The sequence below is a fragment of the Rubellimicrobium sp. CFH 75288 genome, assembly GCF_009904055.1.
In the GTDB taxonomy this organism is placed as follows: domain Bacteria; phylum Pseudomonadota; class Alphaproteobacteria; order Rhodobacterales; family Rhodobacteraceae; genus Rubellimicrobium.
Genome location: NZ_WYDP01000019.1, coordinates 1 through 56,049, shown reverse-complemented (window position 1 = coordinate 56,049; position 56,049 = coordinate 1). Strand labels below are relative to the sequence as shown.

Sequence of the window (56,049 nt, the reverse complement as noted above, 5' to 3'; positions counted from 1 at the left end):
GATGGGCGACGGACCGGGACCGATGGGGGCGCGCATCCGCGAGCGCCGGCAGGAGATCGGGCTCAGGCAGGCCGAGCTCGCCCAGATGGTGGGCATCTCCCCGTCCTACCTGAACCTCATCGAGCACGGCCGGCGCCGCATCGGCGGCAAGCTGCTGCTCGATCTGGCGCGGGTTCTGCGCACCGATCCCGCGCTTCTGGCGGAGGTGGCCGACCCGGCCCGCCTCCAGGCCCTGCGCGCCGCCGCGGCCTCGGGCGAGGAGGCGGGGCTGCGTCCCGCGCCCGAGGCGTCCCGCGTCCGCGAGATGGCCGAGCGCTTTCCCGGCTGGGCCGGTCTGGTGCTGCATCAGGCGCAGCGCATCGATGCGCTGGGCCTGCGCGTCACCGAACTGGCCGCGCGGCTCAGCCACGACCGCGATCTCGCCGCCGCGCTCCACCGTGTCCTGTCGGGTGTGACCTCCATCCGCGCGGCGTCGGGCATCCTGGCGGACGATCCCGATCTCGACCGCGACTGGCGCGACCGGTTTCTGGCCAACATCCGCGGCGACAGCGAGGCGCTGGCCGAGGCGAGCCGCGCCCTCATGCGCTATCTCGAGGCGCCCGAGCGCAGCGTGCCGGCCGCGCTGTCTCCGCCCGACGAGGCGGAACTGTGGCTCGATGCACGCGATCATCTTCTGCCGGAGATCGAGACCGGCGAGCCCGTGGCGGGGCCGCTGCCGGAGGGACCTGCGGGCGAGGCGCTCAGGCGCTGGCTCGCGCTCTGCGCCGAGGATGCCGCCGCCCTGCCGCTCGGCCCCTTCGGACAGGCCGCCCTCGAGGAGGAGCACGACCCCGTGCGCCTGGCGCGCCGGACCGGCCGGCCGCTCGTCCAGGTGATGCGGCGTCTGGTCGCGCTGCCGCCGACGGGCGGCCATCCCCGCTTCGCGCTCGCCATCGCCGATGCGAGCGGAACGCTCCTGCACCGCCGTCGGATCGAGGGCTTCGCCCTGCCGCGCGAGGCGGCCTGCCCGTTCTGGCCGCTGTTCGAGGCGCTCGCCCAGCCCGGCCGCCCGGTTCGTGCCCTGGCCGAGATGCCGGAGGCCGAGGGGGCGCGGTTTCTCTGCCATGCCGTGGCCGAATACCGGATGCCGGCCGCGCCCGACGAGACGCCCTGCCTCGAGACGGTGATGGTCGCCTGTCCCGCGCCGGGGACGCCGCCGGCGACGGCCGCCGTCCCGCTCAGGCCCGTCGGACCCGGCTGCCGGCTCTGCCTGCGCGAGCGCTGCCCCGGCCGCCGCGAGCCGTCCATTCTCCGCTAGGGACCGGCGCACCCTTGCCTTGTCCGGGGTCCGCCCCGATACTCCCCCGAGCGGCAGCTTGGGAGGAGCGTCGTGGCCCGCCGCGTCCTGCTCGTGGAGGACGAGCCCAGCATCGTCGAGGCGGTGAGCTTCATCCTGACGCGCGCCGGATGGACCGTCCACGCGCATGCCGACGGGGCCACCGCGCTGGACCGGGCGCGGGCCGGGGCGCCCGAACTCGTGGTGCTCGACGCCATGCTGCCGGGGCGGTCGGGCTTCGACGTGCTGCGCGACCTCCGGGCGGACCCGGTCACGGCGGCCATTCCCGTGCTCATGCTGACCGCCCGCGGCCAGGAGCGCGACCGCGACCTGGCGCTGCGCCTCGGCGCGACCGGCTTCATGACCAAGCCCTTTGCGAATGCCGAACTCGTGGCCGAGGTGCGCCGCCTCGCCGGGGGATGAGATGGCCCGCCAGCCCCGCCCGCCCTTTCTCGACCGTCGCCGCTACCGCATCGAACGCATCCGCGACGCCGCCCGCCTCCTGCCCGCCCTCGGGCTGGCGCTGCTTCTGGTGCCGCTCGCCTGGGGCGCTCCGGGCGAGCCGGGCGCACCCGGCAACGCCGCGGCCCTCCTTTACCTGTTCGGCCTCTGGGCGGTGCTGATCGCGCTCGCGGCGCTGCTGTCGCGGCTGCTGCGGTCGGGCGCCGACGGGGACGAGCCGTGACGCTGGGCTTCGAGACGCTGGTCGCCGCCTCGCTCGCCTATGTGGCGCTCCTGTTCGCCGTCGCCTTTCTGGCCGAGCGGCGCCAGCGCGAGGGTCGCGGCGCCTGGCTGCGCTCGCCCTGGGTCTACACGCTGTCGCTGTCCATCTACTGCACCGCCTGGACCTTCTACGGCGCCGTGGGCTACGCCGCGCGCTCGGGACTCGAGTTCCTGACCATCTATCTCGGCCCCTCGCTCGTGATGGTCGGCTGGTGGTGGACGCTGCGCAAGCTCGTGCGGATCGGCCGCACCCAGCGGGTGACCTCCATCGCCGACCTGATCTCCTCGCGCTTCGGCAAGTCCGCTCCCCTCGGGGCGCTCGTCACCGCCATCGCGGTCGCCGGCATCACGCCCTATATCGCGCTCCAGCTCCAGTCGATCAGCCTGTCCTTTGCCGCCATCGCCGACCGCGGCGAGAACGGCCTCGTCGCGGGCGACCTGCGCCTCGTCGCCTTCTGGACGGCCGTGGGCCTTGCGGCCTTCACCGTCCTGTTCGGCACGCGCAACCTCGACCCGTCCGAGCGCCACCACGGCATCGTCATCGCCATCGCCGTCGAGGCGGTCGTCAAGCTCGTGGCGCTTCTCGCCGTGGGGGCCTTCGTGGTGTGGGGTCTCGCCGGCGGCGTGGCCGAGACGCTCGCCCGGATCGAGAACGCTCCGGTGCCCATGTGGACGGGCGAACGCGGCCGCTGGGCGGGCCTCATCTTCCTGTCCGCCGCGGCCTTTCTGACCCTGCCGCGCATGTTCCAGGTCATGGTCGTCGAGAACGACGACGAACGCCACCTCGCCGTCGCGGGCTGGGCCTTTCCCCTTTATGTCTTCCTGATGAGCCTGTTCGTGGTGCCCATCGCCGTGGTCGGGCTCGAGCGGCTGCCGGCCGGGTCCAACCCGGACCTGTTCGTGCTGACGCTGCCCCTGGCGGAGGGACAGGAGGGGCTGTCGCTGCTCAGCTTCCTCGGCGGGCTGTCCTCGGCCACCTCCATGGTCATCGTGGCGACCATCGCGCTGGCCACGATGATCTCCAACCACATCGTCGCCCCCCTCTGGCTGCGCGCCCGCCCCGCCGAACAGACCGCCGGCGAGCTGCGCCGCGTGGTCCTGATCGCGCGGCGGCTCTCGGTCGCGGGCGTGCTCGCGCTCGGCTATCTGTACTTCCGGCTGACGGGGGCGGGGACGGCCCTCTCGGCCATCGGCCTGATCGCCTTTGCCGGGGTCGCCCAGATCCTGCCCGCGATGGTCGGGGGCGTGATCTGGCGCGGCGCGACCGCACGCGGCGCGGCGGCAGGGCTCGCCGCCGGCGCGACCCTGTGGGCCTGGACGCTGTTCCTGCCCTCCTTCGGCGTCCTGCCCGCCTCTGTGATGGCCGAGGGCGCCTTCGGCCTGTCCTGGCTGCGGCCCCGGGCCCTGTTCGGCATCGAGGGGCTGGACCCGCTCCTGCACAGCGTGATGTGGTCGCTCCTCGTCAATGCGGGGCTGTTCGTCCTCGTCTCGCTGGTCACCTTCCCCACCCCCCTCGAACGGCTCCAGGGCGAGAGCTTCGTCAACGTGTTCGACCGCGGCCCCGCTCCGCGCGCGCTGGGGCGCGCCGCCGCCGAACCGGAGGCGCTTCTGGTCTTCGCCTCCCGCCTGCTGGGCCGCGACGCGGCACTCGACCTCTTCCGCGAGGAGGCCGAACGGCAGGGCAAGTCGGGCCACCTGCCCGACACCACGCCCGTGTTCCTCGCCCGGCTCGAGCGCGAACTGGCCGGATCGGTCGGAGCCGCGGCCGCCCATGCGATGGTCGGCGGACTGGCCAAGGGCAGCGAGGTCAGCGTGGACGACCTCATGGCCGTTGCGGGCGAGGCGCAGCAGATCATCGAATATTCCGCCCGGCTCGAGCAGAAGTCGGCCGAGGCCGAGCGCACCGCGCGCGCGCTGCGCGAGGCCAATGCCAAGCTCACCCGCCTCGCCGCCCAGAAGGACGCCTTCCTGAGCCGCATCAGCCACGAGCTGCGCACCCCGATGACCGCGATCCGGTCCTTTTCGGCCATCCTGCGCGAGGAGGATCTGCGCCCCGACGAACGCCGCCGCTTTGCCGGGATCGTCGAGGCCGAGGCCCAGCGCCTGACGCGGCTGCTCGACGACCTCCTGGACCTGTCGGTGCTCAAGGAGGGCCGGCTCAGCCTCGACCGGCGCGAGGGCTATCTCTCGGATGTCATCGACCGGGCGCTGGCGGCCGCGGGCGTGCTGCCCGGATCGGGCCTGCGGGTGATCCGCGACCCCTCCTCCGAGATCGTGCCGGTCGTCACCGATCTCGACCGCCTCGCGCAGGTCTTCATCAACATCGTCTCCAACGCCCGCAAGTACTGCGACGCGCCCTCGCCGGAGCTGCGCATCGCCGTGCGGCGGCGCGCGGGCGAGGTCATCGTGGACTTCGTGGACAACGGGCGCGGCATCCCGGCCGAGGAGCGCGAACTCGTCTTCGAATCCTTCACCCGCCTCGGCGGCAGCTGGCGCGAAGGACCGGACGGCGCCGGACTCGGTCTGGCCATCTGCCGCGAGGTCATGGCCCGGCTGGGCGGGTCCATCGCCTATCTGCCCGGTCAGGGCGGAGCCGCCTTCCGAGTCGTCCTGCCGGCCGGCCTGGCCCGGGCGGCCGAATGAGCGCGCCCGTTAACCCGATCTTAACGCCTTGTCGGTAAGCAGGACTCAGGCAGGCGCGAATCGGCCGGGGGTGGACGATGGAGGCGGGGCAGGGGACGGGGCTGCGCCGGCTGCTGCGCTCCGGGGGCCTTCGCGCGGACGCGCAGGGGAGCACGCGCAGCCTGCGGCTTGCGGTGGTGCGGGCCGCCGAACAGGGGGCCGGACTGCGCCTGACCGTCCTCGGCCTGCGGCAGGAGGAGGCGCCGCTCGACGACCTTCTGGCCGATCTCGGGGACGACCTGCTGATCGTGCTGCTGCGGCAGGGCAGCGACCCGGCGGGTCTGGCCGCCCTCGATGCCGGTCTGCGCGATGCCCTGATCGAGGCGCAGCTCGCCGGGACGCCCTCGCCCCTTTCCCCCGATCCGCGGCCCTCCACCGGCACCGATGCCGCGCTGGCCGCGCCCTTCCTCGCGGCGCTTCTGGCCGGGTTCGAGGCGGTCTCCGACAGGGCGGCATCCGGTCCGGCTCCCCGTCCGGCCGAACGGCTCGGCTCGGCCCGCGATGCGGCCCTCGTCCTGACCGACGGCGCCTATCGGGCGGTGCGGATGACCCTCGATCTGGGCCCCAAGGGGCGCGAGGGCGGTCTGACCCTGCTCCGGCCCGCCCCTGAGCGACGCCCCGTCGCGGCGTCCCCCGGACCGCCCGCGCTTCTGGAGGCCGAGGCCCGCCTCGACGTGATCCTTGCGCGCATTCCGGTGGAGCTTTCCGCGCTCGAGGGCTGGGAGGCAGGGATGGTCGTGCCGCTGCCGGGGGCGGATGCGGCCTCGGTCCGGCTGGTTGCACCGGACGGCACGGATTGCGCGACGGCGCGCCTCGGTCAGGCGGGTGGGCGCCGTGCCGTCCGGCTCGACGGCCCGCCCGCCGGGGGCGCCGGGCCCGCGTCCCTGCCGCAGCCCTGAACCCCCTCGGCCTTCCGTCAGCCGCCGGTCTCCAGGCGCGGCCGCAGCGCCGCGAGGTCGTAGCCCGCCCGCCCCGTCGCCGCCAGGATGGCATCGGCCGGCATCCGGCCCGCCTGACCCAGCGCCCACAGGATCGCCGACCGCGTGCCCGAGGCGCAGTAGGCGAGGGTGGGACCCGCCTCCATCGCTTCGGCCTGCCGCGCGATCCGCGCCGCATCCACCGTCGCATGGGTGACGGGGTTCTCCACGAAGCGCAGCCCCGCGGCCTCGGCGGCCTGCCGGATCGCCTGCGCCCCGAGGCCGGGCGGCACTTCCGCATCCGGCCTGTTGCAGATCACGGTGCGGAACCCCGCCTCCGCCACGGCCGGAAGATCCTCCGGCGCGATCTGGGGAGAGACGGCATAGTCGGCGGACAGTCGGCGGATCTCCATGCGGCACGCTTACCGCAGCGTCCGCTGTCCGTCCAGCGAGGGGATTTATCCCCAGCCCGTTCCGGCCCATCCTCTCCGCCGGGAGGGCAGCCATGACCGAACGCTCCGGCCACGACAGCGCCATGCCCGGCGTGGAGCTTCGCCGCGGCGAGGGGATCGCCCTGATCGTGCTGCGCGCCCCGCCGGTCAACGCCCTCTGCCGCAGGACCCTCGGCGCCGTGCTGGCCTGTCTCGATGCGGCGCTTGGCGACCGCTCTGTCCGCGCGGTGGTGCTCGCGGCCGACGGGCGTCATTTCAGCGCCGGCGCCGATCTGCGGGAGGAGGGGACCGGTGGACCGACTGCGGCCGATGCGGTCGCAGACCGCCTCGAGTCGGCCGACCGGCCGGTGATCGCGGCCCTGCAGGGGCCGGCCCTCGGCACGGGCGCGGGCCTCGCCCTGGCGGCCCACTGGCGCCTTGCGGCGCCCGGCGCCTCGCTGGCCTGGCCCGACCTGGCGCTGCGGCGCGTCCCCGAGGCGGGGGCGACCCAGCGTCTGCCGCGCCTCATCGGCGCGGCCGCCGCCCTCGACCTGCTCCTCGGGGGTCAGGCCCTCGCAGCCCCCGAGGCGCTCCGCCTCGGCCTCGTGGACGGGATTCCGACCGGATGCGTCCGCCGGGCGGCCTGCGATCTGGCGCGGACGCTGGTGGCGCGCGGCCTCGGCCCGCGGCCGGCCCACCTCCGCCGCGACCGGCTGGACCCCGCCGCCCATCTGGCGGCCGTGGCCGGCGCCCGCCGGCACGTCGCGGACCCGGCCGGGCTGGCCATCGCCGATTGCGTCGAGGCGGCGCTGCTCCTGCCCTGGCGGCAGGGTCTCGACTACGAGCGGGCCCGGCGCGAGGAGATGGCGGCGCGCCCCGAGGCGCAGGCCCTGCGCCGCATCTTCCTCGCCGAGCGCCAGGCGCCGCCGGCGCTCGTGGTCCGGGCGGGGGGCGTGCGACGGCTGACCCCCGCCGGCGAGGCGCTGGCCGACCGGCTGGCCACCGCGCTCGGGCAGGCCGCGGGCGCACTGGCGCGGCTGGGCCATCCGCGCAGCCGGATCGACGCGGCGCTGGTGGACTGGGGAATGCCGTCGGGACCCTTCGGCGGCGAGACGGGCGGCGCCGGACCCGCCGGCCTGCCGCTCCGCCGCCGGCTCCTCGCGGCGCTCGTGGCCGAGGGGGCCCGCCTTCTGGCCGAGGGGGCGGTGGACGACCCGGCCACCGTGGACGCGCTGGCGGTGATCGGTCTCGGGGTGCCGGCGCTCTCGGGCGGTCCCTTCGGCGCCGCCGCGCTCGAACGCCCCGACATCCTGCTGCGGGACATGGAAGCCTGGGCGGCGGACGACCCGGTCTGGTCCGCACCGCCCCTGCTGCGCGAGATGGCGGCCTCCGGCTTCGGGGCGGGGCTGCGCCCGGCGGCCTAGCTCAGGATCACGCCGACCGCCACGCAGATCAGGCCCAGAAACGAGAGAAACAGGGCGGCGAGATTGACGGGCAGCAGCCCGGCCATGCGCGCCCGGAGCGCGGCGTCGTCGAGACCGGACCGCTTGGCCCGCAGCACCGCCAGCCCGCTCCAGACGATCCCCGCCAGCCCCGCCAGCGCCAGCGCCGTTCCGATCCAGATCAGCGCCGCCATGCGCCGCCCTCCGTTCCGTCTGTGCCCCGGCCGCCTAGCCCGGTCCGGGACCCCGCGCAAGGGCGGCCGCCGAGGGTTGCGGGAATCGCCGCCGCCCGCCTACAGCTTGGCCCGAGCAGCCGTTCAAGAAAGGGAAAGCCCATGCCTGCCCATCTGTCCGTGGTGGAGACCGATCCCCTCCCCGGCGACGAGATCCGCGCCTTCATCGAGCGCTACGAGGCCCTGGAGGCGCAGAAGAAGGATCTCCAGGACGAGATGAAGGAGGTCATGGCCGAGGCCAAGGGTCGCGGCTACGACACGCGCGTGCTGCGCAAGATCATCGCCATCCGCAAGCGCGACAAGGACGACCTCGCCGAGGAGGAGGCGATCCTCGACCTCTACAAGCAGGCCCTCGGCATGTAGCGGCGCGGACGGACCTCAGGGCTGGAGGAAGGTGACGCCCGGCATTGCCGCGATCCGTGCGACATCCGCCTCGTAGGCTTCGGTGACGGCGGCAAAGGTCGTCGCCGTCCAGCCCGGCAGGTCCGCCTCGTCCCAGGTCTCGGCCGCGATGGCGTACTTGTCGAGAAACGCGCCCACGACCCGGCGCTCCTGCTCGGCCGTCTGCCCGGGATGGAGGCTCATGTAGGAGCGGAACCGTTCGAGCCCGTCGGGGCTCATGATGGCTTCGAGCAGGTCGTGTCGGCCCGAGAGCGGCGCGCCCTCCCCGAGTCCGGCCAGTCCGAGCAGGATGTCGGGCCACAGGAGCGCCGCATCCTCGTTGCACCAGACGCGCAGCCCCATCTCGGGTGCGCTCCGGCGGATCGCCTCGATCACCGGGAACCAGCGGATCCGCTCCGGCCCGACGCCCGCGAACCAGCCCTCGATGTCGCGCGACTTGGCCTGTGCCCAGACGGCCGGAACCAGTCCCGCCGGATTGCGCAGCGCGAGGTTCAGCTCGATCCGGTCGCCGGGAAAGAGGCGGCGCAGCGCCTCCAGGCGGGCAGCGGTCGTGCCGTAGAAGGCCCCCCCGTCGAAAAGCCGGGCGGGCAGCGCCAGAAAGGTGGAGTTCGACAGCACCACGCGCCGCGTCTCGCGCCCGTCGAGGATCGCATCCATCAGGACCTCGCGCGTGCCCGGCGCACCCCGGCCCTGCATCTCGGCCGCTACCGCCTCGCGCAGGATGCTGCGGTAGCGCCCTGGGCCGGGCACCGCGACACCGGCCTCCGCCAGACGGTCCACGTCCCGCAGGAGCGACTTGAGCAGCCTGTCTCCGTCCGTGCAATTGGCGCCGATGTGAAAGGCGATCTCCATGCGGCGCGCTCCCCTGTCCTGCCGGGGAGGTGTTACAGCCGCGCCGCCCGGCAGGAAAGGCAGTCGGCTGCCGCCCCTTGTAGGCCGGGAGGCTGGAATGCTACGCTGCTCCCGGGCCCCTATAGCTCAGCTGGTAGAGCGCTGGTTTTGTAAACCAGATGTCGGCGGTTCGATCCCGTCTGGGGGCACCATCCGTCACGCCGCGACCGGCCACCTGCGCATGCAATCGAGCGTGTGCTCGAAGGAGCGGATCCCCGCATCCGACCCCAGCCCCGTCGCCACGAGTCCCGCGGCCGCCTGGGCGAAGCGGACGGTCGTCTCCGGGTCCATCCGGTGGTGCAGCGCCGCGATGAAGCCCGCATCGAAGGCGTCGCCGCATCCGGTCGTGTCCACCACGTCGACGCGAAAGGCGGGCACCCGCAGCCGGGTGCCGTCCCGGTGCGCGTAGAAGGCTCCCTCCCCGCCCAGCGTCAGGACCACGCAGCCCGCCCCCCGGTCGAGGAAGAAGCGCGCGCAATCCTCGGGGCCGCGCCGGCCCGACATCACCTCGGCCTCCTCGATCGAGGGCATGAAGTAGTCGATGAAGGGCAGAAGCGGCTCGACTAGGGGCAGCGTCCCTTCATGCGCGGCGATCAGGTCGAAGGTGGTCGTCCGCCCCCGCGCCTTGGCCGCCTCGAGCAGGCGGCGGCTCGGCTCCCCGTCGAGGCGCGCCAGAAGGCCCGTGCCGCCCAGATGGACGATGGGCGCGGCGAGCGCGCGCTCGAGCAGGTCGGGTCCCACCTCGAAATGGTCCGAGGCGCCGCGCACATGCAGCGCCGGCCGCTCGCCGTTGGGCCGGACGTTGAGGATCGTGGCCGAGGTGGGCACGCCCGGCACGCGCGTCATGCCCGAGACGTCGATCCCGTGCCGCTCCAGCCGGTCGAGCACGAAATCGGCCTTCTCGTCCTCGCCCACCGCCCCCACCGCGAGGCAGCGCAGCCCCAGCTTGGCCGCGTCCACCACCGTCCCTCCGGCGGTCCCGGCCACGGTCAGGCGGATCTCCTCGATGAACTCCACGCGCCCGCCCTCGGGGATGCGCTCCACGGGGCGGCCCAGCACGTCGAGGATGAACAGGCCGATGATGGAGGCGTCTGGCGCGGCGGCGTCGGTCATGAAGGGGCTCCGTGTTCGAGGGCGCGGCCCTCGGGGTCGAACAGCACGACGCGGTCGGGCGGCACCGAGAAGCGCACGGGGGCGCCGGGCGGGGGAGCCTCGGCGGCGGCGCACTTGATGCGCAGGGTCTCGCCGCCGTGGCGCACGGTCAGCAGCCGCCGCCCGCCGATGCCGATGACCCGGTCCGTCACGACCCCCTCGGCCCGGCCCGCCCCGACCGTGATCCATTCGGGCCGCACCCCCAGCGTCAGCGCGCCCGCCTGCACCCCCGCAGGCAGCGGGATCGGCGCGGACAGGATGTCGGCCTCGACCCGGCCGTCGCGGCAGGCGACGGGCAGGTAGTTCATCCCCGGATTGCCGAGAAACCAGCCTGCAAAGCGCGTGCGCGGCGCGGCATAGAGGGCGCGCGGCGCGTCCTGCTGGACGATTCGGCCCGCCTCCATCAGCGCGATGGAATCGGCCAGGGTCATCGCCTCGGTCTGGTCGTGGGTGACATAGACGATGGTCTGGCGCAGCCGGCTCGTCACCGACTTGATCGCCCGGATGAGCTGGAGCTTCGAGTCGACCTCGATGTTGGTGGTCGGCTCGTCGAACAGGACGACCTCGGCATGGCGGGCCACCGCGCGGCCCACGGCGACCTTCTGGCGCAGGCCGGTATTCAGCTCGTCGATCAGCGCGTCGCGAAGGGCCCGCATGTCGAGCACGTCGAGCATCTCGTCCACCCGCCGCGCGCGCTCGTCGGCCGACAGGCGGCGGTCGTGGCGCAGGGGCTCCTCGATGTTCTCGGCGACCGACAGGGTCGGGTACATGACAGGGTACTGGAACACCATGCCCACGTCGCGCGCCCGCGGCGGCAGGCCCGCCACGTCGCGCCCCCCGATCAGGATGCGCCCCTCGCTCGGCGTCTCGAGGCCCGCGATCATGCGCATCAGCGTGGTCTTTCCGCAGCCCGAGGGCCCGAGAAGGCACGTCACCTCGCCCGAGGCGAAGCGGGTGTCGAGGTGGTCCACCGCGACCTGCGCGCCAAAGCGCTTGGTCACGCCCTCGAGCACGATGTCCACCATCAGGCCGCCTCCCGCCCCCGCGCCCGGCCCAGCGCCAGGCCCGTGGCGCGGTCGAACAGCATCAGGTCCGCCGGATCGACCCCGAAGCGGAAGGTGGTGCCGATCGCCGGCGCCCCCTCCTCGGCCAGCCGCACCAGAGTCAGGGCCTCGCCCGCGCAGTCGAGATAGACCACGAGTTCCGCGCCCAGATCCTCGACCAGGGTGACGACCCCCTCGCCCGCCACGCCGCGGCCCGGCGGGCCCGCGGCCTCGGGGCGCAGGCCGACCAGCACCTCGCCGTCCGGTCCCCCGGCGGCAAAGCGCAGCGGCCCCGCCTCCACCACCCCCTCGCGCCGGCGGCCGGCCAGCAGGTTGGCGCGCGGAAAGCCCACCAGACGCAGGGCTGCCTCGGCCGCGGGCTCGGCATAGACCTCCTCCACGGGGCCCGCCTGCACGAGGCGCCCCCCCTCGAGCACCGCCAGCCGCTGCGCCATGGTCAGCGTCTCGAGCGGGTCGGAGGCGGCATAGAGAAAGGTCGCCCCCAGTTCCGCGCCCAGCGTCTTGAGGTCGGCCATCAGCCGTTCGCGCAGCTTGTAGTCGAGGCCCACGAGCGGATCGTCGAGCACGAAGACCCGCGCCTCGCGCGAGAGGCCCCGCGCCACCGCCACGCGCTGCTTCTCGCCGCCCGAGAGCGTGTCGGGCGTCTTGTCGAGCAGGTGGCCGATCGACAGCAATTCGGCCACGCGGGCGACCTGCTCGCGGATGCGCGCGGCCGGCGCGCGGGCCAGCCGCAGCGGATAGGCGATGTTGTCGCGGACGCTCAGATGCGGATAGAGCGCGAAGCTCTGGGGCACGTAGCCCACGGGGCGGCGGGCGGGCGGCATGTCGGTCACGTCCTGCCCATCGATCAGCACCCGTCCCGCATCGGGCGTCTCGAGCCCCACGAGGAGGCGCAGCAGCACCGACTTGCCGCAGCCCGGCGGGCCGCACAGCACGGTGAACATCCGGTCCGGCGCGGTCAGCGACACCCGGTCGAGCGCAAGGGTCGCGCCGTAGCGGCGGCAGACGCCGTCGAAGACCACCTCGGCCATCGCTAGCGCCCCAGCCCGCTGAGGAACGGCGTGAGCAGGATGCCGATCCCGAACACCGCCGCCACGATCCCGAGGATGAGCCCGATGAGGGCGAGGCTCCGCCCCGTCGAGGCGTCCTTGGGCAGGTTGCCCACCGCGATCTGCAGCAGCGTCGCCGCCACGAGCAGGATCAGCCCCGCCCGGAACACCCGGATGTCCCAGGGCTGGGCGATCAGCAGGATCGCCAGCAGCAGCGCCGCGATCAGCACCCGCTCGGCGCGTTCGGGAAAGGACAGGCGGCGCATCACACCTCGCCCCTGACGGTGCCGAAGGTCATGCCGACGAGCAGGTATTTCTGGAAGGCGTAGATGGCGAGCACCGGGGGCACCAGATAGATCGTGGTCAGCGCGGCGATAAAGGTCCAGTTGAGGCCGCCGTCCGAATAGGTCCCGACCGCGAGCGCGTAGGGGATGTTCTGCGTCCGCACGCCCCCGATCACGAAGTTGAACAGGAATTCGTTCCAGACGAAGATCAGGTTGAAGATGAAGGCCGCGATCAGCCCCGGCTTCACCTGCGGCAGCACCACCCGAAAGATCACATGCGCCCAAGAGCCGCCGTTCACGCGCCCCGTCTCGTCGTAGCGGATCGACACCCCGTCGAGGAAGCCCTTGAGGATCCAGACCGAGAAGGGGATGGAGAACATGGCGTAGAACAGCACCAGCGCCACGTGGCTGTCCTTCCAGCCGAAGGCCGCGTACATCAGGAAGATGGGCAGGATCACCGCCGGCCCCGGCAGCATCCGCACCGACAGAAGCAGGAACATCAGGAAGTTGGTGCCGCGCGGCTTGAAGCGCGAGAAGGCATAGGCCGCGAGGAACGACACCGCGACCGCGATCACGACCGAGGTGACCGACAGCACGATCGAGTTCAGGAACTGCGTCGTGAAGGAGGTGTTGCGGTTGAACAGGTCCACGAAGTTCTGCAGCGTCGGCGTGAAGATCAGCTTGGGCGGCGTGGCCAGGATGTCCTCGCGCGTCTTGAAGGCCGACAGGATGATCCAGGCCACCGGCGCGAACCACAGGAGCGCGACCGCCCAGAGCAGCGTGTGATAGAGGCTGCGTCTCCAGCTCATCCCCGCCTCCGCCGCAGGTTCAGCACGAAGATGAAGATCGACGTCATGGCGATGGAGACGAGCAGCAGATAGACCGCGTAGGCCGACGAGAAGCCCATGTTGAAGCTCTCGAAGGCCTGCTTGTTCAGCTCGACCGCCACGAGGCGCGTCTGCTGGCCGGGCCCTCCCTTGGTCATGGGGATGATGAGGTCCAGCGTCTTGAAGCTGTCGATGGTGCGCAGGAGGATGCCCAGCATCAGGATGAACTTGCCGTGGTGCAGGATCACCAGCGTGAAGCGCTTGCGGAAGGGCAGCCGGTCGATCTCCGCCGCTTCCAGCTCGGCCCTGGGGACCGATCCGAGGGCAGCCAGCGTCATCAGGATCATGAACGGCGTCCACATCCAGCAATCGACCGCGAGCACCGCCCAGAAGGCCGTGCGCGGGTTGCCGAGAAAGTCCACCATCGGCAGGCCGAGCCCGAGGAGGATCTGGTTCAGCGCGCCGAAGTTCGGATCATAGATGAAGCGGAAGAAGGTCCCCGTCGCCACCGGCGTGAGCACCATGGGCGCAAAGAGCAGCGTCAGCGCCAGCCGGCGCCCCGGCATCGTGCGCGACCCCCAGAACAGGAGTCCCAGCCCTACCCCCAGCAGCGTCTGGATCGTCACCCCCACCCCCACGAAGGTGAAAGTCCGCTGCAGGTCCCCCCAGAAGTTGTTCCGCCCCATCCAGAGCTGGACGTAGTTGCGGAACCCCACGAATTCGGGCGGCTGCCCGCTGGTGAGCGAGAAGCTGTGAAACGACAGCCCCAGCAGCCACAGGAGCGGGATGGTGTTGAACACCACGAAGAACGCCAGCACCGGCGCGAGCAGCACGAAGACGAGGCCGCGATGGCTGTCCGCGCGGCGGCGCGGCGGTGGCAGGGCGGCGGTGTCGGCAAGGGCGGCCATGGATCGCACCGTCTGGACAGGAAGCCCCGCGGGCGGACCCGCGGGGCAGAAGCGTCACAGGCTCGTGCCGTAGCACATGGACGGCACCTCGGGGGCGTCGCCCACATCGGCCAGGATCTGCTGCTGGGCGCAGGCGATGTAGTCGAGAACGCCCATCGCGTCGTCGCTCTGGCCCGTCATGAAGGCCGAGAAGCCCTCCTGCTGGACGGCCAGCATCTCGGCGTATTTGGGATGGTGCCAGAAGTCGCGCGACCGCCCCTCGGTCAGCATGTACTTGTAGGCGCGGTTCCACGGGTTGATGGCGTCGAAGCCCGGATCGTTGAGCGTCGCCGCATCGGCCGGGTTGCCGCCGCGCCGCGCGAATTCGAGCGCGGTCTCGGGCTTGTACCACCACTTGAGGAAGTCGATCGCCACCCGCATGTGCGCGTCGTCGTTGTAGGCGTTGAGCACCCAGGGCTGGCCGCCCATCGTGTAGACGCGCCGCGCGGCTTCGCCCTCGCCGTGCTTGGGCGGCGGCGCGACCAGCACCTTGCCCTCGAGTTCCGGGGTGATCATGGACAGGCCCACCGCCGCCCACTGGAAGCTCGAGAAGACGCGGCCCTGCGTGAACACGTCGATGATCTCGGCAATACCGAAATTGGTCGCGCCGGGCGGCTGGTAGCGCAGCCAGTCGCGCATCTGCTCCATGGCGCGGGCGTTGATGTCGCTGTTGAGGATGCCCACGACCTCGCCCGTCTCCGGGTTCCAGATGTCGCCGCCTTGCGACCACATGAACGGGTAGAGGTAGCAGGACACGAAGTCGTAGACCCGGCTGTACTGCATGGCCGTGCCGTACAGGTTCTGGTCGGGCCGGTTGAAATGGGCCGCGACCTTCTCGAATTCGGCCATGGTGAGGTTCTCGTAATCTTCGAAGGTGCGCGGCAGCGGCATCCCGTGCGCGGCCTGGAAGGCCTCCTGCTCGGCGGGATCGTCCAACATGTCCTGGCGCAGGAAGAGCGCGATCGTGTCGCCCTCCTGCGGCAGGCCCCAGAGCTGGTCGGACCCGTCGGGGTAGCGCATGTAGGTGTCCACCACGATGTCCGAATACCACTCGATGTCGAGTTCGGGGTTCTGCGCGATGATGTCGTTGAGCTGGACGATCCAGCCCGGCTGCGCGAGCGCCCCCAGCCACTGGCTGTCCGAGATGATGATGTTGTATTCCTGGCTGCGCGTGGCCAGCGAGGTGGCCGCCTTCTGGAACAGGTCGGCGAAGGGCGCCTCGGCGAAGGTGAAGCTCACGTCGTAGCCGTACTGCTCCTTGGCATAGTCGGCAAAGAGCGGCGACATCTGCACCCCCAGCGAGGAGGGCAGCCAGCCCGCGATCCCGAGGATGCTCATCTGGATCGACTGTCCGGCCAGCGGATGGGCCTCCTGCGCCTGGAGGCGGTTGACGAAGGGCGCCCCCAGCGTGGCGGCGCCGAAGGCCGCCGCGCCCTGCAGCAGGCGGCGGCGGGGCAAAACGAGGCCGGGCTTCGCCGGCCGGATGATCGAGCGCGTCAAGGCGTGGTCCTCCCTGAAGATCCCAGACTGTCCGGCCGCTGGGCGCCGGGGCCCGCCCCTTGTGCCGGGGCCGTGACCTCAGGGAAGGCTTCCGCACGAAGGCCGCGCCTGTCAAGATGTTTATCGCACAAAGTGTTGACCAAAAAGGGAAAAAGCACATGCCAAAGGCCCCCGCGCCCGGCGGGTGCCCCTGATCCCTCGCCCGCACGGCCCTAGCCGGCGGCGTCCAGCGCCGCGCGCATGCGCGCGATCTCCTCGCCGATCCGCTCGCCGGCGCGCAGCAGGCTGCCGCCGAGCAGATAGACCACGTCGTCGCCGTACATCGCGCGCATCTCGCCCGCGCGATCCACGCTCATCCCCCCGCCGGGCGAGGGCAGGATGGGCTGCCCCGGCCCCTCCGGGTCGCGGCAGGCCGCGGCGATGCTCCGGCATTCCTCCGCGGTGAAGCCGAACCGCCCGCCCACGTTCGGAAAGACCGAGATGTCGGCGCCCGACAGCCGCTGGAGCGTGCCGTAGATGACGCCGTGGTCCATTCCTCCCGCGGGATCGGTGACAAAGCCCCCCGTGAGGCTCGGATGCGCCATGACGGGCAGGGCCAGCCGGTCGTCCCGCGCGATCCGCGCGCTCAACGCGAAGCTCATCAGCCCCGGCATGACCAGAAGCCCGGTGGCGCCCGCCGCCTTGGCAAAGGCGATGTTGTCCTCGATCCGCTCCCAGGGCCCGGGCAGGGTGGCGAAGTAGAGCGGCCGCCGGCCCGTCTCGGCCTCCGCCCGGTCGAGCGCGGCCGAGATCGCCTCCACCCGCGCGCGGAAAGGGGCGCTGGGCAGGTCGCCCAGGCCGTGATCCTCCTTGACGATGTCCGCACCCCCGAGCGCGCAGCGCCAGGCGATCTCGGCCAGCGCCCCGGGGTCCAGGCCCTGCGGCTTGAGCACCGGGGCGATCAGTCCGCCCCGCAGGCGACCGGTCAGGCGCCGCACCCCCTCGATGCCGAAGCGCGCGCCCGGATGGCGCGCCCGCAGCGTCTCGCCCGGCTCCACGGCCAGGACGCGGATGCCCCGCTGCATGGAGGAATTGCCGAACACCACGTTCAGGAGCTGCGCGATGTCGTCGCCGCAGGAATCGGGGTGATAGGAGATGACGGCGCGCCAGGCCCCCTCCCCGTCGGGCCCCATTTCCTCGATGCGCCCCACGATCTCGTCGCGGATGCGACCCGGCGGCACCACGTCGGGCGGCACCTCCACGGTCTGCTCGTAGGCGATGCCCTCCGCGCGGGCGCGTGCCTCGGCCTCGCCCCCGGCGCGGATACGGTAGGTGACGCGCAGCCGGCTCACAGCGCCTCCGCCTTGACGGCGGAATGGACCGCCTCGATCCGAACCGCCTCGAGCGCCTCCTCGCCGATGCCCGTCCGCTCGCCCGTCAGCTCCTCGACCGCCCGCACGAGCGCCAGCGCGTCGAGTCCGTAATGGCGCATGAGATAGGGACGCGAGCCGCCATGGGCGTAGGTGTCGCGCAGCCCCAGCCGCCTGAGCCGCCGCGCCAGCCCTGCCTCGGCCAGGGCCTCGGCCACCTGGCTGCCGATCCCGCCCGCGATCAGGTGGTTCTCGAGCGTGACGACGCCGCGGCGCACGCTGGCGGCGTGCTCGACGATGCGGGCGGCGTCGAAGGGCTTGTGCGTGGTCAGGTGCAGATGCCGCACCGAGACGCCGGCCCGGCCGAGCGCGGCGCGCGCGCGCAGCGCCTCCTCCGTGGTGATGCCGGCCGTGACCACCAGCACGTCCGACCCCTCCGAGAGTTCCCGCACGAGGCCCACCCGCAGCGGCGTGTCGAACAGGCGCGGCACCGCGCCCCGCAGCACCCGGCAATAGACCGGCCCGTCGACCGAATCGGCCGCCTCGACCAGGCTCTCGACCTCCGTGGCGTCGCCGGCCTCGAGCACGGTCATGTTGGGCAGCGTGCGCATCACGGCGACGTCCTCGATCGCCTGATGGGTCATCCCCCCCGGTGTCGTCACCCCCGGCAGGAAGCCCATCAGCCGCACCCGCCGGCGCGGATAGGCGACCGAGGCCACGAGCTGGTCATAGGGCCGCCGGTAGAGGAACACCCCGAACGAATGGAGGAACGGACGAAACCCCGCCATCCCGAGGCCGCCCGCGAAGCTCATCATGTTCTGCTCGGCCATTCCGAGACTCAGGAACCGCTCGGGGTGGCGGTCTCGGAACCCGTCGATCTCGCACGAGGAGGTGAGGTCCGCCGACAGGCAGAGCACGTCGTCGTGGCGCAGCGCGTACTCCTCGAAGGCGCGCGCATAGGGGCGGTTGACGATCTCGGCCATGTCAGTGCGCCTCCTCCAGCGGGACGGGCGGGATGCCCAGCTCGGCCGCGATCGCCTCGTTCATCTCGCGCCGCTCCTCCTCGGACTTGAAGCGGACGTAGTGGAGGCGCGGGAAGCGGCGGCGCAGGAACTCCATCCCCTGCGTGGGCGAGGAATGGGCGAGCACGATCAGCGGCCGGCCCGGATGGGGCGTGGCCGCCGCCTCGCGCAGCGCATCGAGGTCATGCGCGTCGCATTCCGCGACCACCGCCCCGAAGGCGCGGAACTTCTCGGCGATGTCGCGCACCTCCATCACGTCGTCCATCGCCCCGTCGCATTGCTGGCGGTTGACGTCCATCAGCGCCCAGAGGTTGTCGATCCGGTGGTGGGCGGCGGCCTGCACGGCCTCCCAGGTCTGGCCCTCCTGCACCTCTCCGTCGGACATGAAGACGCAGACGCGCCCCGTCTCGCCGCGCCGTGCCCGCCCCCAGGCCAGCCCCGCGGCGGTGGACAGGCCGATGCCCAGCGTGCCGTTGTGCACCTCCATGCCGGGGCTGTGCTCGGCCCCGATCATCTCGACCGAGGAGCCGTCCTTGTTGAACATCTCGAGGCCCTCGGGTGCCATCCGCCCCACCTCGATCAGGCAGGCATAGGCGACCAGCGCATAATGGGCGGGCGCGATGAACAGGCGGTCGTATTCGGGCGCAAAGGGGCCGTTGTAGCCCGCACCCGTCTGGTAGTCCGGGTTGTCGGCCGAGGGCACGCCGGCAAAGGGCGGCGGGATCAGGGGCCGGGTGGACGGACCCAGATGCAGCGCCTCGTTGTAGAGAAAGGCCAGCTGCTCGGCGGCCGAGCAGGCCTGGCTCAGATAGCCCCCGTTGTTGCGCATGGAGTGCTCGAACACCCGGCGCCGAATGCCGTGCGCGACCTCCTCGGTGGTGCGTTCGTTTCTCATGGCGGCTCCTGGGGACGGCCGGGGGGCAGCGGCGCCGCCCCCCGGGGACGATCAGTCCTGCGGCGCGGAGGGCAGCGGCATCCAGTCGGGCGCGGCCACGTCGGCATGGGCGAAGGCGGGAATGCGCGCGCTCAGCTCCTCCATGCTCGAGATGTTCTCCTCGTTGAGCTGCGCCTGCGTGATCAGGCTCGGCGGCACGATCACCTGACGGCCCGGGTCCTCGCCCGCCATCAGCATGGCGAGGGCGCGGACCGACACTTCGCCCACAACGGCCGGGTTGGTCGCCGCCGTGGCCTTCCAGGCCGAGCCGGGTTCGCGCATGGCGCCGATGTCGGCGGTGGAGATGTCGGCCGAGTAGATCGAGACCCGGTCGCTCATCCCCGCCTCGTCCACGGCGATCTTCACGCCGCGCGCGAACTCGTTGTAGGGGGCAAAGACGACCTGGACGTTGGGATTCGCGGACAGGACCGCGCGAGCCTGGTTGGCCACCGAATTGGCGATCGGGTTGTCGAGCGTGCCGAACTGCGCGACCTCCTGGATGCCCGGATAGCGCTCCTTGAACTCGACCCAGACCTCGTTGCGCCGGTCGAGCGGCGCGATGCCCGGAACATAGACATAGGCCGCGACCCATTCCTCGCCGTTGTCCTCGACCGCCTGCTCGAGCACGAGGCGCGCGAGGTCGCGGTCGGACTGTTCGATCTGCGGGATCTGCTCGTTCTCCACGTCCACGTCGAAGGCCACGACCGGGATGCCCGCGTCCAGCGCGCGCTGCGCCGCCTCGCGCATGGACTCGGTCAGGCCGTGCTGGATGATGATGCCGTCCACCCCGAGCGCGATCGCCTGGTCCACCATGTCGGCCTGCACGGCCGCGTCCTGGCGGCTGTCGAAGACCCGCAGGCTCACGCCCAGAGCATCGGCCTGCCGCTGGACGCCCGCCAGATAGGCTTGGAAGAAGTCCCCGGTCGAGAGATAGCGCACCAGCGCGATCTCGACCTCGCCGGGATTGTCGAACGGCGCAGGCCGGTCCTGCGCCAGGGCGGGCAGGGCGGCCGAGGCCAGAAGCGCCGCAGCGACGCGGCCGAGGGTCCGTCTGGTGATCATCCTATCCTCCCTTGATGATCGTCGGTCAGGCGCGCGCCCGGGCTCCCCGCCCGGTCAGCGCAAAGGTGAACACGAGCGCGACGACCAGCACCGCGCCCTTGACGAAGTCCTGCGTGTAGTAGGGCGCGTTCAGCATGGTCAGCCCCTGCAGGAGGATGCCGACAAAGAGCGCGCCCACCGCCGTCCCGAAGGCGTTGGGCCGCGAGGCGCCCAGCACCGCGAAGCCGATCAGAGCCGCCGCCACCGAGTCGAGCAGGAGGTTGTTGCCCGACGCCACGTCCCCCCGCCCCAGCCGCGCCGCCAGCAGGATGCCCCCCAGCGCCGCCAGCGTGCCCGAGATCACATAGGCTCCGATCCGGTAGGCCCCCACATTCGTCCCCGCCAGCGCCGCCGCCTGGGCGTTGGAGCCGATCGCGTACATCAGCCGTCCGTGCCGCGTCAGCTCCAGGAACACCCAGACCAGCACCGCGACCAGAAGCAGGAACACGACCGACAGCGGCACCACGTCCCACAGCCGGTACCGCCCGAGCGCCAGAAAGGCGGGCGAGAACGTCCCCTGCGCCACGCCGCCGCCGGGCAGCGCCATGCCCGTGGCGATCGAGTTGCCCTCGGTCGGGATGCGCTGCAGCCCGATCAGCACGAACATCATGCCCAGGGTGGCGAGCAGGTCGGGCACCCGCATCTTGACAATCAGCAGCCCGTTGACGAGCCCCACCCCGGCCCCCATCAGCAGGCAGAGCCCCACCGCCGCGAGCGCCCCCATCTCCCACACGACCATCACATAGGCTGCGAGCATCAGCGCCGAGGTGGCGACCGCCCCGATCGAGAGATCGAACCCCCCCACGACCAGCGTGCAGGTCACCCCGAGCGCGAGGATGCCGGTGATCGCCACCGACTGGAGGATGAACACGGCCGAGGGCACGGTGAGAAAGCCGGGCTGGAGCCAGCCGAACAGCCCCACCATGCCGAGGAGCAGCAGAAGGAACCCGTAGCGGATGGCGAAGTCGCGCGCCGTCATGCCGCGGCCTCCGCCGCCTCGCGCATCACCGCGCCGAGGTCGAGCGCGCGGTTGACGTGCTCGGCCACGATCGTGTGTCCGGCCATCACCAGGATGCGGTCGGCGATCTCGGCGGCCTCGTCCACCTCGCTGACCAGCACCAGCGTGGCGCGCGCCGCGGCCGTCTCGCGCAGCCGCGCCCCGATGTCGCGCCGCGCCCGGATGTCCACGCCCTGGAACGGCTCGTCGAGCACGAGAAGGCGGCACGGTTCGGCCAGCCAGCGGCCCACCACCACCTTCTGCTGGTTGCCCCCCGACAGGGTTCCGATCCCGTCCCGCACGCCCTGGCAGACCACGCCCATCTCCTCCACCATGCGCCGGCCCAGCGCCGTCTCCGAGCGCGGCCGCAGAAAGGGCCCGGCCGCGTGGCGGTGCAGGAACGGCAGGGTCAGGTTGCGCCCGATGTCCCAGTCGGGGACCAGCGCGTTGCGCCGCCGGTCGCGCGGCACCAGGAAGACCCCGCGCCCCACCGCCTCGGCCGGCGAGGCCGGGGCAAAGGGCGCGCCGTCGAGGCGCAGATCGCCACCCGCCGGCCGCTCGGTCCCGAACAGCACCCCCGCCAGCGTCCCCTTGCCCGCGCCGACGAGGCCGGTGACCGCGATCACCTCGCCCTCGCGCGCGACCAAGTCAAAGGGCCGCGCGCCGGGCCGCAGCACCAGCCCCCGCGCCTCCAGCACCGGCCGCCCGCCCGCCGCGGGCTCGAGCTCCGCCTCGCCCAGGTCGCGCCCCAGCATGGCGCGCAGCGCCCCCGCCGTGTCGAGCGGGCGCTCCTCGAACAGCCCGGCGATGACGCCGTCGCGCATGGCCACCACCCGGTCGGCCAGCCGCCGGATGTCGCCCATCCGGTGCGAGATGTAGAGAAGGGCCACGCCCTGGGCCCGCAGCCGGTCGATCAGGCCGAACAGCCGCCGCGCCTCGGCCTCCGAGAGCGAGGAGGTGGGCTCGTCTAGGATCAGCAGGCGCGGCCGGTGCGCCATCGCCCGCGCGATCGCCACGAGCTGCCGGTCGGCCAGCGGCAGATCCCGCACCGGCGCGCCCAGATCGGCCGCAAGCCCCACCGCCTCGGCCAGGGGCCGCGCCGCCGCCCGGAGCCGCCGCGCCGAGGCCACGCCCACGCTGCCATCCGCAATCCGGTCGAGCAGCAGGTTCGAGGCGACGTCGAGATCCGGCACCACACCTTCGTCGATCGCCTGGTGGACGGTGACCACGCCCGCCCGCAGCGCCTCGGCCGGCGAGGCGGGGGCGAAGGGCCGTCCCTCGAGCAGGACCCGTCCGCCATCGGCCCGGTGGACCCCGCAAAGGACCTTGACGAGGGTGGACTTGCCCGCGCCGTTCGCGCCCATCAGCACGGTCACGGCGCCGGCCGGCAGATCGAGGTCGATGCCGCGCAGGACGCGATTCGGCCCGAAGGCCTTGGTCAGCCCCTCGATGCGGATGGCCGCTCCCGTCACGCCGGTCCTCCCCGCCCTGCCGTCCTGCCGGGCGCGCCAAGGCGACCCCATGCCTCGTCAAAAGTCAACACCGTTTGACAAAAGTCGGGAAGCGGCCGACATTCGGCAGCGGGGCCGGGGAGGCGGCCCCGCATCGGGGGGAGGAACCGGCATGGATGCCCAATCCTATGCGCCGCTTGCCGCGGACAGCCTGCCTGCGCGGCTGGGCACGATTCCCGCGCTCCGCGACCGCCTCGGCAACCCCTCCACCTGGCGCGCCCGCGAGGTGGGAGACGGTAACCTCAACCTCGTCTTCATCGTCGAGGGCGAGCGGGGCGGCCTCGTGGCTAAGCAGGCGCTGCCCTACGTCCGGCTTGTGGGCGAAAGCTGGCCGCTGCCGCTCACCCGCTCGTTCTTCGAGTTCCACGCGCTGACGCGCCAGGCCGCCCGCGACCCGGGCTCGGTCCCCGAGGTGGTCCATTTCGACGAGGGCCAGGCGCTGGTGGTCATGGAATACCTGCGGGACCACGTCATCCTGCGCCGCGCCCTGATCGAGGGGCAGCGCCCCGAAGGCTTGGGCCGGCGGCTCGGCACCTTCTGCGCGCGCACGCTGTTCCGCGGCTCGGACCTCTGCATGAAGCCTGCGGACCGCAAGGCCGACCTCGCGCTCTTTGCCGGCAACGTCGATCTTTGCGCCATCACCGAGGATCTGGTCTTCACCGATCCCTATTTCGAGGCTCCCCTCAACCGCCACACGCCCGCGCTCGCCCCGCTCGTGGCCGAGCTGCGCGCCGACGCGGCCCTCAAGATCGCGGCCCAGCACCTCAAGACCGCCTTCGCCGCCCGGGCCGAAACGATGCTGCACGGCGACCTTCACACCGGATCGGTCATGGTGGGCCCGGGCAGCATTCGCGTGATTGACCCGGAATTCGCCACCTACGGGCCCATGGGCTTCGACGTGGGCATGCTGATGGCGAACTTCCTGATGGCCTTCTGCGCCGCCCCCGCCCATGCGGGACCCGATCACGGCGCCTGGATCCTCGGGGAGATGCGGGCCGTCTGGACCGCCTTCGAGATCGAGTTCACCCATCTGTGGCGCACCGAGCGGACGGGCATGCTGTTTCCCCCCGCCCTCTACGAGGAGGCGGGACAGGCCCACGCGGCCGAGCAGGCGCGCCTCGACTGGCTGGGCGGCGTCTGGCGCGACACGCTGGGCTTTGCCGGGATCGAGTGCCACCGCCGCATCCTCGGCCTCGCTCACAATGCCGATTTCGAGACGATTCCCGACGAGGCCCTCCGCGCCGCCTCCGAGGCGCGCGCGCTCGCGCTCGGCCGGGCGCTGATGCTGGGGCAGGGGGCGATCCCCGGCATCGACTCGCTTCTCGCGCTCGCGCGCGACATCGCCGAAAGGGACTGGCTGTGAAGATCGACGGCACCCCCTACCGCTCCATCTGGCGCGAACAGGACGGCTCCCGCTGGGGCGTCGTGAAGGTCATCGACCAGCGGTGGCTGCCCCATGAACTGCGCATCGAGGCGCTGGGCGACCGCGCGGCCTTTGCCACCGCGATCCGCGACATGTGGGTGCGCGGCGCCCCCCTGATCGGCGCCACGGCGGCCTACGGGGTGGCGGTCCAGATGGCCGCGGATCCCTCCGATGCCTCGCTCGACGAGACCTGGGAGGTTCTGCATGCCACCCGTCCCACGGCGATCAACCTGCGCTGGGCGCTCGACGACCTGCGCAGCCGCCTGCGGCCGCTGCCCGAGAATGCGCGCGCCGCCGCCGCCTTTGCCAGGGCCGACGCGATCTGCGACGAGGACGTGGAGATGAACCGCCGGATCGGCGAGCACGGCCTCGCCCTCATCCGGGAGATCGCGGCGCGCAAGAAGCCGGGTGAGCCGGTGCGCATCCTCACCCATTGCAACGCGGGCTGGCCGGCCACGGTGGACTGGGGAACCGCCACCTCGCCCATCTACCACGCCGTCGAGGCGGGCATCCCCGTCCACGTCTTCGTGGACGAGACGCGGCCGCGCAACCAGGGCGCCCAGCTCACCGCCTGGGAGCTCAACAAGGCCGGCGTGCCCCACGACCTCGTGACCGACAACGCGGGCGGCCACCTGATGCAGCACGGCGAGGTGGACCTCGTCATCGTGGGCACCGACCGCACCACCGCCAACGGCGACGTGTGCAACAAGATCGGCACCTATCTCAAGGCGCTCGCTGCGCGGGCCAACAACGTGCCCTTCTACGTCGCGCTGCCCTCGCCCACGATCGACTGGACCGTGCGCGACGGCCTGCGCGAGATCCCCATCGAGGAGCGCGCCCCCGAGGAGGTCACCCATGTCCAGGGCCGGGACGAGACGGGCCGCATCGTCCAGGTCCAGGTCTCGCCGGACGGGACCGGGGCGCGCAACCCCGCCTTCGACGTCACGCCTGCCCATCTCGTGACCGGCCTGATCACCGAGCGCGGGATCTGCGAGGCGAGCGCCGAGGGCCTCGCCGGGCTGTTCCCCGACCGCGCGCCCCGGGGCTAGGCCAGCATCGCCTCCGCCACCCGGGCGGAGGTCGCCAGATGCGTGACATAGCCCCCCCGGATCGCGGCCAGGCTCGGCTCCACCTTGTCGAGGCCGGGGGTCACCAGGATGCCCGCCTCGAGCCCCACCAGGCGGCGCAGGTCCACCCCGATCATGCGCGCCTCCATGCCGCCGGGCACCGCGCGCCCCTCCCGGTCCACGAAGCGGCCGCAGATCACCCCGACCGCGCCCCCCCCGATCGCGTGGCGCAGGTCCTCGGCGCTGGCCAGCCCCGACATCACCACATGGCTGTCGGCCGCCGCCGTGCCCACGGAGAACAGGAACTTGTTGACCTCCGCCAGACGGTCGAGCTGGGCGCGGATCACCGGCTCCTCGCGCAGGGCGGCGGCCAGGTCCGCCCGGCTCAGGATCGCCGGCGCATGGAGGTTGACGCAGGCCCCTCCCAGGCGCTCGGCGAGCAGCGTCGAGCAGGCCTCGGCCGTGAAGCCGTAGGGGGTCGCCATGGACCCCACGAGCTGGAGCACCGTCAGCCCCGCGATCCGCTGCGGCTCGAGCGCAAGGGCCACGTCGTGCACCGTCCGCCCCCAGGCCACGCCCAGCCGGTCGCCGGGTGCGAGCAGGGCGGGCAGCCAGGACGCCGCGCCGCGGACCACGCGCACGAACCGCTCCTCCGCCCCCAGCCCGTCATCCGGAACCACATGCGCGCCCCGCAGCCCGAACCGCTCGCACAGCGCCAGCGCCAGGCGGTGCCCCTCGAAGGCGCCGGGCGCCAGCGTCACCCGCACGAGGCCCTGCGCTCGGGCCTCGCGCAGGTGATTGACCACCGTGGCCCGCGACAGGCCCAGCCGGTCGGCGATGGCCTGCTGGTTCAGCCCCTCCTGATGGTAGAGCCAGGCCACCTCCACCACGATCCCCGAGCCGACCGCCCCGGCCGCCCGCCGCCGCCCGCCCATCCGCTCCTCCCGTTGGCGATTGTCAGCCTTTCTTGACTTTTGTCGAAGCCTGCCCTCCCGTCAAATGCGCAACGACGCGGAGGGGCATCGTGTTCGAGAACCTGTGGCGGGACGAGGAAGCGCAGGGCTGGGCCGAGGGGGCGGGCGACGACCCGGCGGCGCGGGCCCTCGCTCTCAGGGTCTATTCCTCGCGCCTGATCGGCTCGGTGCCCGACCTCGTGATGCACGGGGGCGGCAACACCTCGATCAAGCTCCGGGCCCGGGACGTCTTCGGCGACACCGTCGAGGTGATCCACGTCAAGGGATCGGGTGCCGATCTCGACACGATCACGGCCGCGGGCCTGCCGGCCGTCCGCCTCGAGCCGCTGCGCCGCCTGCGCGCGCTTTCCGCGCTGTCGGACGAGGCGATGGTCAACGTCCAGCGCGCCAACCTGCTCGACAGCACCGCGCCCAACCCCTCGGTCGAGACGCTGCTCCATGCCTGGCTGCCCGACGCGGTCGTGGACCACACCCATGCCACGCCCTTTCTCGCGCTCGCCAACCTCCCCGAGGCCGAGGCCGCCTGCCGCGAGATCTTCGGCGACCGGCTCGCCGTCGTGCCCTACATCATGCCGGGATTCGCGCTGGCGCGCGCCGCGGCCGAGGCGCGCGAGCAGCATCCCGAGGCCGAGGGGCTCCTGCTGCTCAACCACGGCCACTTCACTTGGGGGCCGGACCCCCGCACCTCCTACGACCGGGTGATCGCGCAGACCAATGCGGTGGCGGCCTGGCTCTCCGACCGCCTGCGCAGCCGCCCGCGCCCGCCCGCCCGGCCCGCCGCGCCGCCGCCCGACCCGGCGGCGGTCCTGCCTGCGCTTCGCGGCGCGCTCGCCTCGGCCCTGCCCGAGGGGGCGGCGCTGCCCGTCCTCGACCTCCGGGCGACCGACCACGCCCGCGCGATGCTCGCCCGCCCCGACGCACCGGATCTCGCCCGCCGCGGGGTGGCCACGCCCGACCATGTCATCCGCACCAAGCGATTCCCCCTCTGGGCCCCGGACCCGTCGCCGGATGCGCTCCGCGCCGGCGTCGCAGACTGGGCCGCGGCCTACCGCGAGGCCTTCGAGCGCCAGACCGCGCGCGCCGGTGCGCGCCGGGCCCTGCCCGCGATGCCCGGCCTCGTCTGGCTGCCGGGTCTCGGGGTGGTCGGGGTGGGGGGCACGGCCACCGCCGCGCGCATCGCCGCCGATCTGGGCGAGCAGACCCTCCGCGTCATGGAGATGGGCGAGGGTGCCGGCGGCTTCCGCCCCATCGGCGAGGCCGACACGTTCGACATGGAATACTGGCCGCTCGAACAGGCCAAGCTCGGCCGCGCGGCGCCGCCGCCCTTCGCGGGGCGCGTGGTCCTCGTGACGGGCGCGGCGGGTGCCATCGGCCGGGCCACGGCGGCGGCCTTCGCCGCCGGGGGGGCCGCGCTCTTGCTCGCCGACCGCGAGGGGACGGACGTGGCCGGCGCCGCCCGCGCGCTCGGGCGCGATCACGCCCACTGGGAAGGGGACCTCACCGCCCCCGGCGCGGCCGAGGCGGCGGTGGCCGCGGCGCGGGCGCGCTTCGGCGGGCTCGACATCCTGGTCTCCAATGCCGGCGCCGCCTGGCAGGGCGAGATGGCGACCCTGCCCGAGGCCGACCTGCGCGCCTCGTTCGAGCTCAACTTCTTCGCCCATGCCGCGCTGGCCCGCGCCGCCGCTGCGGCCTTCCGCGACCAGTCGGCGGGTCTCGGCCGGCCGGCGGGCGGGCAGATCCTGTTCAACGTCTCCAAGCAGGCGGTCAATCCCGGCCGCGCCTTCGGCGCCTACGGCACCGCCAAGGCCGCGACCTTCTTCCTGTTGCGCCAGCTCGCGCTCGAACTCGGGCCCGAGCGGGTGCGCGTCAACGGCGTCAATGCCGACCGCATCCGCTCGGGCCTCGTCTCGGACGCCTTTATCGCCGAACGCGCCGCCGCCAGGGGTGTCACGCCCGAGGCCTACATGGCCGGCAACCTCCTCGGCCAGGAGGTGGAGGCGCGCCACGTCGCCCAGGCCTTCGTGGCGCTGGCCGGGGCCGAGCGGACCACCGGCCATGTCATGACGGTGGACGGCGGCAACGTCGAGGCGCAGCTGCGCTAGGGGCGGGGCAGGGCGGCCGCGACGCGGCGCAGGATCTCCAGATAGCCCTCGACCGCCCAGGCCGCGCGGCCCACGAACAACCCGTCCACATGCGGGCAGGCGATCAGCGCGGCGCAGTTCTCCGCCGTCACGCTGCCCCCGTAGAGGACCGGGACCGGCCGGCCCAGCACCGCGCGCGCCACCTCCGCCAGCCGCGCCTGCCGGTCCTCGGCATAGGCGGGCTCGGCCGGAATCCCGCCCGTCCCGATCGCCCAGACGGGCTCGTAGGCCAGAAGGATCTCGCCCCCCGCCTCGGCCGCGGGGCGCAGCGCCGCCTCGGCCTGCCGCGCGAGCACGGCATCGGCGCGCCCCCCGTCGCGGTCCTCCGCGCTCTCGCCCACGCAGACCAGGGGCAGCAGGCCGTGACGCAGCGCCGCCGCGACCTTCAGCGCCACCGTGTCGTCCGTCTCGCCGAAATGGGTCCGCCGCTCCGAATGGCCGATCTCGACCAGCCCCGCCCCGCAATCGCGGATCTGCGGCATCGAGACCTCGCCCGTCCAGGCGCCCGCATCCTCCCAATGCCCGTTCTGCGCCCCCACCAGGACCGAGCTGCCCTCCAGCACCGCGCAGACCTCCGCCAGCGCGGTGAAGGGCGGGATGACGAAGCGGCGGATGCGCCCGTCGCCCCCGGGCTCCGCGGCCCGCAGCGCCTCGGCGAAGGCCCGTGCCTCCGCCCGCGTCTTGTTCATCTTCCAGCTCGTCCCGACCCACACCGTCATCCCGTCCCCCGACGCTGTCCTGCCGCACGGACCGCACCCCGCCCGCGCCCTCGCGTCAAGGCCCCCGGCCGAGAAGTCCGTCCGCCAGCCGGTCGGCCAGCGCCATTGTGGGCGCGTTGGTGTTGCCCGAGGGGATCGTCGGCATGGCCGAGGCATCCGCCACCCACAGCCCCCGCACCCCCTTGACCGCCCCGTCAGGCCCCAGCGGGGCGAGCGGGTCGTCGGCGCGGCCCATCCGCACGGTGCCGCAGGGATGGTAGTTGGTCTTGACGGTGCGCCGCACATGGGCGTGCAGCGCCTCGCCCCCCGTCACCTCCGCCCCCGGACAGATCTCCCCCTCCAGCCGCGCCGCCAGGGGTGCGGTCGCGGCGATCGCCCGGCACCAGGCCAGCCCCCGCTCGATCTCGGCCAGGTCGCGGGGATCGCGCAGATAGCCCGTCTCCACGAGCGGCGGATCGGCGGCCCGCGCCGAGCGCAGCCCCACCCTCCCGCGCGAGCGCGGCCGCAGCAGGCAGGCGTTCAGCGTCAGCCCCGGCGCGGGCGGCACGCCGGTCACGTCGCGGTCCAGATAGATTGTGGGCACGCAATAGATCTGCAGCGCCGCGTCCCCGCCCGCCTCGGGCCAGAAGGCGCAGGCCTCCACCCCGATCGTCGCCGCGGGCCCGCCCCCGCCCAAGAGGAAGCGCAGGCCGTTGCGAAGCATCCGCCAGCCGCGATCCTCGCCGAAATAGCCGTCGCGCCCGCGCGCGCGAAAGACCACCGGCGCCTCCAGGTGGTCCTGCAGGTTCGCGCCCACCCCCTCGCTCCCGGCCACAAGGGCGATGCCGTGGCGCGCCAGCTCCTCGGAGGGGCCGATCCCCGACAGCATCAGGAGCTTGGGCGTCTCGAACGCGCCCGCCGTCAGCACGACGCGCCGCGCCCGCACCGCCTCGCCCCGCACCACGACGCCCACGGCCCGGTCGCCCTCGAACAGCACCCGCTCGGCCGGACTGCGCAGCCGCACGGTCAGGCGTGCGTCGCTCCGCAGGGGCCGCAGAAAGGCATCCGCGGCGCTGCAGCGCCAGCCGTGGCGCGCCGTCACCTGCATCAGCCCCACGCCCGTCTGCCGCCCGCCGTTGAAATCCTCCGTCACCGGAACGCCCAGCGCCGCGCAGGCCGCCACGAAGTCCCGCGACATCGGATGGACGTAAGGGCTGTCCGAGACGCGCAGCGGCCCGCCCCGTCCATGTGCGGGCGGTCCCAGCCGGTCGTTGTCCTCCAGCCTCACGAAATGGCGCAGCATCGCCTCCCAGCCCCAGTCGGCGCCCGTCGCCTCGGCCCAGGCGTCGTAATCGGCGGGCTGGCCGCGCATGTAGACCATGGCGTTGACGCTCGATCCGCCGCCCAGGATGCGCGCCTGCGGCACGATGGGGGCGCGGCCGTCCAGCGCCGGCTCGGGCTCGGTGCGGATCATCGCCAGATAGCGGTCCGAGGCGAGGAACTTCATGTAGCCCGCCGCGATCCGCAGCAGCGGGTTGCGATAGGGCCCCCCCGCCTCCAGCAGCAGGACGCGCTCGCCCCCCTCTGCCACCAGGCGCGCGGCGATCAGGCAGCCCGCCGATCCGCCCCCGACCACGATCGTGTCGAAGGTGCTCACGCCGCGATCCGCCGGCCCGTGGCGGCGTCGAACAGATGCGCCCGTCCCGGCCGGATGCGCAGCCCCACCGTCTCGTCGTAATCGGGCACGGGGGCGCCGGGCCGGCAGGTGGCCTGCACCATCTCTCCCCCCAGCCGCAGGGTGGCCAGCGTCGCGGCGCCCGTGAACTCCACGGCAAAGACCTGTGCGCAGAGGCCCGCAGCCTCGGGCGCGACCACCTCCAGATCCTCGGGCCGGATGCCCAGAACGGCCGCGCCCGGCACCGCGATTCCCTCGATCCGCTGCCCCGCCACCTCCGCCCCCTCCGGCCCGCCGCGCACCGGCAGGAAGTTCATCGGCGGCGATCCGACAAAGCCCGCCACGAAGCGGTCGGCGGGCCGCTCGTAGATCGCCTGCGGGGTGTCGAGCTGCCGGATGCGGCCGCCCTCCATCACCGCCACGCGCGTGGCCAGCGTCATCGCCTCGCTCTGGTCGTGGGTGACATAGACGATCGTGGTGCCCAGGTCGTGGTGCAGCCGCTTGAGTTCGGCGCGCATCGAGACGCGCAGCTTGGCATCCAGGTTGGACAAGGGCTCGTCCATCAGGAACAGGCGCGGCCGCCGCACGATCGCGCGCGCCAGCGCCACCCGCTGCCGCTGCCCCCCCGACAGCGCCCGCGGCCTGCGGTCCAGATAGGGCCCGAGGCCTACGCGCTCGGCGGCCTCGGCGACCAGGCGCGCGCGCTCCTCGCGCCGCATGCCCCGCAGGCGCAGGGGATAGCCGATGTTCTCGGCCACGCTCATGTGCGGATAAAGGCCATAGCTCTGGAACACCATGGCCACGTCGCGATCGCGCGGGGGCCAGTCGGTCACGTCGTCCGCGCCGATGCGGATCGTGCCGGCATCCGGCGTCTCCAGGCCCGCGATCAGCCGCATCGTCGTGGTCTTGCCGCAGCCCGAGGGGCCCAGCAGCACCAGGAACTCGCCCTCGGCCACGTCCAGATCCAGGTCGGCCAGCGCCGTGACCCCGCCCCAGCCCTTGCAGAGGCCCCGGATGACGATGCCGCCCATGCTCCTCCCCGCATTGCCAACCCATTTCCATGATGATATGATGAATGTCAATCCCGGCGCGATGCGGCCGCGCGCCGGCCGGACGCCGAAGGCCGCTGGGGAGGATCGCTCATGACCATCATCGTTCCGCGCGGCCTGCGCCGGCCGGTGACCCGCCGCTCCGTCCTGCGGACCGGCAGCCTGCTGGCGGGGGCGGGGCTCCTGTCGGCCGCGGGCCTGCCGCTGCGCGCCCAGGACTCGGGCATCGACTGGCGCCAGGCCGCGGGGACGCGCATCGTCCTCGCCGGGCTCCAGCATCCGTGGATGGACGCGATCGAGCCCCTCGTGCCGCGCTTCACCGAGCTCACCGGCATCGAGGTCACGGTCGAGAAGCAGTCCGAATCCGAATATGTGGCCTCCATGCCCGTCCGCCTCGGCGCGGGCAGTGCGGTCCCGGACGTGTTCATGATCTGGTCGCTGGGCCAGGCGATCTCGGCCGGCTGGCTCGAGCCGCTCGACCCCCACCGCGCCGACCCGGCCCTGTTCGATGCCGCCTGGTACGACGAGGAGGACGTGTTCTCCTCTGCCCGCTCCTTCGAGCGCTGGGGCGACGGCCAGAGCTACGGCATGGCCATCACCGCCGAGGCGCAGACCATGTTCTACAACGGCGAGGCGCTCGAGGAGGCGGGCCTCGCCCCCCCCGCCACCATGGCCGAACTGGAAGAAGCCGCTGCCGCCATGGCCGGCCCCGACCGCGCGGGCATCGCCATGCGCGCCAAGGCCACGGGCGACGCCGCCCCCTGGACGGCCGCGGGCTTCATCTTCTCCCACGGCGGCAGCATCGTCACGCTCGAGGGCGGCTCGGGCCTTCTGCTGCCCGAGACCGTCGCCGGCGTGGAGACCTACGGCCGCCTCCTGCGCGAGCACGGCCCCCTCGGCATCGGCAACTACCACTGGATGGAATGCCTCAACGACTTCCAGCAGGGCGCCGTCGCCATCGGCTGCGACAGTTCCAACTTCGCCACGGACATCATGGACCCGTCGCGCAGCCTCGTGGCCGATCACGCCGTCTTCGGCGCGCTGCCCGCGGCCGGGGACCGGCCGGCCAAGCCCAACATGTGGCACTGGATGGCGGGGATCAACGCGGCCTCGGCCAACAAGCCCGCGGCCTTCCTGTTCCTCGTCTGGGCCACCTCGCCCGAGACCTCGCTCGAGGCCGCGGCCGCCGGGCTTGCCACCACGCGCAGCTCCGCCTGGTCGTCCGGGGCCTTCCGCAACCGCTTCGGAGAGCAGGCCGCCGAGGCCGCGCTCGCCAACCTCCAGGCCGCCGACGGCGACCTGTTCAAGGCCGCCTGGTTCCATCCCCGCGGGCCCGAGATCCTCGACGCCGTGGGCATCGCCGTCAACGAGGTCGTCACCGGCGCGGCCGACGCCGAGACGGCGCTCCGCGCGGCCGATGCCAAGGTCTCGGCCATCCTCGGCGGCTGAGACGACGGGGCAGGGGCCTCCGGCCCCTGCCTGTTCCCCCGATGGCCGCCGCCCGCTCCCGCCCCCGCCCCGAGGCCGCCGCGCGGCGCCGCTTCGTGCTGCTCATGCTGCTGCCCGCCACCGCGCTGCTGCTCGCGGTGACGCTGTTTCCTTTTCTCTGGGCCTTCGCGATGAGCCTCACGGACCTCGCGCTGACCCGGCCGGGACAGACGCGCTTCGTGGGCCTCGCCAACTATGCCGACCACCTCGCCTCGCCCGATTTCTGGCGCGCCGCGCGCGTGACGGCGCTGTTCACGCTGCTGGCCGTCTCGATCCAGCTCGTGCTGGGCGTCGGCCTCGCCGTGCTGCTCCACCGCGAGACGCGGGGGGCCTGGGCCTGGCGGCTCGCCTTCCTCTTGCCCATGGCGATCACGCCCGTGGCGGCGATCTTCACCTTCCGCATGATGTTCCACCCCTCCATCGGGGTGTTCAACGCGATCCTGCGCGACCTCGGCCTGCCGCCGGTGGACTGGCTCGGCACGCCCGGCATGGCGCTCGTCTCGCTCCTGATCGTCGATTGCTGGCAATGGACGCCCTTCGTGCTGCTCATCGCCGCGGGCGGCCTCGCCTCGCTCGACCCCGAGCCGCTCGAGGCCGCCGAGGTGGACGGCGCCACTCCCTGGCAGGTGCTGCGCGACCACACCCTGCCCATGCTCGCCCCCTTTCTCGCCGTTGCGGTCGTCTTTCGCGCCATTGACGCCTTCAAGACCTTCGACATCATCTTCGTGCTGACCGGCGGCGGGCCGGGCGTCGCCACGCGCACCCTCAACCTGCTCGCCTACAAGCAGGGGATCGAGTTCCTCTCGATCGGCTATGCCGCGGCGCTCGCCATCGTCATGCTGGTGGTGACCATCGTCGCGGCCCAGCTCTTCCTGCGCCGAACCGGCTTCTTCCGCCCGAGGGCCGCGCTGTGAGGCGTCCCTCCCGCTTCTCCCGGCGCGCCCGCCGCCGCCTCGGCACGCTCCTGCGGCGCCTCGTGCTCGGGCTCTTCGCGCTCTGGTGCCTGTTTCCGGTCTACTGGCTCGCCACCATGTCGCTCAAGACGCCGGTCGAGGCCGCCTCGCGCAACCCCTCCTTCCTGTTCCGCCCCATCCTCGACAATTACCGCGCCGTACTCGACCGGCCCGAAATCTGGGGCTACTTCGTCAACAGTTCGATCGTCGCTCTGGGCTCGACCGCGCTCGTGCTGCTGATCGGGGTGCCCTGCGCCTATGCGCTCGGCCGCTACCGCTTCCGCGGCGCGGCCGATTTCGGCTTCTGGATCCTGACCACCCGCATGACTCCGCCCGTCGCCGTGCTGATCCCCTTCTACGTCCTCTATGTCCGGACGGGCCTCGTGGACACGCGCGCGGGGCTGATCCTCGCCCATGTCGCGCTCAACCTCTCGATCGCCGTCTGGCTGATGAAGGGCTTCTTCGAGGACCTGCCCCCCGAACTCGAGGAGGCCGCGCTCGTGGACGGCGCCACCCGCTGGCAGGCCTTCCGCGACATCGCCCTGCCGGTCGCAGTGCCCGGCATCGCGGCCGTGGCCATCCTGTGCTTCCTGTTCTCCTGGAACGAGTTCCTGTTCTCGCTGGTGCTCGCCGGCTCCACCGTGCGCACCGTGCCGCTGGGCCTCTACTCCTTCATCGGCTACCAGCAGATCGACTGGGGATCGCTCTCGGCCAGCGCGGTGCTGCTGCTTGCGCCCGTGCTCGTGATCCTGGTCCTGTTCGGCCGCCATCTCGTGCGCGGCCTCACGCTGGGGGCGGTGAAATGAACCGGGTGTTGCGGACCCATGGCCAGCCGGGCCGCATCGCGGGCGAACTGGGGCAGGAAATCCTCGCCGGCACGCTGCGGCCCGGCCACCAGCTTCCGCCCGAGCCGGCCCTTCTCGCGCGCATGGGCGTGAGCCGCACCACCCTGCGCGAGGCGATCAAGATCCTGGCCGCCAAGGGCATGGTCTCCGCCCGCCCGCGCGTGGGCACCATCGTGCGCCCGTCCGCGGACTGGAGCCTGCTCGACCCCGAGGTGCTCGACTGGCTGTTCCGGGGGGGCGATCTCGAGGGGGCGCTGGCCGAGCTGTTCGACATGCGCCGCATGATCGAGGCCGAGGCCGCCGCTGCGGCCGCCCAGATGGCCTCGCCTGCCCAGATCGCGGCCATGCAGGCGGCCTATGCGGCCATGGAGGCCGCTCCGTCCGAGGCGGCGGCGCTCGATGCGGACGTGGCCTTTCACGGCGCGATCATCCGCGCCTCGGGCAACCGCTTCCTGGCGGCGCTCGCCGGCGTCAGCGAGACCGCCCTGCGCGCCACCGTCAAGCTCTCGGTCCGTCGCCCGGGCGGGCTGCCCTACTCGCTGCCCCAGCACGCCGCCGTGCTCGAGGCGATCGCGGCGCGCGATCCGGCCGGCGCCCGGACCGCCATGGAATCGCTCATCCTGAACGCCCAGAGCGATGCGGTGGCCCAGGCGCGGGCCAGCCGCCTGCCGGCCGGCCCGCGCCCGCCCGAGGGGCGCACGCGGACTTGAAGGCCCTCGCGCGGGGGGCTATCTGTTCGGCTGGATTTTCCTCCACAACCGAAGGACCACAGCCATAGGACGCAGACCGCACAACGCCCCCCCCGTGCGCGAGACGGGCCCCCGCGTGAACGAACGCCTCCTGCGCGGAGGCGAGATCCGCGTGATCGGGGCCAGGGGCGAGAACCTGGGCATCATGTCGCCCGAGCGGGCCCTCTCCCATGCCGAGGAGGCGGGCCTCGACCTTGTGGAGATCTCGCCCACCGCCCAGCCGCCGGTCTGCAAGATCATGGATTTCGGCAAGTGGAAATACGAGACCCAGAAAAAGGAAGCCGAGGCGCGGCGCAAGCAGAAGACCATCGAGATCAAGGAGGTCAAGTTCCGCCCCGGCACCGACACGCACGACTATGACGTGAAGATGCGTTCGGTCTTCAAGTTCCTGGAGGAGGGCGACAAGGTCAAGGTGACCTTGCGCTTTCGCGGCCGCGAGATGGCCCACCAGGAACTGGGCAAGGCCCTTCTTGACCGCGTGGCCGAGGACGTGAAGAACCAGGGCAAGATCGAATCGATGCCCCGCCTCGAAGGCCGCCAGATGGTGATGATGATCGCCCCGGCCAAGTAGGCGGTCCGATCCGGCATTCCCGAGAGACCTGGCCCGGCTCCGTTGCCGGGCCTTTTTTCTGCCGCCCGCGCCTACATGAATCCCAGCTCGAGCCGGGCCTCGTCCGACATCATGTCCATGCCCCATTGGGGCTCGAAGGTCATCTCCACATCGACCTGCTTGACGCCGGGCACCGCCCCCACGGCATCGGCGACCCAGCCGGGCATCTCGCCCGCCACGGGACAGCCCGGAGCGGTCAGCGTCATCACGATCCGCACGGCGCCCTCCTCGTCGATGGCCACCGTGTAGACGAGGCCCAGATCGAAGATGTTGACGGGGATCTCGGGGTCGAACACGGTCCGGCACGCCTCCACCACCTTCTCGTAGAGGGGATGGTCGGTGCTCGACGGCGCGATGAGCGGCGTGCCCTCCAGGCGGGGTTCGCTCGCGGTCATGGGGCGCTCCCTCGGACAGAAACCCGACCGTTCATATAAGGAAAGCCCCTCCGCCCGCAACCCGCCGGCTCAGCCCCGCCGGTCGGGAAACCAGGCCCGCGTGCGGTTGGCGAAGGCCACCAGCGACAGCATCACGGGCACCTCGACGAGCACGCCCACCACGGTGGCCAGCGCCGCCCCCGAACCCAGGCCGAACAGCGAGATCGCCACCGCCACCGCCAGTTCGAAGAAGTTCGACGTCCCGATCAGCGCACAGGGCGCGGCGATGTCGAACGGCACGCGCAGCACGCGCGCCGCCCCATAGGCGAGGGCGAAGATCCCGTAGCTCTGGATGAGCAGCGGCACGGCGATCAGGACGATCGCCAGGGGGCGGGCCAGCACCGATTCCGCCTGAAAGCCGAACAGCAGCACCACGGTCATCAGCAGCCCCGCCACCGTCGCGGGCTTGATCGCGTCCCGGAACGCCTCCACCGCCGCCCGCCCGCCGCGCGCCACGAGCCGCCGCCGGGTCGCGATCCCGGCCGCCAGCGGGATGACGATGTAGAGCAGGACCGACAGCAGCAGCGTCTCCCACGGCACGACCAGATCGGTGAGCCCGAGGAGAAGCGCCACGATCGGCGCAAAGGCGAACACCATCACCACGTCGTTCACGCTGACCTGGACCAGCGTGTAGGTCGGATCGCCGCGTGTGAGCTGCGACCAGACAAAGACCATGGCGGTGCAGGGCGCGGCCCCGAGCAGGATCACGCCCGCCAGATAGGCCTGCGCATCGTCCGGCGGGATCAGCCCGGCAAAGACGTGCTCGAAGAACAGCACCCCCAGCGCCGCCATGGTGAACGGCTTGACGAGCCAGTTGACGACCAGCGTCAGCACGAGGCCCCGCGGCTCCTCGCGCACGCGGCGGATGGCGCCGAACTCGACACCGACCATCATCGGATAGACCATCGCCCAGATCAGCACCGCCACCGGCAGGTTGACCGAGGCGACCTCCAGCCGCGCCAGCGCGCCGAACAGGCCGGGCACGGCCAGCCCCAGAGCCATGCCGAGCCCGATCGCCCCCGCCACCCAGAGCGACAGCCAGCGCTCGAACGGGCCCAGCCCCGCGGGCGCTCCGGCCGCCGATGTCATGACCCTCTCTCCCCGCCCGTGTCGGAATCGCGCGCACCCTGGGCCGAAGGGCGGCCAGGCACAACCGCTTTCCCTCGGCCCGCCCCTGCGCTAGAGGGCGCCGCCCCCACCCTGCCGGTGATCCATGCCAGACCCCTTCCGCTTCACGCTCCGGGCGACGGACGGCGCCGCTCGTGCCGGCCTGATCGAGACGCCGCGCGGCACGATCCGCACGCCCGCCTTCATGCCCGTGGGCACCGCCGGCACCGTCAAGGCCATGCTGCCCGAGAGCGTGCGCGCCACCGGCGCCGACATCCTGCTCGGCAACACCTACCACCTGATGCTGCGCCCCGGCGCCGAGCGCGTGGCGCGCCTCGGCGGGCTCCACCGCTTCATGAACTGGGACGGGCCCATCCTGACCGATTCGGGCGGCTTCCAGGTCATGTCGCTCGCCGCGCTGCGCCGCCTCGACGAGGACGGCGTGACCTTTGCCTCCCACATCGACGGCTCGCGCCACCGGCTCACGCCCGAGCGCAGCATGGAGATCCAGCGCCTGCTGGGCTCCGACATCGTCATGGCCTTCGACGAATGCCCCGCGCTGCCTGCGCCCGAGGAGGCCGTCGCCGCCTCCATGCGGCTGTCGATGCGCTGGGCCCAACGCTCGCGCGAGGCGTTCGGGGACCGCCCCGGCCACGCGCTGTTCGGCATCATGCAGGGCGGCGTCACGCGCAGCCTGCGCGAGGAATCGGCCGCGGCGCTGCGCGCGATCGGCTTCGACGGCTACGCCATCGGCGGCCTCGCCGTGGGCGAGGGGCAGGAGGCGATGTTCGGCGTGCTCGACTACGCCCCCGCGCTGCTGCCCGCGGACCGGCCGCGCTACCTCATGGGCGTGGGCAAGCCCGAGGACATCGTGGGCGCGGTCGCGCGCGGGGTGGACATGATGGATTGCGTGCTGCCCACGCGCTCGGGGCGGACGGGCCAGGCCTGGACGCCGGGCGGGCCCGTCAACCTGCGCAACGCGCGGCATGCCGACGACCCCCGCCCGCTCGACGAGAGCTGCGCCTGCCCCGCCTGCCGCGGCTATTCGCGCGCCTATCTCCACCACGTGGTCCGCGCGGGCGAGATGATCGCCGGGATGCTGCTGACCTGGCACAACCTCCACTACTTCCAGCAGATCATGGCCGGCATGCGCGAGGCGATCCTGGCCGGCCGCTTCGACGGGTGGCAGCGCGCCTTCCACGATCGCCGCCGCGCGGGCGACATCCCGCCCCTCGCCTGACGCGCAACACCCTCGCCCCGGCCGGGCCGCGAAAGACGCCAAGTCCCTGTCGGGCAAGGCACAGCCCGCTCCTGCGGCGTCAACCATCCGTTAACCCCCGCCGTGCGGTGCGTTAACCGTCCGTCAACCATGTCCGGGCTAGAACGCCCCTGCGCAACGAGGAGGCAGGCGGACATGGACGGATCATCGACAACGGCACGGACCGCGCGTCCGCCCCTGCGATCACATGTCCCGTGTGCGGCCGGACAGCCCGTTGACACCCCTGCGTCCAGCCCCCAACTATCCGGCACCGACCGGGGAAGGCCGAGCGCCGCCGACGACCGGGGCCAGAGCCTTTCCGCTAAAGGGGATCCCGCATGACCGAACCCACCAGCCATCCCGTCCTGCCGCTGCGCGACATCGTCGTGTTCCCGCACATGATCGTGCCCCTCTTCGTGGGCCGCGAGAAGTCCGTGCGCGCGCTCGAGGCGGTCATGGCGGACGACCGGCAGATCCTGCTGTCGTCCCAGATCGACGCCGGGGTGGACGATCCCGGCACCGACGGCATCTACCGCGCGGGCGTGCTCGCCAATGTCCTGCAGCTTCTCAAGCTGCCCGACGGCACCGTGAAGGTGCTGGTCGAGGGCCGCTCGCGCGTCCGCATCACCCGTTTTCTGCCCAACGAGCGGTTCTTCGAGGCCGAGGCGCAGCCGCTGGAGGAAAGCGAGGGCGACCCCGACGTGGTCCGCGCGCTCGTGCGCTCCGTGGGCGGCGAGTTCGAGAAGTATGCCAAGATCAAGAAGAACATCCCCGAGGAGGCCGTCGCCGCCGTCGTGGACACGACGGACCCGGCCAAGCTCGCCGACCTGATCGCGGGCCATCTGGGCATCGACGTCAAGCAGAAGCAGGACCTGCTCGAGACGCTGGTCGTGGCCGAGCGTCTGGAAAAGGTCTTCGGCCTCATGCAGGGCGAGATGAGCGTCCTGCAGGTCGAGAAGAAGATCAAGACGCGCGTCAAGTCCCAGATGGAGAAGACGCAGCGCGAGTACTACCTCAACGAGCAGATGAAGGCGATCCAGCGCGAGCTGGGCGAGGGCGAGGACGGCCAGAACGAGGCGGCCGAGCTCGAGAAGCGCATCCAGGAGACCAAGCTCTCCAAGGAGGCGCGCGAGAAGGCCGAGGCCGAGCTCAAGAAGCTCAAGTCCATGTCGCCGATGTCGGCCGAGGCCACCGTGGTGCGCAACTATCTCGACTGGCTCCTGGGCGTGCCCTGGGGGGTCAAGTCGCGCATCTCCAAGGACGTGACCAAGGCCGAGGCCATCCTCGACGCCGACCATTACGGCCTCGAGAAGGTTAAGGAGCGCATCGTCGAATATCTCGCCGTCCAGGCGCGCAGCCAGACGCTCAAGGGTCCGATCCTCTGCCTCGTCGGCCCGCCCGGCGTGGGCAAGACGAGCCTCGGCAAGTCCGTCGCCAGGGCCACGGGGCGCGAGTTCATCCGCATCAGCCTCGGCGGCGTGCGCGACGAAAGCGAGATCCGCGGCCACCGGCGGACCTATATCGGCTCCATGCCCGGCAAGATCATCCAGGCGCTCAAGAAGGCCAAGACCACGAACCCGCTCATCCTGCTCGACGAGATCGACAAGATGGGTCAGGACTTCCGCGGCGACCCGGCTTCGGCGCTTCTCGAGGTGCTCGACCCCGAGCAGAACTCGACCTTCGTGGACCACTATCTCGAGGTGGAATACGACCTGTCCAACGTGATGTTCATCACGACGGCGAACTCCTACAACATGCCGGGTCCGCTTCTGGACCGGATGGAAATCATCCCGCTCGCCGGCTACACCGAGGACGAGAAGCGCGAGATCACGCGCCGCCACCTGCTGCCCAAGGTGCTGAAGAACCACGGGCTCAAGCCCTCGGAATTCGAGCTGACCGACGAGGCCATCATCGAGATCGTGCGCACCTACACGCGCGAGGCCGGCGTGCGCAACCTCGAGCGCGAGATCGCCAAGATCGCGCGCAAGGCGGTGACGCGCCTCGTCAAGAAGGAGGCCGACCGGGTCGTGGTCACGCCCGAGAACCTGGGCGAGTTCCTCGGGGTCAAGAAGTTCCGCTACGGCCTGGCCGAGAAGGAGGACGCGATCGGCGTCGTCACCGGGCTGGCCTGGACCTCCGTGGGCGGCGAGCTTCTGTCCATCGAGGCGCTGCGGATGCCCGGCAAGGGCCGCATGAAGACCACGGGCAAGCTCGGCGACGTGATGAAGGAATCGATCGAGGCGGCCTCCTCCTACGTGCGCTCCGTGGCGCCGCAGCTGGGGATCAAGCCGTCCAAGTTCGACAAGATCGACATCCACGTCCACGTTCCCGAGGGCGCGACCCCCAAGGACGGACCCTCGGCCGGCCTCGCGATGGTGACCTCCATCGTCTCGGTGCTGACCCAGATCCCCGTCCGCAAGGATGTCGCCATGACGGGCGAGGTGACGCTGCGCGGCAACGCGCTCGCCATCGGCGGGCTCAAGGAGAAGCTGCTTGCCGCGCTGCGCGGCGGCATCAAGACCGTCCTGATCCCCGCCGAGAACGAACGCGACCTGCCGGAGATCCCGGACAACGTGAAGCAGGGGCTGACCATCATCCCCGTGAGCCACGTCTCCGAGGTGCTGCGCCACGCGCTGGTCCGCCAGCCCGAGCCCATCGAGTGGGACGAGGAGGCCGAGGAGGCCGCCGCCGCGGCGCGGGCCCGCCAGGCGGTCGAGGACGCCGCCGCCGGCACGGTCGCCCATTAGGGCCCTCCCCGCGCCGCCTCTCCGGGGGGCGGCGCGGGGCCTTCGCTCCGGGCCGCGGCGCCCTATCTGCGGGGGACATCACCACCCGAAGGCGCCCTCCGCATGACCTGGTCGTTTCCCGTCGCGCGCATCCTCGGCAGCGAGGTGCGCATCCACGTCACCTTCTTTCTCCTGCTCACCTGGATCGGCTTTGCCCGCTACGCGCAGGGCGGCACGCCCGCCGCGATCGAGGGCATCGTCCTCATCGTCCTCGTCTTCGCCTGCGTGCTGGCGCACGAGTTCGGCCACGCGCTGGCCGCGCGCCGCTACGGCATCCGCACCCCCGACATCACGCTGCTGCCCATCGGCGGCGTCGCCCGGCTCGAGCGGATGCCCGAGAAGCCCAGCCAGGAGATCGTCGTCGCGCTCGCCGGGCCGGCCGTCAACGTGGTCATCGCGCTGGTGCTGGTGCTGATCCTGGGCGGCCGCGCCGACCTCGCCTCGCTCGAGGCGCTGGACGATCCGCGCACCGGCCTTCTGGTCCAGCTCGCCTCCATCAACGTCTTTCTTGTCCTGTTCAACCTGATCCCCGCCTTTCCGATGGATGGCGGCCGGGTGCTGCGGGCGCTCCTGGCCACGCGCTTTCCGCGTGCGCAGGCCACTGCCGTCGCGGCGCGGGTGGGGCAGGGCTTCGCCTTCGTGCTGGGATTTCTGGGCCTGCTCGGCAACCCGCTCCTGATCTTCATCGCCATCTTCGTCTATATCGCCGCCTCGGCCGAGTCCCAGGCCGTGGGGCTTCAGGAGGTGTCGCGCCGCCTCACCGTGGCCGACGCCATGATCACCCGCTTCGAGACGCTCGGCACCGGCGCCCAGGTCGAGGATGCCGTGCGCTGCCTCATCCGCACCACCCAGCACGAGTTTCCCGTGGTGGACGGGGCGGGGCGCCTGCGCGGGGTGCTCACCCGCGACGCCCTGATCCGCGCCCTGAGCGAGAGCGGCCCCGCCACGCCCGTGCTGGAGGTGATGGAGCGCAACGTGCCCACCGTGCCCGCCCACGGCCGCCTCGAGGATGCGCTGCGCCCGCTTCAGGAGGCGGGCGCGCCCGTCGTCGCGGTCCTGTCCGGGGACGGCCGCCTTGCGGGCTATGTCACGGCCGAGAACGTGGGCGAGCTGATGATGGTCCGCAACGCCGCCGGGCGGAACTGAGGGGGACCGGGGGACTTGCGGCGGCCGGTCGGAGCGGCTAGAGGGGCCGGCACGGGCGATTAACTCAGTGGTAGAGTGCTTCCTTCACACGGAAGAAGTCGGGGGTTCGAATCCCTCATCGCCCACCATCCTTGCTCCCCTCCGCCCGGCCTGGCGAAGGTCCCGCAGCGGTCGCCGTCCGGCACCCTCGGCGGGCAGAAGGGACCCCAAGCCTCGCGGGAGGACCCGATGGGCATCGTCGAAACCGTGGCCGCCGCCCTGGGGCCGGCCGGACTGGCGGCGGGGCCCGAGGCGGCGCCCTGGACGCGCGACTGGACCGGCGCCTATCGCGGAGAGCCCCTGGCCGTGGCCCGCCCCGCCAGCACGGCCGAGGTCGTCCGCGTGCTGGCCCTCGCGCGCGAGGCCGGCGTCGCCGTGGTGCCCGCCGGCGGGCGGACCGGCCTGACCGGGGCGACGCATGCGCCCGGGGCGCTCGTCCTCTCGCTCGACCGGATGCGGCGCATCCGCTCGCTCAACCCCGCGACGCGCGTGGCCGTGGCCGAGGCGGGCGTGGTCCTCGACGACCTCCATGCCGCGGCCGAGGGGGCGGGGCTGCGCTTTCCGCTCACCTTCGGGGCGCGCGGGTCGGCCACGATCGGGGGCGCGCTCTCGACCAATGCGGGGGGGTCCAACGCGCTGCGCCACGGCTCGGCGCGCGACCTCTGCCTCGGGCTCGAGGTGGTGCTGGCCGACGGCCGCGTGCTCGACCTGCTCTCGGCCCTGCGCAAGGACAACACGGGCTACGCGCTGCGCCACCTCTTCATCGGGGCGGAGGGGACGCTCGGCGTCATCACCGCGGCCAGCCTGCGCCTCGCGCCCCGTCCGGCGGCCTTCGCGACCGCGACCGTCGCCGTCGCCTCGCTGACGGCCGCCCTGCACCTGCTGCGCCGGCTCGAGGAGGAGACGGGGGGCGCGGTCGAGGCCTTCGAATACATGCCCCGCCCCTATATCGAGGGCCATCTCGCCCGCATCCCCGGCGCGCGCGAGCCCTTCGCCGAGCCCCATGCCCACAACCTGATGCTGGAGGTCGCCGCCACTGCCCCCGCCGACGCCGTCCCTGGCCCCGACGGCACCCTGCCCGTGGTGACGCGGCTCGAGGACAGCCTTGCCGCGCTGCTCGAGGCGGGCGAGGTGCTCGACGCCGTCGTGGCCCGCTCCGAGGCGCAGCGGCGCGAGATGTGGGCCCGCCGCGAGGCCGCGGCCGAGATCACCCTGGGCCGCCAGCCCTTCGTGGACACGGACGTCGCCCTGCCGCTCGACGCCGTCGAGGCGTTCCTTGCCCGCGTGCGCGAGGGGCTCGCCCGGCTCGACCCGGGCGCCGACGACTTCGTGGTGGCGCATCTGGGCGACGGCAACGTGCATTACTCCGCCTATCCCACGCGCGACGACCCCGCCCTCGCCGGCGCGATCCGCGCCATGGTGGACGAGACGGCCGTGGCGCTCGGCGGCTCCTTTTCGGCCGAACACGGCATCGGCCTGAGCAAGCGCGCCTCCATGGCCACCCTCAAGGACCCGGTCGCGCTCGACGTCATGCGCCGGCTCAAGGCCGCGCTCGACCCCGGGGGGCTCCTCAACCCCGGCAAGGTCCTGCCCTGAGCCTCAGCCGAAGAAGCCGGGGCCCGCCTCCCGCAGAAGCCCGCGCGCCAGGTCGCGGCCCATCTCCGGCCCGTCCGCGGCGGAACCCGTCGCCTCGTCGGCCAGCACGCGGCTACCGTCGGGGCGCAGGATCTCGCCGCGCAGGCGCAGCCGGTCGCCCGCGATCTCGGCCAGCCCCGCGATCGGCGTCTGGCACGACCCGTCGAGCGCGGCGAGAAAGGCCCGCTCGGCCGCCAGCCGCAGACCCGTCTCGCGGTGGTGGAGCGGTGCGACCATCTCCGCCGCGCGCCCGTCGCCTGCGCGCCGCTCCACCCCGATGGCCCCTTGCGCAATCGCGGGCAGCATCGCCTCGGACGGGATGGGCCGCGCCGGCACCTCAGCCGCCAGCCCCAGCCGCCGCAGCCCCGCCATGGCCAGGAACGTGGCCTCCGCCACCCCGCTCGCCAGCTTGGAGAGACGCGTCTGGACGTTGCCCCGGAACTCGACCACCCGCAGGTCGGGCCGGCGCGCCAGAAGCTGCGCCCGCCGGCGCAGCGAGGACGTGCCGACCACCGCCCCCTCCGGCAGATCCGCGATCCCCTCCGCCGCGCCCAGCGACACGAAGGCATCGCGCGGGTCCTCGCGCGGCAGGAAACAGTCGATGACGAGGCCCTCGGGCTGGAGCACCGGCATGTCCTTCATGGAATGGACCGCCAGATCGACCCGGTCCCCGAGCAGCGCCTCCTCGATCTCCTTGGTGAACAGGCCCTTGCCCCCGATCTGGCTCAGCGGGCGGTCCTGCACCGCGTCGCCGGTCACACGGATGACGACGATCTCGAAGGCGTCGCGGGGCAGGCCATGCGCGGCGGCCAGGCGGTCGCGGACCTCGTGCGCCTGCGCGAGCGCGAGGGGAGAGCCGCGGGTCCCGATGCGGAGCGTCTGCATGCGCCGCTCTCTACGGGCGGGGCCGCCGGGGGGCAACCGGGCCCGCTTGACACGACCGCTCCGGGGCGGCAGGCGGTCCGCATGAAGCCGCTCCTGCGCGCCCTCGCGGGCGAGACCCTGCCCGTGCCCCCCGTCTGGATGATGCGCCAGGCGGGGCGCTACCTGCCCGAATACCGCGCCACGCGCGAACGGGCCGGGGGCTTTCTGGACCTCTGCTACAATCCCGACCTCGCGGCCGAGGTGACGCTGCAGCCCATCCGCCGCTACGGCTTCGACGCGGCGATCCTGTTCGCCGACATCCTTCTCGTGCCCCAGGCGCTCGGGGCGGAGCTGTGGTTCGAGACGGGCGAGGGGCCGCGGCTGTCGCCCGTCGCCACCCCCGGGGCGCTCGCGGCCCTGCGTCCGCCCGGGGCGGTCCACGACACGCTCGCCCCCATCTACGAGACCGTGCGCATCCTCGCGCGCGCGCTGCCGCCCGACGTCGCGCTGATCGGCTTTGCCGGCGCCCCCTGGACGGTGGCGACCTACCTGATCGCCGGGCGCGGCACGCCTGACCAGGCCCCGGCCCACGCCCTCAAGGCCACCGACCGCGCCCTCTTCGAGGCGATCCTCGAGCGGATCGAGGGGGCGACGGTCGAATACCTCTCCGCCCAGGCCGAAGCGGGGGCCGAGGTGGTCAAGCTCTTCGATTCCTGGGCGGGTGCGCTCGAGGGCGAGGAGTTCGACCGCTACTGCCTCGCCCCCCTGCGGCGCATCACGGCGGCCCTGCGCGCGCGCCATCCCGGCTTGCCCGTGATCGCCTTTCCGCGCGGGGCGGGCGCGCGCTATGCCGGGGCGCACGCAGCCACGGGGGCGCAGGCCATCGCGCTCGACGACGGCGTGAGCCCCGAATGGGCGGCCGCCGAGGTCCAGACGGGCGGCTGCGTGCAGGGCAACCTCCCCTCCCGCCTGCTCGTCGAGGGAGGGCAGGCGCTGGTGGAGGAAACGCGCCGCGTGGTGCGGGCCTTCTCGGGCGGGCCCCACATCTTCAACCTCGGCCACGGGATCACCCCGGACGCCGATCCCGACAACGTCCACCGCATGCTCGAGGCGATCCGCGGCTGAGGCCCGCTCAGCCCCGCCAGAGCAGCCACAGCGCCACCAGCGCCAACGCCACGGAGAGCGCGCGCCGCGCCCGCCGCTCGCGCGCCGGGTCAAGCAGCAGCCGCCGCGCCTGCCCGGCCAGCAGGACGATCCCGGCATGGACCGCCGTCGCCACCAGCACGTAGCCGGCCGTGAGCCAGAGCGTCTGCCCGAGGACCGGCGCGCCGGGATCGACGAAGCCGGGCAGCACGGCGACAAAGAACACCCCCGCCTTGGGGTTGAGCAGGTTCGTCACCAGTCCCCGCCGGAAGGCCCGCCGCGCCTGCCGGCCCGGCAGCGGCGGGGCCGTCTCCGCCGCCCCGCGCCAGCCGTCCCAGGCCAGCCACAGCAGATAGGCCGCACCGCCCCAGCGCAGCGCCTCGTAGAGCGCGGGCGAGGCCGCGACCAGCGCCGCGAGCCCCAGCGCCGCCGCCGCCCCCGCGAGCGCGAGCCCCAGTGCGACCCCGGCCACCGCCGCGAGGCCGACCCGCACCCCCTCCGCCCCCGCCACGATGGCGAGCCACGCCATGTTCGGCCCCGGCGTGAGCTCGACAAGCAGCGAGGCGAGAAGAAGGGCTGGCAATCCGGCTGGCATCGGGTCCTCGTGTCCCTGCCTGCGGGCTCGGCGCGGCGGGCGCAAGCCCCCTCGGGCGCACCGGCCCGGCGCGCAGCCCTGCGCCCCGCGCAGGGGAGGGGGGGCCGCACCCTGCGCCCGCCCCCCTTGCACGGCCCGCCCGCCCCTGATCCAATGGGTCATGCCGACCCCGTTCCCCTCCTGGGCCGACAGCGCCCCCCGCCTCGTTGCCGTGGCCGCGGGCCGCGCGCCGGCCGACCTCGTGATTCGCGGCGGCCGCCTCGTGAACGTCCACACGCGCGAGGTGCTGGACGGCTGGCAGGTCGCGGTCGCCGCGGGCCGCTTCGCCTATGTCGGCCCCGACGCCTCCCATTGCGCGGGCGAGGGGACCGAGATCGTCGAGGCGGGGGGGCGCTTTCTCGTCCCCGGCCTGTGCGACGGGCACATGCACATCGAATCGGGGATGCTGACGCCCGCGGGCTTTGCCGCCGCCGTGATTCCCCACGGCACCACCACGCTCTTCGCCGACCCGCACGAGATCGCCAATGTCCTGGGCCTGCGCGGCGTGCGCCTGATGCTGGACGAGGCGCTCCTGCAGCCGGCGAACCTGTTTCTCCAGATGCCCTCCTGCGCCCCCTCCGCCCCCGGTCTCGAGACGACCGGCCACCCCATCACCGAGGCCGACGTGGCCGAGGCGATGGGCTGGGACGGGATCGTGGGCCTGGGCGAGATGATGAACTTCCCCGGCGTGATCGCGGGCGACCGCCAGATGCTGGCCGAGATCGCCGCCACCCAGCGCGCGGGCAAGATTGTGGGCGGGCACTACGCCTCGACCGATCTGGGCCCCGCCTTCCATGCCTATGCCGCCGGAGGCCCCGCCGACGACCACGAGGGCACGCGCGAGGAGGACGCGGTCGCGCGGATGCGCGCGGGCATGCGCGCCATGCTGCGCCTCGGCAGCGCCTGGTACGACGTCGAGGCGCAGGTCACGGCCGTCACCGAACGCGGGCTCGACCCCCGCAACATGATCCTGTGCACGGACGATTGCCATTCGGGCACGCTCGTCCATGACGGCCACATGGACCGCGTCGTGCGCCACGCGATCGCCTGCGGCCTCGACCCCCTGATCGCGATCCAGGCCGCCACGATCAACACCGCCACCCATTTCGGCCTCGAGCGAGAGCTGGGATCGATCGCGCCCGGACGCCGGGCCGACCTCCTGCTCGCCTCCGACCTGCGCGACCTGCGGGCCGAGCGCGTCTATGCCCGCGGCCGCCTCGTGGCCGAGGGGGGGCGGCTGCTGGCCGAATGCCCCCGTCTCGACTGGCCGGCCGAGGCGCGGGCGACCGTGCGGCTCGGCCGCCGGCTCGAGGCGGGCGACTTCACCGTGCCCGCCCCCGCAGGGGCGGACCGCGTGCGCGTGCGCGTCATCGGCGTGGTCGAGAACCAGGCCCCGACCCGCGCGCTGTCGCGCGACCTGCCCGTGCGCGACGGCCTCGTGCAGCCCGAGGGGCCCGTCGCCCGCCTCGCCGTGGTCGAGCGCCACAGGGGCACGGGCCGCGTCCGGAACGCCTTTGTCGAGGGATTCGGCTACGACCGCCCCGTGGCGCTCGCCTCCACCGTGGCCCATGACAGCCACCAGATGATCGTGGCGGGCACGGACCCCGCCCTGATGGCGCAGGCCGCCAACCGGCTGGGCGAGATCGGGGGCGGCGTCACCCTCTGGACTGAAGCGGGCGAGCGCGCCTGCCTGCCCCTGCCCGTGGCGGGGCTGATGTCCGACCGCCCCGCCGCCGAGGTGGCCGAGCGCGCGCAGGCGCTGGGCCGCGCCATGGAGGAGGCGGGCTGCCGGCTCAACAACGCCTTCATGCAGCACTCGCTGCTCGCGCTCGCCGTCATCCCGGAGCTGCGCCTGACCGATCTGGGCCTCGTGGACGTGCGCCGCTTCGCCCTCGTGGACCTGTTCGAGGCCAACGCATGACGCTCCCCTTCGCCGAGGCCCCGGTGGACGTGCCGGCCGTTCCCCCGGCCGAGATCCTCACCGATCCCCGCGCCGCCGTGGAGCGGCTCTGCCTGCTCTACGAGGCAGCGACGAACCACCTGCGCGACCGCCTGGCCGCGGCCCTGCGGCATGGCCGGCCGCGGGGGCGGGTGCGCGCCTTCTACCCCGAGATCCGGCTCTCGACCTCCTCCTTCGAGCCGGTGGATTCCCGCCTCTCCTTCGGCCATGTCGCGGCACCGGGGACCTATTCCACCACCGTCACCCGGCCGCGCCTGTTTGCCGCCTATCTCGAACAGCAGATCGGCCTCCTGATGCGCAACCACGGCGTGCCCGTCACGGTGGGCGCCTCCTCCACGCCGATCCCCGTGCACTTCGCCACGGGCGAGACGGGCCTCTCGGTGCCCCAGGAAGGGGCGATCGACTTTCCCCTGCGCGACCATTTCGACGTGCCCGACCTCGCCACGATGCACGACGACATCGTGAACGGCGAGGGCTTCCGCTATCCCGACGGGTCGATCCCGCTCGCCCCCTTCACGGCGCAGCGCGTGGACTATTCGCTCGCGCGGCTCAGCCATTACACCGCGACCGACCCCGAGCATTTCCAGAACCACGTCCTGTTCACCAACTACCAGTTCTACGTGGAGGAGTTCGAGGCCTATGCGCGCCAGCAGCTCGGGCGCGAGGGCTCGGGCTACACGGCCTTCGTGGGCCCCGGCAACGCCGCCATCGCGCGGGCGGACGCCCCGCTCCCCGCGCCGGCCAAGCTGCCGCAGATGCCGACCTACCACCTCAAGCGCGCGGACGGGCAGGGGATCACCCTCGTCAACATCGGCGTGGGCCCCTCCAACGCCAAGACGGCGACGGACCACATCGCCGTGCTGCGCCCCCATGCCTGGATCATGGTCGGCCATTGCGCGGGGCTGCGCAACTCGCAGCGGCTGGGCGACTTCGTCCTCGCCCATGCCTATCTGCGCGAGGACCACGTCCTCGACGCCGACCTGCCCGTCTGGGTCCCCATTCCCGCCCTGGCCGAGATCCAGGTCGCGCTCGAACAGGCCGTGGCCGAGGTCACGGGCCTCGACGGCTACGAGCTCAAGCGCATCATGCGCACGGGCACGGTGGCCACCATCGACAACCGCAACTGGGAGCTGCGCGACCAGTCCGGCCCCGTCGCCCGGCTGTCGCAATCCCGCGCCGTCGCCCTCGACATGGAGAGCGCGACCATCGCCGCCAACGGCTTCCGCTTCCGCGTCCCCTACGGCACGCTGCTCTGCGTCTCGGACAAGCCGCTCCACGGCGAGCTGAAGCTGCCCGGCATGGCGTCCGAGTTCTACCGCACCCAGGTCGCCTCGCACCTGCTCGTGGGCGTGCGCGCCATGGAGCGGCTGCGCGACATGCCGCTCGAGCGCATCCATTCGCGCAAGCTGCGTAGCTTCATGGAAACGGCCTTTCTCTGAATCGGCCGCTTTCCTCCGAAACGATCACATTTCCGCTGGACAAGCGCGAGAAATCCCGGTGCAGCATGGGCCGCAGGACCGCGGCCCCCTGCGGGGCACCGCCCATTCGAGGGAGAAGACAACCATGGCCGACCAGATGACCAAGGCCCAGCTCGTGGCCGCCCTGGCGGAGGAAACCGGCAGCGACAAGAAATCCGCCTCCGCCATGCTCGACGCGCTGAGCGGGATCGTCACCCGCACCGTGTCCGGCGGCGGCGCCGTGACCCTGCCCGGCATCGGCAAGATCTACTGCCGCGAACGCCCCGAGCGGCAGGTCCGCAACCCCGCCACGGGCGAGCAGATGACCAAGGCGGCCGACCGCACCGTCAAGATGACCGTGGCCAAGGCGCTCAAGGACGCCATCAACAGCTGACCCGGCCCCGGGGCGGGCCGGTCCCGCCCGTCCGGCCCTCCGGCCCGTGCTCAGCCCGGGCCGATCCGCCCCCGCACCCCGCCCGTCTGCGCCCGGTCCAGCAGCAGGTGGTCGGCCAGCACCAGCGCCATCATCGCCTCGCCCACCGGCACCGCGCGGATGCCCACGCAAGGGTCGTGGCGCCCCTTCGTCGCCACCTCCAGCGCCTCGCCCCCGAGGCTCACCGACCGCCGCGGCGTCAGGATGGAGGAGGTGGGCTTGACGGCGAACCGCACCACCACCGGCTGGCCGGTCGAGATGCCGCCGAGGATGCCCCCCGCCCGGTTCGACCCGAAGCGCAGCCCGCCCCCCTCGCCGGGCAGGATCTCGTCCGCATTCTCCGACCCGCGCAGGGCGGCGGCGGCGAACCCGTCGCCGATCTCCACGCCCTTGACCGCATTGATCCCCATCATTGCCGCGGCGAGGTCCGCGTCCAGCTTGCCATAGACCGGCGCGCCCAGGCCCGGCGGCACGCCCTCGGCCACCACCTCGACCACCGCCCCGGCCGAATCGTGCTCGTCACGCCGGAGCCGCTCGAGCCGGTCGGCCCAGCGCGCCGCGGCCTCCGCGTCCGGGCACCACAGGTCGTTGCGGCCGATCTCGTCGGCGTCGAAGCGCGCGCGGTCGATCCGGTCGCCCCCCATCTCCACCAGATAGCCCGTGATCCGCAGCCCCGGCGCGAGCGCCGCCAGCACCGCGCGCGCCACGCCCCCGGCCGCGACGCGCGCCGCCGTCTCGCGCGCGCTCGAGCGGCCGCCGCCGCGCGGATCGCGCCGCCCGTATTTCAGGTGATAGGTCAGGTCCGCATGGCCGGGGCGGAAGGTGCGCGCTACCTCGGCATAGTCGCGCGACCGCTGGTCCTCGTTCTCGATCATCAGGCTGATGGGCGTGCCCGTGGTCTCGCCCTCGAAGGTGCCCGACAGGATGCGCACGCGGTCGCTCTCGCGCCGCTGGGTGACCAGCCGGCTCGTGCCGGGGCGCCGCCGGTCCAGCCAGGGCTGGATCGCCGCCTCCGAGAGCGGCAGGCCCGGCGGGCAGCCGTCCACCACCGCGCCCAGGGCGGGTCCGTGGCTCTCCCCCCAGGTGGTGACGCGAAGGACGTGGCCGAAGGTGTTGAGGCTCATGCGCGCTCCCCGTTGCGCCCCCGCTCTACAGGAGAGGGCGGCGCCCCGGAAGGCCACCGCGACAGGTGACAGCGCCCCGGCACCCCTGATAGACCCGGCTGGGGCAAGCGGAGGGGACAGGCCCGTGCAGATCGAGGAGACGGCCCTTCCGGGCGTGCTGGTCCTGACGCCCCGGCGCTTCGCGGATGCGCGCGGCTGGTTCGAGGAGACCTGGAGCCGCGACCGCATGGCCGAGGCCGGGCTTCCCGTGGACTGGGCCCAGGACAACCATTCCATGAGCCGGCGCGCCGGAACGCTGCGCGGCCTGCACTACCAGGCGCCCCCCCGCGCCCAGGCCAAGCTCGTCCGCGTCCTCCTCGGCGCGATCCTCGACGTCGCGGTGGATGCGCGGGCCGGCTCGCCCCATTTCGGCCGCCATGTCGCGGTGGAGCTGTCGGCCGCCAGCGGCCGCCAGCTCCTGATCCCCGAGGGCTTCCTGCACGGCTTCGTCACGCGCGAGCCCGACACCCACGTCGCCTACAAGTGCACCGACACCTATGCCCCCGCGCAGGACGGGGCGGTGGCCTGGGACGATCCCGATCTCGCCATCGACTGGGGCGTGGCCGATCCCGTCCTGTCCGACAAGGACCGCGCCGCGCCGCGCTGGCGGGACTGGCAGACGCCCTTCGCCGTCGGGTCGGCGCCATGAGCGGCCGGCGCGGCATCATCCTGGCAGGCGGGTCGGGCACGCGCCTCTATCCGATCACGATGGGCCTCTCCAAGCAGCTTCTGCCCATCTACGACAAGCCGATGATCTACTACCCGCTCTCGGTGCTGATGCTGGCCGGCATCCGCGAGATCGCGGTGGTCACCACGCCGCAGGACCAGGACCAGTTCCGCCGCACCCTCGGCGACGGCAGCCAGTGGGGGGTGCGGCTCACCTATGTGATGCAGCCCTCGCCCGACGGGCTGGCCCAGGCCTACATCCTCGCCGACGAGTTCCTCGACGGCCACCCCTCGGCCATGGTGCTGGGCGACAACATCTTCTTCGGTCACGGCCTGCCCGAGCTGATGGCCGAGGCCGACCGGCAGGAGACGGGGGGCACCGTGTTCGGCTACCACGTCGCCGACCCCGAGCGCTACGGCGTGGTCGCCTTCGATGCGGAGGGGCGCGTCTCCGCCATCGTGGAAAAGCCCGCCGCCCCGCCCTCGAACTACGCGGTCACGGGGCTCTACTTCCTCGACGGCACCGCGCCCGAACGCGCCCGCGCCGTGCGTCCCTCCGCCCGGGGCGAGCTCGAGATCGTGTCGCTTCTCGAGACCTACCTCGCCGAGGGCACGCTCACGGTGCGCACGATGGGGCGGGGCTATGCCTGGCTCGACACCGGCACGCACGGCTCGCTGCTCGACGCGGGCAACTTCGTGCGCACCCTCCAGGACCGCCAGGGCCTCCAGACCGGCTCGCCGGACGAGGTGGCCTGGCGGATGGGCTGGATCGACGGGGCCGGACTGGCCGAGCGCGCCCGGCTGTTCGGCAAGACCGCCTATGGCCGCTATCTCGCCGCCCTGGCCGAGGGGGGGTGATTCGCGGCCGGGCTCCGGTCGTTGACTCGCGAATCAACAATCGGCCGCTTTGCCCCGCTTTGTCCGCCCTCTGCACAGCGATTCTGCACCGCCGCACGACCTAACCTTTGGCGAGTCCGCGCGCCCCCCCAGCCCTTGGGATCATTGCATCGGTGGAAACGCCTCCCGTTTCTGATGGCCCATCGTTTCCTTTCGGAGGGGCGGACCTGACCGAAAGGTCAAGCCGGACCGGCCCGGCACCGAAACGCCCCCGAAGCATCACGGCCCGGCCTCACCCCTGCCGCAGCTTTGCCTTATTCTCCCTAGGGTTGAAACGGTCCCGGCCCCGATTGACGCAGGCGCGGAGCGCACGATAACCCCCTTCGCAACGCGGGGCCGCGGCCTGACGGGCCGGGTCGCCGCAGACCGACCGAAGGGGCGTGCCGGCCTGATCGGACCCGGAAGGGTCCGGCCTCGATCCTGCGCCCGCAGGGACCCGCCCGGCTCCGGCCGGACGGAGACAGGCCGCAGCCCCGGCCGACGACCAAGCCTCCCGAAGGAGGGACGAGACATGAGTATCGCCGCGCCTGCCGCCCTTGCCGGCCCGCGCCCTTCCGTTTCCGCCCGGCCGCCGGCCGTGGTCGCGCCGCTGCCCGCCATCCCAGAGGCGCCGGACGGCTTCTATGCCCGTCATCTCAAGCGGGCTTTCGACCTGCTGGTGGTCGCCGTTCTCGCCCTGCCCGTGCTGTTCGTGCTTCTGCCGCTGATGCTGCTTGTCGCGCTGGACGGTCATTCCCCCCTGTTCTGGCAGGAACGCCTGGGACGGAACGGGCGCGTGTTCCGCATGGCCAAGCTGCGCACCATGGTGCCCGATGCCGAAGCCGCGCTCGCCCGCCATCTGGCGTCCGATCCCGCCGCCCGGGCCGAATGGGACCACCACCAGAAGCTGCGCCGCGACCCGCGCGTGACGCGCCTCGGCGCCTTCCTGCGCCGTTCCTCGCTCGACGAGCTGCCCCAGCTTCTCAACGTCCTTCTGGGCCACATGTCCCTTGTCGGCCCGCGGCCGATGATGCCGACCCAGCGCCCCCTCTATCCCGGACTCGAATACTTCGCGCTGCGCCCCGGCATCACCGGGTTCTGGCAGATCTCGGCGCGCAACGAATCGAGCTTCGCCGAGCGCGCCGGCTACGACCGCCGCTACTGGGAGGAGCTTTCGCTGCGAACCGACCTCTGCCTCATCGCCCGCACCGCAGGCGTCGTCCTGCGCGGAACGGGCTGCTGACCGCCCGGACCTGCGCGGGGGCGCCTTTCCCCCGCCGCAATCCCGCTGCTAGGCTGGACCGCGTCCCTCCCGGACGGCGGTCCGGCTTCCGTGTTCCATGATCGGTCAACCCAACCTCGTCGCCACGCTCGCCCTCGCGCTCTGGCCGCTCCTGACCCTCGCCCTCGTGCGGGGGCTGGGGCCTGCGCGCGGGCTCGTGGCCGGCATCGTGGGGGGCTACCTGCTGCTGCCGCCGGCGCCCGCGGGCTTCGACCTGCCGCTCCTGCCCACCTTGGGCAAGGACGCGCTGCCCGCCCTTTCCGCGCTGGGGGCGATCCTGCTCGTCGCGGGTCGCGTGTGGCTCTGGCCCGCCGACCCCTGGGCGCGCGGCCTTCTCGTCCTTCTGCTGCTCGCCCCCTGGGCCACGGTGCTCACCAATCCCGACCCCGTCGCCTGGGGCCCCGTCCTTCTGCCCGGCCTCCACCCGCGCGAGGCCGTGGGCATGACCCTGATCGCCCTCGTCGTCATGCTCCCCCTGCTCCTCGGCCGCGCGCTTCTGGCCGACGGGGCGCGCGACCTCCTTCTGGCCTTCGCGCTGGGTGCGCTCCTCTACTCGCTCCCGATGCTGCTCGAGGTGCGCCTGTCGCCCCAGCTCAACATCTGGATCTACGGCTTCTTCCAGCACTCCTTCGAGCAGATGATGCGCGGCGAGGGGTTCCGCCCCATCGTCTTCCTCTATCACGGCCTCTGGGCGGCCTTTCTGGTCCTGACGGGCCTTCTC

The 56,049-nt window shown here is 72.6% G+C and carries 51 protein-coding genes, 2 tRNA genes and 1 pseudogene; 29 read left to right on the top strand and 25 right to left on the bottom strand.

Annotation, left to right across the window (positions count from 1 at the left end):
* Position 1: 1 nt before the first annotated feature.
* From GT358_RS13700 to GT358_RS13680, 5 genes are all read left to right on the top strand, one after another.
* Positions 2 to 1,297, top strand: a complete 1,296-nt coding sequence (locus GT358_RS13700) for an XRE family transcriptional regulator (RefSeq protein ID WP_243730894.1) — start codon at positions 2 to 4, stop codon at positions 1,295 to 1,297.
* A gap of 72 nt (positions 1,298 to 1,369) precedes the next feature.
* The gene (locus GT358_RS13695) at positions 1,370 to 1,738 is read left to right on the top strand and encodes a response regulator (protein WP_166583194.1); all 369 of its coding nucleotides are present in this window, start codon (positions 1,370 to 1,372) and stop codon (positions 1,736 to 1,738) included.
* 1 nt (position 1,739) lies between these two features.
* Positions 1,740 to 2,000, top strand: a complete 261-nt coding sequence (locus GT358_RS13690) for a hypothetical protein (RefSeq protein WP_166583193.1) — start codon at positions 1,740 to 1,742, stop codon at positions 1,998 to 2,000.
* Between the two features lie 2 nt (positions 2,001 to 2,002).
* Positions 2,003 to 4,681, top strand: a complete 2,679-nt coding sequence (locus GT358_RS13685; protein WP_166583221.1) for an ATP-binding protein — start codon at positions 2,003 to 2,005, stop codon at positions 4,679 to 4,681.
* A gap of 77 nt (positions 4,682 to 4,758) precedes the next feature.
* A complete protein-coding gene (locus GT358_RS13680) occupies positions 4,759 to 5,619 on the top strand; it encodes a FliM/FliN family flagellar motor switch protein (RefSeq protein ID WP_166583192.1) in 861 nt (286 codons plus the stop codon).
* 17 nt (positions 5,620 to 5,636) lie between these two features.
* Here the strand turns inward: GT358_RS13680 and GT358_RS13675 are convergent, their stop codons facing one another.
* Positions 5,637 to 6,050 carry a TIGR01244 family sulfur transferase gene (locus GT358_RS13675; RefSeq protein ID WP_166583191.1) on the bottom strand — a complete coding sequence of 138 codons (414 nt, stop codon included), beginning with the start codon at positions 6,048 to 6,050 and terminating at the stop codon, positions 5,637 to 5,639.
* Positions 6,051 to 6,142: 92 nt separating this feature from the next.
* On the opposite strand from GT358_RS13675, the gene GT358_RS13670 reads away from it, so the two are divergent.
* The gene (locus GT358_RS13670) at positions 6,143 to 7,492 is read left to right on the top strand and encodes an enoyl-CoA hydratase-related protein (RefSeq protein WP_166583190.1); all 1,350 of its coding nucleotides are present in this window, start codon (positions 6,143 to 6,145) and stop codon (positions 7,490 to 7,492) included.
* Here the strand turns inward: GT358_RS13670 and GT358_RS13665 are convergent.
* A complete protein-coding gene (locus tag GT358_RS13665; protein WP_166583189.1) occupies positions 7,489 to 7,704 on the bottom strand; it encodes a hypothetical protein in 216 nt (71 codons plus the stop codon). The two genes, GT358_RS13670 and GT358_RS13665, sit on opposite strands and share 4 nt — an antisense overlap.
* Positions 7,705 to 7,845: 141 nt before the next feature.
* On the opposite strand from GT358_RS13665, the gene GT358_RS13660 reads away from it, so the two are divergent.
* The gene (locus GT358_RS13660) at positions 7,846 to 8,106 is read left to right on the top strand and encodes a DUF2312 domain-containing protein (RefSeq protein WP_166583188.1); all 261 of its coding nucleotides are present in this window, start codon (positions 7,846 to 7,848) and stop codon (positions 8,104 to 8,106) included.
* 15 nt (positions 8,107 to 8,121) lie between these two features.
* Here GT358_RS13660 and GT358_RS13655 read toward each other — a convergent pair whose 3' ends face one another.
* Positions 8,122 to 8,997, bottom strand: coding sequence for a hypothetical protein (locus GT358_RS13655; protein ID WP_166583187.1), 876 nt, complete (start codon positions 8,995 to 8,997; stop codon positions 8,122 to 8,124).
* A 115-nt stretch (positions 8,998 to 9,112) separates the two neighbouring features.
* Between GT358_RS13655 and GT358_RS13650 the strand changes: the two genes are divergently transcribed.
* A tRNA-Thr gene (locus tag GT358_RS13650) sits at positions 9,113 to 9,188 on the top strand.
* A gap of 4 nt (positions 9,189 to 9,192) precedes the next feature.
* On the opposite strand, the gene GT358_RS13645 is transcribed toward GT358_RS13650, so the two are convergent.
* The 13 genes from GT358_RS13645 to GT358_RS13585 form a co-directional block, all read right to left on the bottom strand.
* Entirely contained in the window at positions 9,193 to 10,149 is a 957-nt protein-coding gene (locus GT358_RS13645) for a carbohydrate kinase family protein (protein WP_166583186.1), read from the bottom strand.
* Positions 10,146 to 11,213, bottom strand: coding sequence for an ABC transporter ATP-binding protein (locus GT358_RS13640; protein WP_166583185.1), 1,068 nt, complete (start codon positions 11,211 to 11,213; stop codon positions 10,146 to 10,148). Before GT358_RS13640 ends, GT358_RS13645 begins: the two co-directional genes overlap by 4 nt.
* Positions 11,213 to 12,283 carry an ABC transporter ATP-binding protein gene (locus GT358_RS13635; protein ID WP_166583184.1) on the bottom strand — a complete coding sequence of 357 codons (1,071 nt, stop codon included), beginning with the start codon at positions 12,281 to 12,283 and terminating at the stop codon, positions 11,213 to 11,215. Before GT358_RS13635 ends, GT358_RS13640 begins: the two co-directional genes overlap by 1 nt.
* Positions 12,284 to 12,285: 2 nt before the next feature.
* Positions 12,286 to 12,567, bottom strand: coding sequence for a hypothetical protein (locus GT358_RS13630; protein WP_166583183.1), 282 nt, complete (start codon positions 12,565 to 12,567; stop codon positions 12,286 to 12,288).
* A complete protein-coding gene (locus tag GT358_RS13625; protein ID WP_166583182.1) occupies positions 12,567 to 13,394 on the bottom strand; it encodes a carbohydrate ABC transporter permease in 828 nt (275 codons plus the stop codon). The genes GT358_RS13630 and GT358_RS13625 overlap by 1 nt, the downstream gene beginning before the upstream one ends.
* Positions 13,391 to 14,320, bottom strand: a complete 930-nt coding sequence (locus tag GT358_RS13620) for a carbohydrate ABC transporter permease (protein ID WP_166583181.1) — start codon at positions 14,318 to 14,320, stop codon at positions 13,391 to 13,393. Before GT358_RS13620 ends, GT358_RS13625 begins: the two co-directional genes overlap by 4 nt.
* Positions 14,321 to 14,374: 54 nt before the next feature.
* Positions 14,375 to 15,859: an extracellular solute-binding protein gene (locus GT358_RS13615; protein WP_243730893.1), complete on the bottom strand. Its 1,485-nt coding sequence runs from the start codon at positions 15,857 to 15,859 to the stop codon at positions 14,375 to 14,377.
* 212 nt (positions 15,860 to 16,071) lie between these two features.
* Complete coding sequence (locus GT358_RS13610; RefSeq protein WP_166583180.1) at positions 16,072 to 17,190, bottom strand: RuBisCO large subunit C-terminal-like domain-containing protein; 1,119 nt, start codon at positions 17,188 to 17,190, stop codon at positions 16,072 to 16,074.
* Positions 17,187 to 18,191: a transketolase family protein gene (locus GT358_RS13605; RefSeq protein ID WP_166583179.1), complete on the bottom strand. Its 1,005-nt coding sequence runs from the start codon at positions 18,189 to 18,191 to the stop codon at positions 17,187 to 17,189. Before GT358_RS13605 ends, GT358_RS13610 begins: the two co-directional genes overlap by 4 nt.
* A gap of 1 nt (position 18,192) precedes the next feature.
* A complete protein-coding gene (locus GT358_RS13600) occupies positions 18,193 to 19,125 on the bottom strand; it encodes a transketolase (RefSeq protein ID WP_166583178.1) in 933 nt (310 codons plus the stop codon).
* Positions 19,126 to 19,176: 51 nt separating this feature from the next.
* On the bottom strand, positions 19,177 to 20,226 hold the full coding sequence (locus tag GT358_RS13595) for a substrate-binding domain-containing protein (protein ID WP_166583177.1): 1,050 nt from the start codon (positions 20,224 to 20,226) through the stop codon (positions 19,177 to 19,179).
* Between the two features lie 25 nt (positions 20,227 to 20,251).
* A complete protein-coding gene (locus GT358_RS13590; protein ID WP_166583176.1) occupies positions 20,252 to 21,244 on the bottom strand; it encodes an ABC transporter permease in 993 nt (330 codons plus the stop codon).
* Positions 21,241 to 22,734 (bottom strand): sugar ABC transporter ATP-binding protein, encoded by a 1,494-nt coding sequence (locus tag GT358_RS13585; RefSeq protein WP_371416297.1) that lies wholly within the window; start codon positions 22,732 to 22,734, stop codon positions 21,241 to 21,243. The genes GT358_RS13590 and GT358_RS13585 overlap by 4 nt, the downstream gene beginning before the upstream one ends.
* A 151-nt stretch (positions 22,735 to 22,885) precedes the next feature.
* Here GT358_RS13585 and mtnK point away from each other — a divergent pair, with 151 nt between their 5' ends.
* Positions 22,886 to 24,136, top strand: coding sequence for an S-methyl-5-thioribose kinase (gene mtnK / locus GT358_RS13580; protein WP_166583174.1), 1,251 nt, complete (start codon positions 22,886 to 22,888; stop codon positions 24,134 to 24,136).
* Positions 24,133 to 25,245, top strand: coding sequence for an S-methyl-5-thioribose-1-phosphate isomerase (gene mtnA, locus GT358_RS13575; protein WP_166583173.1), 1,113 nt, complete (start codon positions 24,133 to 24,135; stop codon positions 25,243 to 25,245). Before mtnK ends, mtnA begins: the two co-directional genes overlap by 4 nt.
* Here the strand turns inward: mtnA and GT358_RS13570 are convergent.
* Entirely contained in the window at positions 25,242 to 26,198 is a 957-nt protein-coding gene (locus GT358_RS13570; protein WP_166583172.1) for a sugar-binding transcriptional regulator, read from the bottom strand. The genes mtnA and GT358_RS13570 overlap by 4 nt on opposite strands.
* An 89-nt stretch (positions 26,199 to 26,287) precedes the next feature.
* On the opposite strand from GT358_RS13570, the gene GT358_RS13565 reads away from it, so the two are divergent.
* A complete protein-coding gene (locus GT358_RS13565; protein WP_166583171.1) occupies positions 26,288 to 28,339 on the top strand; it encodes a bifunctional aldolase/short-chain dehydrogenase in 2,052 nt (683 codons plus the stop codon).
* Here the strand turns inward: GT358_RS13565 and GT358_RS13560 are convergent.
* The 3 genes from GT358_RS13560 to GT358_RS13550 are packed head-to-tail and all read right to left on the bottom strand — an operon-like array spanning position 28,336 to position 31,782.
* Positions 28,336 to 29,097: a triose-phosphate isomerase gene (locus GT358_RS13560; protein ID WP_166583170.1), complete on the bottom strand. Its 762-nt coding sequence runs from the start codon at positions 29,095 to 29,097 to the stop codon at positions 28,336 to 28,338. The two genes, GT358_RS13565 and GT358_RS13560, sit on opposite strands and share 4 nt — an antisense overlap.
* Before the next feature lie 55 nt (positions 29,098 to 29,152).
* Entirely contained in the window at positions 29,153 to 30,733 is a 1,581-nt protein-coding gene (locus GT358_RS13555; protein WP_166583169.1) for a GMC family oxidoreductase N-terminal domain-containing protein, read from the bottom strand.
* Positions 30,730 to 31,782 carry an ABC transporter ATP-binding protein gene (locus GT358_RS13550; protein WP_166583168.1) on the bottom strand — a complete coding sequence of 351 codons (1,053 nt, stop codon included), beginning with the start codon at positions 31,780 to 31,782 and terminating at the stop codon, positions 30,730 to 30,732. The genes GT358_RS13555 and GT358_RS13550 overlap by 4 nt, the downstream gene beginning before the upstream one ends.
* 111 nt (positions 31,783 to 31,893) lie before the next feature.
* On the opposite strand from GT358_RS13550, the gene GT358_RS13545 reads away from it, so the two are divergent.
* From GT358_RS13545 to infC, 5 genes are all read left to right on the top strand, one after another.
* Positions 31,894 to 33,249 carry an extracellular solute-binding protein gene (locus tag GT358_RS13545; protein WP_166583167.1) on the top strand — a complete coding sequence of 452 codons (1,356 nt, stop codon included), beginning with the start codon at positions 31,894 to 31,896 and terminating at the stop codon, positions 33,247 to 33,249.
* Between the two features lie 41 nt (positions 33,250 to 33,290).
* A complete protein-coding gene (locus tag GT358_RS13540; RefSeq protein ID WP_166583166.1) occupies positions 33,291 to 34,202 on the top strand; it encodes a carbohydrate ABC transporter permease in 912 nt (303 codons plus the stop codon).
* The gene (locus tag GT358_RS13535; RefSeq protein WP_208103529.1) at positions 34,199 to 35,047 is read left to right on the top strand and encodes a carbohydrate ABC transporter permease; all 849 of its coding nucleotides are present in this window, start codon (positions 34,199 to 34,201) and stop codon (positions 35,045 to 35,047) included. The genes GT358_RS13540 and GT358_RS13535 overlap by 4 nt, the downstream gene beginning before the upstream one ends.
* Positions 35,044 to 35,796, top strand: coding sequence for a FadR/GntR family transcriptional regulator (locus tag GT358_RS13530; RefSeq protein WP_166583165.1), 753 nt, complete (start codon positions 35,044 to 35,046; stop codon positions 35,794 to 35,796). The genes GT358_RS13535 and GT358_RS13530 overlap by 4 nt, the downstream gene beginning before the upstream one ends.
* Before the next feature lie 64 nt (positions 35,797 to 35,860).
* Positions 35,861 to 36,406, top strand: a complete 546-nt coding sequence (gene infC, locus GT358_RS13525; protein WP_371416299.1) for a translation initiation factor IF-3 — start codon at positions 35,861 to 35,863, stop codon at positions 36,404 to 36,406.
* A gap of 71 nt (positions 36,407 to 36,477) precedes the next feature.
* Here the strand turns inward: infC and GT358_RS13520 are convergent, their stop codons facing one another.
* Both GT358_RS13520 and arsB read right to left on the bottom strand, forming a co-directional pair.
* On the bottom strand, positions 36,478 to 36,840 hold the full coding sequence (locus GT358_RS13520) for an SUF system Fe-S cluster assembly protein (RefSeq protein ID WP_166583163.1): 363 nt from the start codon (positions 36,838 to 36,840) through the stop codon (positions 36,478 to 36,480).
* A gap of 69 nt (positions 36,841 to 36,909) precedes the next feature.
* Complete coding sequence (arsB, locus tag GT358_RS13515; protein WP_166583162.1) at positions 36,910 to 37,968, bottom strand: ACR3 family arsenite efflux transporter; 1,059 nt, start codon at positions 37,966 to 37,968, stop codon at positions 36,910 to 36,912.
* Between the two features lie 124 nt (positions 37,969 to 38,092).
* Between arsB and tgt the strand changes: the two genes are divergently transcribed.
* The 5 genes from tgt to GT358_RS13490 all read left to right on the top strand — a co-directional run bounded on the left by tgt (position 38,093) and on the right by GT358_RS13490 (position 44,811).
* On the top strand, positions 38,093 to 39,226 hold the full coding sequence (gene tgt / locus GT358_RS13510; protein WP_166583161.1) for a tRNA guanosine(34) transglycosylase Tgt: 1,134 nt from the start codon (positions 38,093 to 38,095) through the stop codon (positions 39,224 to 39,226).
* Between the two features lie 356 nt (positions 39,227 to 39,582).
* Positions 39,583 to 41,991, top strand: coding sequence for an endopeptidase La (gene lon / locus GT358_RS13505; protein WP_166583160.1), 2,409 nt, complete (start codon positions 39,583 to 39,585; stop codon positions 41,989 to 41,991).
* 102 nt (positions 41,992 to 42,093) lie between these two features.
* A complete protein-coding gene (locus GT358_RS13500) occupies positions 42,094 to 43,176 on the top strand; it encodes a site-2 protease family protein (protein WP_166583159.1) in 1,083 nt (360 codons plus the stop codon).
* Positions 43,177 to 43,229: 53 nt separating this feature from the next.
* Positions 43,230 to 43,304 (top strand) — tRNA-Val (locus GT358_RS13495).
* Between the two features lie 100 nt (positions 43,305 to 43,404).
* Positions 43,405 to 44,811, top strand: a complete 1,407-nt coding sequence (locus GT358_RS13490; RefSeq protein ID WP_166583158.1) for an FAD-binding oxidoreductase — start codon at positions 43,405 to 43,407, stop codon at positions 44,809 to 44,811.
* A 3-nt stretch (positions 44,812 to 44,814) separates the two neighbouring features.
* On the opposite strand, the gene hemC is transcribed toward GT358_RS13490, so the two are convergent.
* Positions 44,815 to 45,735 carry a hydroxymethylbilane synthase gene (hemC, locus tag GT358_RS13485; protein WP_166583157.1) on the bottom strand — a complete coding sequence of 307 codons (921 nt, stop codon included), beginning with the start codon at positions 45,733 to 45,735 and terminating at the stop codon, positions 44,815 to 44,817.
* An 81-nt stretch (positions 45,736 to 45,816) separates the two neighbouring features.
* Between hemC and hemE the strand changes: the two genes are divergently transcribed.
* A complete protein-coding gene (gene hemE / locus GT358_RS13480; RefSeq protein ID WP_166583156.1) occupies positions 45,817 to 46,839 on the top strand; it encodes a uroporphyrinogen decarboxylase in 1,023 nt (340 codons plus the stop codon).
* Positions 46,840 to 46,846: 7 nt separating this feature from the next.
* Here hemE and GT358_RS13475 read toward each other — a convergent pair whose 3' ends face one another.
* The gene (locus GT358_RS13475; RefSeq protein ID WP_166583155.1) at positions 46,847 to 47,452 is read right to left on the bottom strand and encodes a LysE family translocator; all 606 of its coding nucleotides are present in this window, start codon (positions 47,450 to 47,452) and stop codon (positions 46,847 to 46,849) included.
* Between the two features lie 160 nt (positions 47,453 to 47,612).
* On the opposite strand from GT358_RS13475, the gene GT358_RS13470 reads away from it, so the two are divergent.
* From GT358_RS13470 to GT358_RS13460, 3 genes are all read left to right on the top strand, one after another.
* Complete coding sequence (locus GT358_RS13470; RefSeq protein WP_166583154.1) at positions 47,613 to 49,412, top strand: adenine deaminase; 1,800 nt, start codon at positions 47,613 to 47,615, stop codon at positions 49,410 to 49,412.
* A complete protein-coding gene (locus GT358_RS13465; protein WP_166583153.1) occupies positions 49,409 to 50,890 on the top strand; it encodes an AMP nucleosidase in 1,482 nt (493 codons plus the stop codon). Before GT358_RS13470 ends, GT358_RS13465 begins: the two co-directional genes overlap by 4 nt.
* Before the next feature lie 124 nt (positions 50,891 to 51,014).
* Positions 51,015 to 51,302, top strand: coding sequence for an HU family DNA-binding protein (locus tag GT358_RS13460; RefSeq protein WP_166583152.1), 288 nt, complete (start codon positions 51,015 to 51,017; stop codon positions 51,300 to 51,302).
* A gap of 50 nt (positions 51,303 to 51,352) precedes the next feature.
* Here the strand turns inward: GT358_RS13460 and aroC are convergent, their stop codons facing one another.
* The gene (gene aroC / locus GT358_RS13455; protein ID WP_166583151.1) at positions 51,353 to 52,465 is read right to left on the bottom strand and encodes a chorismate synthase; all 1,113 of its coding nucleotides are present in this window, start codon (positions 52,463 to 52,465) and stop codon (positions 51,353 to 51,355) included.
* Positions 52,466 to 52,589: 124 nt separating this feature from the next.
* On the opposite strand from aroC, the gene rfbC reads away from it, so the two are divergent.
* The 4 genes and pseudogenes from rfbC to GT358_RS13435 all read left to right on the top strand — a co-directional run.
* Positions 52,590 to 53,153, top strand: a complete 564-nt coding sequence (gene rfbC, locus GT358_RS13450; RefSeq protein ID WP_166583150.1) for a dTDP-4-dehydrorhamnose 3,5-epimerase — start codon at positions 52,590 to 52,592, stop codon at positions 53,151 to 53,153.
* Positions 53,150 to 54,028 (top strand): glucose-1-phosphate thymidylyltransferase RfbA, encoded by an 879-nt coding sequence (gene rfbA / locus GT358_RS13445; RefSeq protein ID WP_166583149.1) that lies wholly within the window; start codon positions 53,150 to 53,152, stop codon positions 54,026 to 54,028. Before rfbC ends, rfbA begins: the two co-directional genes overlap by 4 nt.
* Positions 54,029 to 54,578: 550 nt before the next feature.
* Complete coding sequence (locus GT358_RS13440; RefSeq protein WP_166583148.1) at positions 54,579 to 55,289, top strand: sugar transferase; 711 nt, start codon at positions 54,579 to 54,581, stop codon at positions 55,287 to 55,289.
* A 97-nt stretch (positions 55,290 to 55,386) separates the two neighbouring features.
* A pseudogene (locus tag GT358_RS13435) lies at positions 55,387 to 56,049 on the top strand (hypothetical protein); the annotation flags it as partial.

Coding starts and splice junctions, on each gene's coding strand:
- GT358_RS13700 (WP_243730894.1), top strand. CDS start 2: ATGGGCGACGGACCGGGACCGATGGGGGCGCGCATCCGCGAGCGCCGG.
- GT358_RS13690 (WP_166583193.1), top strand. CDS start 1,740: ATGGCCCGCCAGCCCCGCCCGCCCTTTCTCGACCGTCGCCGCTACCGC.
- GT358_RS13680 (WP_166583192.1), top strand. CDS start 4,759: ATGGAGGCGGGGCAGGGGACGGGGCTGCGCCGGCTGCTGCGCTCCGGG.
- GT358_RS13675 (WP_166583191.1), bottom strand. CDS start 6,050: ATGGAGATCCGCCGACTGTCCGCCGACTATGCCGTCTCTCCCCAGATC.
- GT358_RS13670 (WP_166583190.1), top strand. CDS start 6,143: ATGACCGAACGCTCCGGCCACGACAGCGCCATGCCCGGCGTGGAGCTT.
- GT358_RS13665 (WP_166583189.1), bottom strand. CDS start 7,704: ATGGCGGCGCTGATCTGGATCGGAACGGCGCTGGCGCTGGCGGGGCTG.
- GT358_RS13660 (WP_166583188.1), top strand. CDS start 7,846: ATGCCTGCCCATCTGTCCGTGGTGGAGACCGATCCCCTCCCCGGCGAC.
- GT358_RS13655 (WP_166583187.1), bottom strand. CDS start 8,997: ATGGAGATCGCCTTTCACATCGGCGCCAATTGCACGGACGGAGACAGG.
- GT358_RS13645 (WP_166583186.1), bottom strand. CDS start 10,149: ATGACCGACGCCGCCGCGCCAGACGCCTCCATCATCGGCCTGTTCATC.
- GT358_RS13640 (WP_166583185.1), bottom strand. CDS start 11,213: ATGGTGGACATCGTGCTCGAGGGCGTGACCAAGCGCTTTGGCGCGCAG.
- GT358_RS13635 (WP_166583184.1), bottom strand. CDS start 12,283: ATGGCCGAGGTGGTCTTCGACGGCGTCTGCCGCCGCTACGGCGCGACC.
- GT358_RS13630 (WP_166583183.1), bottom strand. CDS start 12,567: ATGCGCCGCCTGTCCTTTCCCGAACGCGCCGAGCGGGTGCTGATCGCG.
- GT358_RS13625 (WP_166583182.1), bottom strand. CDS start 13,394: ATGAGCTGGAGACGCAGCCTCTATCACACGCTGCTCTGGGCGGTCGCG.
- GT358_RS13620 (WP_166583181.1), bottom strand. CDS start 14,320: ATGGCCGCCCTTGCCGACACCGCCGCCCTGCCACCGCCGCGCCGCCGC.
- GT358_RS13605 (WP_166583179.1), bottom strand. CDS start 18,191: ATGGCCGAGATCGTCAACCGCCCCTATGCGCGCGCCTTCGAGGAGTAC.
- GT358_RS13600 (WP_166583178.1), bottom strand. CDS start 19,125: ATGAGAAACGAACGCACCACCGAGGAGGTCGCGCACGGCATTCGGCGC.
- GT358_RS13595 (WP_166583177.1), bottom strand. CDS start 20,226: ATGATCACCAGACGGACCCTCGGCCGCGTCGCTGCGGCGCTTCTGGCC.
- GT358_RS13590 (WP_166583176.1), bottom strand. CDS start 21,244: ATGACGGCGCGCGACTTCGCCATCCGCTACGGGTTCCTTCTGCTGCTC.
- mtnK (WP_166583174.1), top strand. CDS start 22,886: ATGGATGCCCAATCCTATGCGCCGCTTGCCGCGGACAGCCTGCCTGCG.
- GT358_RS13570 (WP_166583172.1), bottom strand. CDS start 26,198: ATGGGCGGGCGGCGGCGGGCGGCCGGGGCGGTCGGCTCGGGGATCGTG.
- GT358_RS13560 (WP_166583170.1), bottom strand. CDS start 29,097: ATGACGGTGTGGGTCGGGACGAGCTGGAAGATGAACAAGACGCGGGCG.
- GT358_RS13550 (WP_166583168.1), bottom strand. CDS start 31,782: ATGGGCGGCATCGTCATCCGGGGCCTCTGCAAGGGCTGGGGCGGGGTC.
- GT358_RS13545 (WP_166583167.1), top strand. CDS start 31,894: ATGACCATCATCGTTCCGCGCGGCCTGCGCCGGCCGGTGACCCGCCGC.
- GT358_RS13540 (WP_166583166.1), top strand. CDS start 33,291: ATGGCCGCCGCCCGCTCCCGCCCCCGCCCCGAGGCCGCCGCGCGGCGC.
- GT358_RS13530 (WP_166583165.1), top strand. CDS start 35,044: ATGAACCGGGTGTTGCGGACCCATGGCCAGCCGGGCCGCATCGCGGGC.
- GT358_RS13520 (WP_166583163.1), bottom strand. CDS start 36,840: ATGACCGCGAGCGAACCCCGCCTGGAGGGCACGCCGCTCATCGCGCCG.
- arsB (WP_166583162.1), bottom strand. CDS start 37,968: ATGACATCGGCGGCCGGAGCGCCCGCGGGGCTGGGCCCGTTCGAGCGC.
- tgt (WP_166583161.1), top strand. CDS start 38,093: ATGCCAGACCCCTTCCGCTTCACGCTCCGGGCGACGGACGGCGCCGCT.
- lon (WP_166583160.1), top strand. CDS start 39,583: ATGACCGAACCCACCAGCCATCCCGTCCTGCCGCTGCGCGACATCGTC.
- GT358_RS13500 (WP_166583159.1), top strand. CDS start 42,094: ATGACCTGGTCGTTTCCCGTCGCGCGCATCCTCGGCAGCGAGGTGCGC.
- GT358_RS13490 (WP_166583158.1), top strand. CDS start 43,405: ATGGGCATCGTCGAAACCGTGGCCGCCGCCCTGGGGCCGGCCGGACTG.
- hemC (WP_166583157.1), bottom strand. CDS start 45,735: ATGCAGACGCTCCGCATCGGGACCCGCGGCTCTCCCCTCGCGCTCGCG.
- hemE (WP_166583156.1), top strand. CDS start 45,817: ATGAAGCCGCTCCTGCGCGCCCTCGCGGGCGAGACCCTGCCCGTGCCC.
- GT358_RS13475 (WP_166583155.1), bottom strand. CDS start 47,452: ATGCCAGCCGGATTGCCAGCCCTTCTTCTCGCCTCGCTGCTTGTCGAG.
- GT358_RS13470 (WP_166583154.1), top strand. CDS start 47,613: ATGCCGACCCCGTTCCCCTCCTGGGCCGACAGCGCCCCCCGCCTCGTT.
- GT358_RS13465 (WP_166583153.1), top strand. CDS start 49,409: ATGACGCTCCCCTTCGCCGAGGCCCCGGTGGACGTGCCGGCCGTTCCC.
- GT358_RS13460 (WP_166583152.1), top strand. CDS start 51,015: ATGGCCGACCAGATGACCAAGGCCCAGCTCGTGGCCGCCCTGGCGGAG.
- aroC (WP_166583151.1), bottom strand. CDS start 52,465: ATGAGCCTCAACACCTTCGGCCACGTCCTTCGCGTCACCACCTGGGGG.
- rfbA (WP_166583149.1), top strand. CDS start 53,150: ATGAGCGGCCGGCGCGGCATCATCCTGGCAGGCGGGTCGGGCACGCGC.
- GT358_RS13440 (WP_166583148.1), top strand. CDS start 54,579: ATGAGTATCGCCGCGCCTGCCGCCCTTGCCGGCCCGCGCCCTTCCGTT.